The organism is Brachyspira pilosicoli (genome assembly GCF_008016535.1).
In the GTDB taxonomy this organism is placed as follows: Bacteria; Spirochaetota; Brachyspiria; order Brachyspirales; family Brachyspiraceae; genus Brachyspira; species Brachyspira pilosicoli_A.
In genome coordinates this window covers 1-57671 of record NZ_SAXY01000012.1, presented here as the reverse complement: position 1 = coordinate 57671, position 57671 = coordinate 1, and the positions used below count along the sequence as shown (strand labels likewise).

General features: G+C 28.1%; 52 protein-coding genes and 2 pseudogenes (1 of these 54 running past the window's edge). 27 read left to right on the top strand and 27 right to left on the bottom strand.

Features of this window, described 5'->3' with window-relative positions; genetic code table 11:
• Positions 1-225, top strand: partial view of a tetratricopeptide repeat protein gene (locus tag EPJ72_RS01695; protein ID WP_147730541.1) — the 3' portion only. The gene continues 2526 nt to the left of window position 1, outside the view; 225 of the gene's 2751 nt are visible here — the last part of the coding sequence; the start codon falls outside the window, past its left edge; the stop codon is at positions 223-225.
• Here EPJ72_RS01695 and EPJ72_RS01690 read toward each other — a convergent pair.
• From EPJ72_RS01690 to EPJ72_RS13695, 3 genes and pseudogenes are all read right to left on the bottom strand, one after another.
• Positions 217-1041: a pyridoxamine kinase gene (locus tag EPJ72_RS01690; RefSeq protein ID WP_147730540.1), complete on the bottom strand. Its 825-nt coding sequence runs from the start codon at positions 1039-1041 to the stop codon at positions 217-219. The genes EPJ72_RS01695 and EPJ72_RS01690 overlap by 9 nt on opposite strands.
• A gap of 36 nt (positions 1042-1077) precedes the next feature.
• The gene (locus EPJ72_RS01685) at positions 1078-1305 is read right to left on the bottom strand and encodes a hypothetical protein (protein ID WP_147730539.1); all 228 of its coding nucleotides are present in this window, start codon (positions 1303-1305) and stop codon (positions 1078-1080) included.
• A 79-nt stretch (positions 1306-1384) separates the two neighbouring features.
• A pseudogene (locus EPJ72_RS13695) lies at positions 1385-2410 on the bottom strand (hypothetical protein).
• A 211-nt stretch (positions 2411-2621) separates the two neighbouring features.
• Here EPJ72_RS13695 and EPJ72_RS01675 point away from each other — a divergent pair.
• The 4 genes from EPJ72_RS01675 to fliD all read left to right on the top strand — a co-directional run bounded on the left by EPJ72_RS01675 (position 2622) and on the right by fliD (position 6091).
• Entirely contained in the window at positions 2622-3314 is a 693-nt protein-coding gene (locus EPJ72_RS01675) for a JAB domain-containing protein (protein ID WP_147730538.1), read from the top strand.
• A 3-nt stretch (positions 3315-3317) separates the two neighbouring features.
• The gene (locus EPJ72_RS13255; protein WP_242004867.1) at positions 3318-3569 is read left to right on the top strand and encodes a hypothetical protein; all 252 of its coding nucleotides are present in this window, start codon (positions 3318-3320) and stop codon (positions 3567-3569) included.
• Complete coding sequence (locus EPJ72_RS13690; protein ID WP_439897253.1) at positions 3521-3670, top strand: helix-turn-helix domain-containing protein; 150 nt, start codon at positions 3521-3523, stop codon at positions 3668-3670. Before EPJ72_RS13255 ends, EPJ72_RS13690 begins: the two co-directional genes overlap by 49 nt.
• A gap of 213 nt (positions 3671-3883) precedes the next feature.
• Complete coding sequence (gene fliD, locus EPJ72_RS01665; RefSeq protein WP_147730537.1) at positions 3884-6091, top strand: flagellar filament capping protein FliD; 2208 nt, start codon at positions 3884-3886, stop codon at positions 6089-6091.
• Here fliD and EPJ72_RS01660 read toward each other — a convergent pair.
• The 4 genes from EPJ72_RS01660 to EPJ72_RS01645 all read right to left on the bottom strand — a co-directional run bounded on the left by EPJ72_RS01660 (position 6088) and on the right by EPJ72_RS01645 (position 10790).
• On the bottom strand, positions 6088-6972 hold the full coding sequence (locus tag EPJ72_RS01660) for a DMT family transporter (protein ID WP_147730536.1): 885 nt from the start codon (positions 6970-6972) through the stop codon (positions 6088-6090). The two genes, fliD and EPJ72_RS01660, sit on opposite strands and share 4 nt — an antisense overlap.
• A 51-nt stretch (positions 6973-7023) precedes the next feature.
• Positions 7024-8658, bottom strand: coding sequence for an ankyrin repeat domain-containing protein (locus tag EPJ72_RS01655; protein ID WP_147730535.1), 1635 nt, complete (start codon positions 8656-8658; stop codon positions 7024-7026).
• A gap of 75 nt (positions 8659-8733) precedes the next feature.
• Positions 8734-10098: a magnesium transporter gene (gene mgtE, locus EPJ72_RS01650; protein ID WP_147730534.1), complete on the bottom strand. Its 1365-nt coding sequence runs from the start codon at positions 10096-10098 to the stop codon at positions 8734-8736.
• A gap of 17 nt (positions 10099-10115) precedes the next feature.
• Positions 10116-10790, bottom strand: coding sequence for a hypothetical protein (locus tag EPJ72_RS01645; RefSeq protein WP_147730533.1), 675 nt, complete (start codon positions 10788-10790; stop codon positions 10116-10118).
• 151 nt (positions 10791-10941) lie between these two features.
• On the opposite strand from EPJ72_RS01645, the gene EPJ72_RS01640 reads away from it, so the two are divergent.
• Both EPJ72_RS01640 and EPJ72_RS01635 read left to right on the top strand, forming a co-directional pair.
• Positions 10942-11817, top strand: a complete 876-nt coding sequence (locus EPJ72_RS01640; RefSeq protein WP_242004866.1) for a hypothetical protein — start codon at positions 10942-10944, stop codon at positions 11815-11817.
• A 345-nt stretch (positions 11818-12162) separates the two neighbouring features.
• Entirely contained in the window at positions 12163-13632 is a 1470-nt protein-coding gene (locus EPJ72_RS01635; protein ID WP_147730532.1) for a 4Fe-4S dicluster domain-containing protein, read from the top strand.
• A gap of 84 nt (positions 13633-13716) precedes the next feature.
• On the opposite strand, the gene EPJ72_RS01630 is transcribed toward EPJ72_RS01635, so the two are convergent.
• The 6 genes from EPJ72_RS01630 to EPJ72_RS01605 all read right to left on the bottom strand — a co-directional run bounded on the left by EPJ72_RS01630 (position 13717) and on the right by EPJ72_RS01605 (position 20112).
• Positions 13717-14838 carry a hypothetical protein gene (locus EPJ72_RS01630; protein WP_147730531.1) on the bottom strand — a complete coding sequence of 374 codons (1122 nt, stop codon included), beginning with the start codon at positions 14836-14838 and terminating at the stop codon, positions 13717-13719.
• Positions 14829-15866, bottom strand: coding sequence for a DUF1385 domain-containing protein (locus tag EPJ72_RS01625; RefSeq protein ID WP_147730530.1), 1038 nt, complete (start codon positions 15864-15866; stop codon positions 14829-14831). The genes EPJ72_RS01630 and EPJ72_RS01625 overlap by 10 nt, the downstream gene beginning before the upstream one ends.
• Before the next feature lie 151 nt (positions 15867-16017).
• A complete protein-coding gene (locus EPJ72_RS01620) occupies positions 16018-16599 on the bottom strand; it encodes a biotin transporter BioY (RefSeq protein ID WP_147730529.1) in 582 nt (193 codons plus the stop codon).
• 38 nt (positions 16600-16637) lie between these two features.
• Positions 16638-18017 carry a sodium ion-translocating decarboxylase subunit beta gene (locus EPJ72_RS01615; RefSeq protein ID WP_147730528.1) on the bottom strand — a complete coding sequence of 460 codons (1380 nt, stop codon included), beginning with the start codon at positions 18015-18017 and terminating at the stop codon, positions 16638-16640.
• A gap of 29 nt (positions 18018-18046) precedes the next feature.
• A complete protein-coding gene (locus EPJ72_RS01610; protein WP_147730527.1) occupies positions 18047-19846 on the bottom strand; it encodes a biotin/lipoyl-containing protein in 1800 nt (599 codons plus the stop codon).
• A 26-nt stretch (positions 19847-19872) separates the two neighbouring features.
• Entirely contained in the window at positions 19873-20112 is a 240-nt protein-coding gene (locus EPJ72_RS01605) for an OadG family protein (RefSeq protein WP_147730526.1), read from the bottom strand.
• A 153-nt stretch (positions 20113-20265) separates the two neighbouring features.
• Here EPJ72_RS01605 and murI point away from each other — a divergent pair, with 153 nt between their 5' ends.
• The gene (murI, locus tag EPJ72_RS01600; protein WP_147730525.1) at positions 20266-21069 is read left to right on the top strand and encodes a glutamate racemase; all 804 of its coding nucleotides are present in this window, start codon (positions 20266-20268) and stop codon (positions 21067-21069) included.
• 3 nt (positions 21070-21072) lie between these two features.
• Here murI and csrA read toward each other — a convergent pair whose 3' ends face one another.
• From csrA to gyrA, 5 genes are all read right to left on the bottom strand, one after another.
• Entirely contained in the window at positions 21073-21318 is a 246-nt protein-coding gene (csrA, locus tag EPJ72_RS01595; protein WP_147730524.1) for a carbon storage regulator CsrA, read from the bottom strand.
• A 3-nt stretch (positions 21319-21321) separates the two neighbouring features.
• Positions 21322-21786, bottom strand: a complete 465-nt coding sequence (fliW, locus tag EPJ72_RS01590) for a flagellar assembly protein FliW (RefSeq protein ID WP_147730523.1) — start codon at positions 21784-21786, stop codon at positions 21322-21324.
• 40 nt (positions 21787-21826) lie between these two features.
• Positions 21827-23080, bottom strand: coding sequence for a flagellar hook-associated protein 3 (locus tag EPJ72_RS01585; protein WP_147730522.1), 1254 nt, complete (start codon positions 23078-23080; stop codon positions 21827-21829).
• A 589-nt stretch (positions 23081-23669) separates the two neighbouring features.
• The gene (locus EPJ72_RS01580) at positions 23670-24377 is read right to left on the bottom strand and encodes a hypothetical protein (protein ID WP_147730521.1); all 708 of its coding nucleotides are present in this window, start codon (positions 24375-24377) and stop codon (positions 23670-23672) included.
• A 235-nt stretch (positions 24378-24612) separates the two neighbouring features.
• Positions 24613-27111: a DNA gyrase subunit A gene (gene gyrA / locus EPJ72_RS01575; RefSeq protein WP_147730520.1), complete on the bottom strand. Its 2499-nt coding sequence runs from the start codon at positions 27109-27111 to the stop codon at positions 24613-24615.
• Between the two features lie 450 nt (positions 27112-27561).
• Between gyrA and dnaE the strand changes: the two genes are divergently transcribed.
• The 6 genes from dnaE to EPJ72_RS01545 all read left to right on the top strand — a co-directional run bounded on the left by dnaE (position 27562) and on the right by EPJ72_RS01545 (position 36815).
• Positions 27562-31209 carry a DNA polymerase III subunit alpha gene (gene dnaE, locus EPJ72_RS01570; protein ID WP_147730519.1) on the top strand — a complete coding sequence of 1216 codons (3648 nt, stop codon included), beginning with the start codon at positions 27562-27564 and terminating at the stop codon, positions 31207-31209.
• Between the two features lie 108 nt (positions 31210-31317).
• Positions 31318-32238: an ABC transporter permease gene (locus EPJ72_RS01565; protein ID WP_147730518.1), complete on the top strand. Its 921-nt coding sequence runs from the start codon at positions 31318-31320 to the stop codon at positions 32236-32238.
• Positions 32239-32253: 15 nt separating this feature from the next.
• Positions 32254-33237: an ABC transporter permease gene (locus EPJ72_RS01560; protein ID WP_147730517.1), complete on the top strand. Its 984-nt coding sequence runs from the start codon at positions 32254-32256 to the stop codon at positions 33235-33237.
• Between the two features lie 22 nt (positions 33238-33259).
• Positions 33260-34231, top strand: a complete 972-nt coding sequence (locus EPJ72_RS01555; RefSeq protein WP_147730516.1) for an ABC transporter ATP-binding protein — start codon at positions 33260-33262, stop codon at positions 34229-34231.
• Between the two features lie 31 nt (positions 34232-34262).
• Positions 34263-35225 (top strand): ABC transporter ATP-binding protein, encoded by a 963-nt coding sequence (locus EPJ72_RS01550; RefSeq protein ID WP_147730515.1) that lies wholly within the window; start codon positions 34263-34265, stop codon positions 35223-35225.
• 15 nt (positions 35226-35240) lie between these two features.
• Positions 35241-36815: a hypothetical protein gene (locus EPJ72_RS01545; RefSeq protein ID WP_147730514.1), complete on the top strand. Its 1575-nt coding sequence runs from the start codon at positions 35241-35243 to the stop codon at positions 36813-36815.
• Between the two features lie 2 nt (positions 36816-36817).
• Here the strand turns inward: EPJ72_RS01545 and EPJ72_RS01540 are convergent, their stop codons facing one another.
• The 5 genes from EPJ72_RS01540 to EPJ72_RS01520 all read right to left on the bottom strand — a co-directional run bounded on the left by EPJ72_RS01540 (position 36818) and on the right by EPJ72_RS01520 (position 42970).
• Positions 36818-37978 (bottom strand): ATP-binding protein, encoded by a 1161-nt coding sequence (locus EPJ72_RS01540; protein WP_147730513.1) that lies wholly within the window; start codon positions 37976-37978, stop codon positions 36818-36820.
• A 7-nt stretch (positions 37979-37985) separates the two neighbouring features.
• Positions 37986-39140 carry a 1-deoxy-D-xylulose-5-phosphate reductoisomerase gene (gene dxr, locus EPJ72_RS01535; RefSeq protein ID WP_147730512.1) on the bottom strand — a complete coding sequence of 385 codons (1155 nt, stop codon included), beginning with the start codon at positions 39138-39140 and terminating at the stop codon, positions 37986-37988.
• Positions 39141-39148: 8 nt separating this feature from the next.
• Positions 39149-40738 carry an ABC transporter permease/substrate-binding protein gene (locus EPJ72_RS01530; protein WP_147730511.1) on the bottom strand — a complete coding sequence of 530 codons (1590 nt, stop codon included), beginning with the start codon at positions 40736-40738 and terminating at the stop codon, positions 39149-39151.
• Between the two features lie 2 nt (positions 40739-40740).
• Positions 40741-41772 (bottom strand): ABC transporter ATP-binding protein, encoded by a 1032-nt coding sequence (locus EPJ72_RS01525; protein WP_147730510.1) that lies wholly within the window; start codon positions 41770-41772, stop codon positions 40741-40743.
• Positions 41773-42160: 388 nt separating this feature from the next.
• Positions 42161-42970: an ATP-binding protein gene (locus EPJ72_RS01520; RefSeq protein WP_147730509.1), complete on the bottom strand. Its 810-nt coding sequence runs from the start codon at positions 42968-42970 to the stop codon at positions 42161-42163.
• A 160-nt stretch (positions 42971-43130) separates the two neighbouring features.
• Here EPJ72_RS01520 and EPJ72_RS01515 point away from each other — a divergent pair, with 160 nt between their 5' ends.
• Positions 43131-43772: a Crp/Fnr family transcriptional regulator gene (locus EPJ72_RS01515; RefSeq protein ID WP_147730508.1), complete on the top strand. Its 642-nt coding sequence runs from the start codon at positions 43131-43133 to the stop codon at positions 43770-43772.
• A gap of 4 nt (positions 43773-43776) precedes the next feature.
• Here the strand turns inward: EPJ72_RS01515 and EPJ72_RS01510 are convergent, their stop codons facing one another.
• A complete protein-coding gene (locus EPJ72_RS01510) occupies positions 43777-44217 on the bottom strand; it encodes an RrF2 family transcriptional regulator (protein ID WP_147730507.1) in 441 nt (146 codons plus the stop codon).
• A 155-nt stretch (positions 44218-44372) separates the two neighbouring features.
• On the opposite strand from EPJ72_RS01510, the pseudogene EPJ72_RS01505 reads away from it, so the two are divergent.
• Both EPJ72_RS01505 and EPJ72_RS01500 read left to right on the top strand, forming a co-directional pair.
• Positions 44373-45310 (top strand): annotated as a pseudogene (locus EPJ72_RS01505) (ATP-binding protein).
• Positions 45311-45550: 240 nt separating this feature from the next.
• Positions 45551-46531, top strand: coding sequence for a Gfo/Idh/MocA family protein (locus tag EPJ72_RS01500; protein ID WP_147730506.1), 981 nt, complete (start codon positions 45551-45553; stop codon positions 46529-46531).
• Between the two features lie 185 nt (positions 46532-46716).
• Here EPJ72_RS01500 and EPJ72_RS01495 read toward each other — a convergent pair whose 3' ends face one another.
• Genes EPJ72_RS01495 through EPJ72_RS01485 form a run of 3 tightly spaced genes read right to left on the bottom strand, consistent with a single transcriptional unit; the run spans position 46717 to position 52112 of the window.
• A complete protein-coding gene (locus EPJ72_RS01495; RefSeq protein WP_147730505.1) occupies positions 46717-47319 on the bottom strand; it encodes a DUF1318 domain-containing protein in 603 nt (200 codons plus the stop codon).
• Between the two features lie 9 nt (positions 47320-47328).
• The gene (locus tag EPJ72_RS01490) at positions 47329-50580 is read right to left on the bottom strand and encodes an AsmA family protein (protein WP_147730504.1); all 3252 of its coding nucleotides are present in this window, start codon (positions 50578-50580) and stop codon (positions 47329-47331) included.
• A 2-nt stretch (positions 50581-50582) separates the two neighbouring features.
• Positions 50583-52112: a peptidase gene (locus tag EPJ72_RS01485; RefSeq protein WP_147730503.1), complete on the bottom strand. Its 1530-nt coding sequence runs from the start codon at positions 52110-52112 to the stop codon at positions 50583-50585.
• Between the two features lie 891 nt (positions 52113-53003).
• On the opposite strand from EPJ72_RS01485, the gene EPJ72_RS01475 reads away from it, so the two are divergent.
• From EPJ72_RS01475 to EPJ72_RS01430, 10 genes are all read left to right on the top strand, one after another.
• Positions 53004-53372: a hypothetical protein gene (locus tag EPJ72_RS01475; protein WP_147730502.1), complete on the top strand. Its 369-nt coding sequence runs from the start codon at positions 53004-53006 to the stop codon at positions 53370-53372.
• Positions 53362-54312 carry a hypothetical protein gene (locus tag EPJ72_RS01470; protein ID WP_147730501.1) on the top strand — a complete coding sequence of 317 codons (951 nt, stop codon included), beginning with the start codon at positions 53362-53364 and terminating at the stop codon, positions 54310-54312. Before EPJ72_RS01475 ends, EPJ72_RS01470 begins: the two co-directional genes overlap by 11 nt.
• Positions 54278-55138 carry an ATP-binding protein gene (locus EPJ72_RS01465; RefSeq protein WP_147730500.1) on the top strand — a complete coding sequence of 287 codons (861 nt, stop codon included), beginning with the start codon at positions 54278-54280 and terminating at the stop codon, positions 55136-55138. Before EPJ72_RS01470 ends, EPJ72_RS01465 begins: the two co-directional genes overlap by 35 nt.
• A gap of 56 nt (positions 55139-55194) precedes the next feature.
• The gene (locus EPJ72_RS01460; RefSeq protein WP_147730499.1) at positions 55195-55521 is read left to right on the top strand and encodes a hypothetical protein; all 327 of its coding nucleotides are present in this window, start codon (positions 55195-55197) and stop codon (positions 55519-55521) included.
• A 2-nt stretch (positions 55522-55523) separates the two neighbouring features.
• Positions 55524-55802, top strand: a complete 279-nt coding sequence (locus EPJ72_RS01455) for a hypothetical protein (protein WP_147730498.1) — start codon at positions 55524-55526, stop codon at positions 55800-55802.
• A gap of 57 nt (positions 55803-55859) precedes the next feature.
• Positions 55860-56123: an HNH endonuclease signature motif containing protein gene (locus EPJ72_RS01450; protein WP_147730497.1), complete on the top strand. Its 264-nt coding sequence runs from the start codon at positions 55860-55862 to the stop codon at positions 56121-56123.
• A 30-nt stretch (positions 56124-56153) separates the two neighbouring features.
• Positions 56154-56393 (top strand): hypothetical protein, encoded by a 240-nt coding sequence (locus EPJ72_RS01445; protein ID WP_147730496.1) that lies wholly within the window; start codon positions 56154-56156, stop codon positions 56391-56393.
• Positions 56394-56510: 117 nt separating this feature from the next.
• Positions 56511-56780: a hypothetical protein gene (locus tag EPJ72_RS01440; RefSeq protein WP_147730495.1), complete on the top strand. Its 270-nt coding sequence runs from the start codon at positions 56511-56513 to the stop codon at positions 56778-56780.
• 151 nt (positions 56781-56931) lie between these two features.
• Positions 56932-57375, top strand: a complete 444-nt coding sequence (locus tag EPJ72_RS01435; protein WP_147730494.1) for a hypothetical protein — start codon at positions 56932-56934, stop codon at positions 57373-57375.
• An 8-nt stretch (positions 57376-57383) separates the two neighbouring features.
• Positions 57384-57575 carry a hypothetical protein gene (locus EPJ72_RS01430; protein ID WP_147730493.1) on the top strand — a complete coding sequence of 64 codons (192 nt, stop codon included), beginning with the start codon at positions 57384-57386 and terminating at the stop codon, positions 57573-57575.
• The last annotated feature ends 96 nt before the right edge of the window (positions 57576-57671 follow it).

The window sequence follows — 57671 nt, the reverse complement described above, 5'->3', positions numbered from 1 at the left end:
TATATTTCACTTCTTCCTGATGATGGAAGCGGATATGCTTTGCTTGCTAGAATATATAAATTGAGAGCTGAAAGTTATATAGATAGAAACACAAATACTCTTTTAAAACAATCTTTGCAATTATATAAAACAGCATTAAATAAATCTGTTTGGGGTAAAGATATGAATGATAAAAAATATATAGAAAAAGAAATAGAAGATATATTAAACAAACTATTAAAATAAATCTTTTAATAGGTTAAGTCTTTTTTCTATAGATATGCCGTATATTCTATTATCATTTTCTTTTACAGAGAGTTCTATTGCTTTGTATATGAATTGAGTTGCTTTTTTTAATGCATCTTCTATAGAATAATCATTTAATATATATCCTAATAATGCTGAAGCAAAAGCATCCCCAGTACCAGGCATTGCTATATTTATTTTATTAAAGTAGCTTGTTACAACATTATTATTTTCTTTATTGTATGCTAAAGAACCAAATTTATTATCTTTTTCTACACTTGTTACAATAATATTTTCCGAAGCTATATTTGATAACTCTTTAGCCATTTCTATTATATTATCTTCTGTATATTTTTTACTTGCATCTTTATCTAAAAGTAAACATAATTCTGTGATATTAGGTGTTACTATTGTAGCATATTTTAATATTCTTTTAAGTGATTTTATATGTTTTTCAGTCATAGAAGAATACAATTTTCCATTATCTCCTAATATTGGGTCTAATAATACAATTTTTATTTTGAAATATTCTATTATATCTATAACTATATCAACTTGTTCATCGGATGCAAGCCAGCCTATATATAAGGCATCAAATTTTGCCTCTCTCTTTTTTAATTCATTTACTATTTGCTTTAATTGTTCTGTTAAATTAAAAGCATAAAAAGATTCAAAAGCAGTATGATTAGAAAGTAATACAGTTATTAATGGAGATACTTTCATTCCAAAAGCAGAAAGAACAGGTATATTAACAGTTAAAGAAGCTTTACCATAGGAGCATATATCATTTATAAGAAGTACATTACAATCTTTCATTATTATCACTTTTTAATTAATTTAATTTTTATTATTTTATTCTTTAAATATAATTAAGCTGTCTGCATCAGATAATACTTTAAAACCAGACACTTGAGCATAATAGGCAAACTCTTTTAATGTTAAATTATATCTGTCATCTATTTCTTCTTTAGTTATTTTAAATTTTTTACTTCCGCGCATAAATGCAGAATATTCAAAACTATCTTTTCCAAATTTTCTCTCTACTTCAATAAGAAAAGGATTTTTACTAATTTTTTTCATTAAAAATTTCTCCAATAATAAATTGATAAAATAATACCATAATAATATAATCTTTTCAATTACAATTTAATTAAAAAAATTAGTTTTGTTTATTTAATATAACAGTACCCTGATTATCTGGTTTTGTATATGTAACACTATTACCTTCAAATACAAATTTATATTCTTTTGTAGAATACCTAGATGAGTATTGATAAAGAGTTAATGTGTTTCCAGTCGTAATAGGTGTAAATGTATAGTATCTTCCAAGAGAGCTTAATGTTATTTTATCGGAGGCAACAGTTAAAGTTATATCACTAGTTCCATCTTTTCCTGTATATGTACCATTATGTGGAGTAAACAAATCATATCTTTTTAATTCTTCATATTGAAGCTTGTCATTTATCCAAGAATTACCAAATATTAATTTATCATCATAAAAATGTAATTCTTGTTTTATTTTAGTTCCTCCTATTTTTGTATATGTAATAGTAAGTACTTTATTTTCCATGGAGGCAGTTGAGTATATGATATTTAAATTATCATCTATATATATTTATCCTAATGTATCTATTAATATATAATATTTTTGAGTATCATCATAATCATAATAGTAATTTCCAGAATATTGTTTTAATTCTTCAATAGCTTCTCCTATTTTATGGTTATATCCTTGTTTAGCAGCATATTGTTCTTTATGAAATATTGCATTTGCAAATAAATATATATTTTGATTAGTTGCAAAATTGAAAGTAAACATTTCATCATTTTTATCATAACCAGTTCCATCTGTTTTTCCATTAATATATATTTGTAATTTAGTTCCAAATAATGTTTCTGTACCAATTATTTCTGTACCATATCCGTTATATATTTTATCATTTTATAATCTGTATCTTAAATCAAGGCTATTATCTTCATATGTAGCATAATATATTCCATTATGTTCTTTTATAAAGGCTGATATTTGGGTAGGGTCAGTGATAGCTTTTTCTTTTTCTATTACGCTTCCTCCGCCAAAAAGAAGTATAAAATATTCTATATCAAATGGAGTTGTTGAATTTGATTTGCAAGATATTAAAAATAAATTAATAGCAGCTAATATAATAATTAGTTTTTTTGTCATAATATACTCCAAAACTCTATATAAAAAAATGATATAGCTATTATGTAAAAAGTCAATATTTTATCTAATTATTAATTTAAAAAAATAAATAAATATATTTTTTAAGCGGTAATTATGAATTAAATATTGTTTTAATTTATTTAATTTTAGCTTATTTTAAAAAAATATTTGTTTAACTATAGGTAACACTTAATTTAAAGGATATGTTATTATGTTTATTAGTGATAATTTTATTTCAAATAAAAATTATGAAGACCTTTATTTAGACAAAGAAAAAGAGATAGTATCTTATTTACTTTCTAATGGTGTTTCTTTAAATAATGCTAATAATATAACAGATAAGCTTTATTATAGGTTTCATAATTTATATAATATAGTAAATGCTAGTGAAGAAGAACTTTTAAAAATTAAGGGATTAACTCCAAAGAAAGTTTTCATATTAAAAAGTATATCTTCACTTTTAGAATACTATTTAGTTAATAGCCTAAGAGTTGATAGTTTAGAATTTAAGAAAAAAGATTTAATAGAGTATCTTACCATAAAATTTGGCAGATTAAAATTTGAAACTTTTTCTTTAATATGTTTTGATATTAATAAACGTTTTATTTCTATAGAACAAATATTTAGAGGTACTATAGATTCTGCCACTATTTATCCAAGAGATTTAGTTGATAAAGCATTATCTTTAGGAGCTTCTTATGTTATATTATCACATAATCACCCTTCTGGTATAGCTAAACCTTCTAAAGCAGATATTGAAATAACAGAAATAATATATAAGGCATTTTTTATGATTAATATAAAAGTGTTAGACCATATTATAATAGCAGGAAATCTTCATTATAGTTTTAGAGAAAATGGCATAATAGATAATTATAAAGAAGCTGTAATTGCAGGAGTTTGATAAATGGATAAAAATAATTTAAAAAAGCATTTTTTTAAGAGAGTGGTATCCGATTATAAAAAAGAAGAAAATAAAAATAATAATAATGAAAATAATGAGTTATCTTTTTTATACTATATTGGCAGAAGAATACGAATTATAAGAAAATCACAAAATAGAACTATATCATATATAGCTGATATGGCAAAAAAATATCTCCAAAGTATTTGCAAGGAGTTGAAGTTGGAAAGAGAAATATATCCATTACTAATCTAAATAAAATAGCTAGAGTTTTAAATATACCTATATCATTACTTCTTTGTAATGAGGAAATTGCAGATATGGAAAAAATGAAAAATTACTCTCTATTGCTATGAAATTAAAAGATTATTCAGTTGAAGAGTTGGAGAATATAGATAATATTATAAATGATATAAAAAAGATTGAAGAATAGTTTTTCAAATATTATGCTAACTATATTTAACATTATACCGAAATATTTTATATATTTATATAGTAAAAGATATTTTTACATATCATTTATATTTTAGTTTTTAATTATATATAAAAAATTTAGGAGAATTTTATATATGGCTACTAGTGATGCTTTTCTTCAAGACGTTTATAAAAATGCAGTAGATGCTGAAGTTAATAAGAGAAGTCTTACTCTTTCAAATCTTGCAGATAATGCTATAAATTATCAAAGAGAAATATCTGCTTATGAAGATTTAAAAAATAGGTTAAATATATTAACAACTACTTCAAAAGAATTGTATGGTTTTCGTTCACCATTTAAAAATTATGTTGGTACAGGAGAGGGAGTTCCAGATTATTTTACTGTATCTGCTAATAGACTTGCAAGTACAACTACTTATGATATAGCAATTAAAGAGTTAGCAAATAGTCAGAAATTCTCTTCAAAAGCATATAATATGAATGATACTCTTCCTGCTGGTACTATAAAATTAAAAGTTGCAGAAGATGAATATACTATAGATTTTGCAGGCGGAAGCTTAGTCAATTTACAAAAAACTTTAGAAAAAGCATTCGGTAAAAAAATAAAAACAACAATTACACAAAAATCAAGAAATCTTCAGGTTCTCACTATAGACTTGGTAAAAACAGGCTCTAAAAATATAGTAGAAGTAGTAAGCGATGATGCAGGTATATTAAAAGAGCTTAATATGTTTACTAGAAGACCTTATAGATACTTGGGTCATATATTTAATGAAAGTTTAATAAATAAATGGAAAGATGAATCTGATAATTTAACTACAAATTATATGATAAAGAATGATTTTATTGTATTAAAGGGTGTAAATAAATTATCAATGCCTTTACATAGAGAAGCTGAAGCTAATGAAAACATTACTATTTCAATTACGGCAAGGGCTTCAGACACTTTAGATGATGTTGATGAAGAAGCACCTATAATGCCTCCTACTGTTGATTTATCTATACCAGATACGGGGCTTACTTTCAATAAAATAGATAGTGTAATATATAAAGATGTTGAGCTTTATGGTGAAGGATTATCTCCTGCAGATAGTTCTAGGACATTTGAGGATATAAAAAAATATAAAGAAGCACTTGAGGCAGAGAGGGCAGCCAAAAAAGATGTTGAGGCTGAAGCACCTCAGGCAATAGATGCTACAGGATTTAATTCTGAGATAATAGGAGTTAAATATATTAATAAGGCAGGAGATGAAGTTGAAAAATTCTTTGCTTTACCTACAATTAGTTCTAGCTGGCAGAGATTAAATATACCTATAGGAAGTCAGTTTGAAGAGGGTGATGTTATTACTCAGGTAGTTCTTATCAATAAAAATGAGGGATACAATATTTTTTATAAGGATTTATTAGTTGAGGATATGGGCAGAGAAGAAGATGCTCCAAACTATTTAATATCTGAGGCAGCTGATGCTAGGGCTTCAGTTGATGGTATAGATGTAATTAGTGAAAGCAATGAGTTTAAAGATGTTGTAGACGGACTTAATATTACAGCTTTAAAACCTACACCAGAGGCATTTGCTACTACAATAGAAGTAGATAAAGAGAAAGTAGTTGATGCTATAGTTAATTTTGTAAGTGCCTATAATGATGTTATAGATTTACTTAATGATACCACTCATACACCTTTAAATAATGATGTAATGGAAAGTTTAGAGACTATGAGCAGAACTGATATGATAGATTTGGCAAATACATTGGGGGTTGTTTTTGACCCTGAGCTTACTGATACTGCTTTAAGAAAAAAATTATATTATATAGGAGTATTTAGCGGTAATACTTTAGTTAATAATATATCACAGAGAATAAAATCTATTATAGCTTCTCCTTATGAAACAGAGTATGGAGAGGAGTTAGCTTTATTAGACCAGATAGGTATTAATAGAGGAAATGCTGGAGAGGATTGGTCTGTAGTTAAAAAGGGATATTTGCAAATAGATGAAGAAAAGTTTATGAATAAAATAGAAACTCAGATGGACGGTATAGAAGAGTTATTTGCTAATGATACTTCTGGAGATGATATACCAGACACAGGAGTTGCTTATACTATGAATGATTTTGTAACACCTTATTCACAGACTAGGGGTATAGTTGAAAATAGTATTGCTATGACAAAAAGCCGTCTTGATGATAATAAAAAGCGTATGGATGCAGAAAAAGATAGAATAGAAGAATATAGACAGCAGAGATTAGCTTCCTACTATAGAATGCAGTCAGAATTGCAGCAGGCTGAACGCGAGAGAAAAAGACTTGAATCTATGCAAAACCAAAATAATAATGGTAATTAACTTTTTTTAATATTGCTTCCTGTTTCGCATATAAAGATTGCTGATATTATCAAGAGTCCGCCCAAAATTGTTTTGAAATTAATGGCATCTTGCATAAATATAATACCGCATAAAGCTCCTAAAAAAGACTCTAAACTTAATATTATACCAGTTTTATGAGGAGACACATATTTTTGTGAAACGGTTTGAAGCAAATAAGCCATTGCAGTAGCTCCTAATGCTAAATATAAAAATGAATATATAGTTTCATTAGATAAAGCTGAAAAATTAAAAGGTGTTTTTGTTATAATTCCTAATATTAATGATATACTTCCTGCAACCAATAGTTGTAAAGAAGCCATTTTTATACCATTAACTTTTGATATTACAGCATCTATTAATACTAAGTGAACAGCAAAAGCTGCAGCACATAATATTGCAAATAAATCTCCAACTTTTATACTTTTTATTCCGTCTACTGATGTAAGTAAATATAAACCTATTAATGTTATAAATGCTGCGATGAATGCTGCTGCATGAGGTTTCTTTTTATATACTATCCAAGTGAAAAAAGGCACTAATATAACATAAGCTCCTGTAAAGAATGCTATTTTTGAAGCCGTTATAAATTGAGCACTAATTGTCTGAAGCCAAAAACCAAAAAATAAAGTTATGCCAACAGGTAAACTTAATAAAATATCTCTTTTAGTCGTAGTTTTTGTAATTTTAAAAAATATTAAAAATAAAAATATTCCGCCAAAAAAGTTTCTAAAACCAACAAGATAAAATGGTGCAACCTCATTTACAACAACTTTTACAGCAACAAAACTATATCCCCATATCAATGCAGTTAAAAAAAGTCCAATACTTCCTAATTTTTCTTTATTATTTTTATCTATCATATTAATTAAAAGTCCTAATGTATTATTTTGATTTGTGGTTAAAATATTTATTTACAACTTGCTTTGAATAAAATCTATTATCTCTTTATTTGCTATATCTTTTGCAAAATTATACTCTTCTTGTAAACTATAATTTGGATAATTTATTTTGTAAAAGTTTATAATTGATTCGCAAATTTCAAAGTTATTTTTTATTATTGCGATCTCTAAAGCAGTACGACATTGAGAGTTTTTTTCTTTAATACAAATACCCTTAGAAAGCAAATAAGCAACTACTTCTATTTTTTCATTATCAGTCGCTATTATCAATGCTGTTTCATTATTTTTACTTTTTTCTAACAATATATCTGGATATGCTTTTAATGTATATTCAATAATATCCATATATCCCCTTGCACAAGCAAACATAAAAGGATTCCAGCCATTTTTATCTTTTTCTTTTATATCCATTCCTTTTTGTATTAAATATTTAACAGATTTTAAATTATCATATATTACAGCCCACATTAAAAGACTAATATTTTCTTTTTTGTTTTTTAGAGTTAAACCATTATGAAGTAAAAGCTCGATAATTGTTATATTCCCGCTCATAGCAGCATGAGCAAGAGCATTTCTTCCCAAATTATCTGCCAATTTAACATCAGCATTATTGTCCAAAAGTTTTTTTACTATTTCAATGTCTCCAACACTTGCAGCATGCATTAATGGAGTTATATCATCATCATCAGGCATATTAATATCAACATTGTATTTAATTAAAAGCTCAATAATATCTTTATTAGAGGTTTCTATAGCATATATTAAAGCTGACTTACCTTCATCAGATATACCATTAGGTGATATTTTATTCATAAGCAAATATTCAACTACATCTTTATGCCCGCCTGAAGATGCCAGAGCTATAGCTTTAGGAGCATCTTTTTTGGATGTGTAAAAAAAATACCTAACAATATCTAAATATCCGTTATGTGCTGCCGATATAAAGGCACTAGAGAATATATTTTCTTTTCTATCATTTTTTAATTTTGAATGAATATAATGAACGAGTGATAAATTACCGCTAATAGAAGCTCTTGTAAGAGCATATCTTGGTATTTCTAATTCTTGTTTATTTAATATATATTCTACTATTTCTATATTTCCGCTGGATATAGCATAATGGAGTACATTCTCTTCATATATGTCGCATTCATCAAGTTTAGCACCATTATCAGCTAAAAATTTTACAGCCTCATAATTTGATAATTGACAAGAATACATAATAGGAGTGATATGAACATCTGTTTTGGCATTAATATCAGCATTATTTTCTACTAATAATTTTATTATATCAGTATGATTAGAAGAAGAAGCATAATGCAAAGCTGTTGTATTGTTAACATCTTTTTTGTTAACATCAGCATTATTTTCTATAAGAAGTTTTGCTACATCATAATAACCATTAGCAGCTGCACTCATTAGAGGCGTTATAAACAATTTATCAGCCTTATTTACATCAGCACCTGCTTTTATGAGCATTTCTACTATTTGGGTATAGCCAAATTTAGCAGCATGACTTAAAGGAGTAAGTCCTAATACATTTTCTAAATTAATATTTATATCTTTATTTTTTAATAAAATTTCTAAAGCAAGTATATTATTATTAGCTGAAGCTTCATGTAATTCTATTTCTATTTCTCTCATCATAAATGAATATACCTTATTATTATTTCATTTTATATTATATAATATATTATAAAAACATCAAATTATAATATTTTTTTATTTAGCCAATATATAAAAAATTATGGTAGCTATAGAACAATATATAGCTGCCCCCGCAATATCACATATAGAAGTTAATACAGGAGCACCGCTTATAGCAGGATCTAATTTGCATTTTGTTAATATAAAAGGCAAAGTTAAACCAATAACGCTTCCTATAAAAACTATACTAAACATAGATATGCTCACTATTATAGCTATTTCAAAACCTCCCCTTATAACGCCAAGTATACTAGCACCCAATGCCATACTTAATCCCAATATGGAAGAGACCAACACTTCTTTTGAAAGTAAATATATCCAGTCTTTCAATACAATATCCCCTATAGCAAGAGAGCGTATAACTAAAGTTGCAGATTGACTTCCAGCATTGCCGCCGCTTCCTATGAGTAATGGTAAAAATGCTACCAATACTATATGCTTTTGTAATGTGTTTTGGAATATACTTATAACACCGCCTGAAAATAAATTAACAAATACTAAAGCTAAAAGCCATAATATTCTTTTTTTGTACATTGTAAATATAGGCGTAATTTTTAGATTATCATCAAATTGATTGTCATCAGAAGTGATACCAGCCATCTTGTGGAAATCTTCTGTATATTCTTCTTCTGCAATATCTAATATATCATCTACAGTTACAATTCCAACCATAGAGTGTTTATTGTCTATAACTGCTAATGAATGCAAATTATATTTTTTTATAATTTCTATAGCATTTTCTTTATCTTCATATGCTAATATATATGGACAATTATTAACTATATATTGTATAAGTACTTTTTGTCCGCTGAAAAATAATTGTCTTAAAGTAATAGAGCCTATTAAAGTTCTTTTATTATCTAATACATATATTGTAGTATAAGTTTCTGCATCTTCTATATTGCTTCTAACATATTCAAAAGCCTCTTCAACAGTCCAATCTGGTTTTATGCTTATATATTCAGGCGTCATCATACGGCCAATACTGCCTTCTGGATATGACAACAACAAAGATGCTATCTCTCTCTCTTCGCTTCCAAGTAATTTCAATATATTTTTAGACATATCTTCATCTATGGATTCTAAGAATGAAGTTCTGTCATCTGGACTAATATTCTCAAGTAATTCTTTTATTTCCTCATCAGTCATACTTTCTATAATATGCTGTTGATCTATAGAAACTAATTCTGGAAAAACTTTTATAGAATATTCTTTTGGAAGAGTTTTAAATATATTAATTTTGTCTTCAAGTTTTTTGATAGAAGTGATTAAATCTGCAGTTTCTGCTTCTTGCCAGAGAGATAGTATTTCACTGATATCTTCCCATTGATTTTGTTCTATTAAGTCTTCTATTTCCGGCAATAATAATTCTTTTAGCATTTTTACTTTTCCAACTATTAATAATCACTAGACCCTACTAAATAAACCCCTATTTGGAAACCAAAGTCAAATGAAGATATATTATATCTTGAATAGTTTGGAATTTTTTGATTTATATTAAAATCATAATTAAAATATAATCCGGCTGCTAATGCTGAAAAACTATTTAAATAATATCTAAAATCTATTGTGAATTTTATATATGGTATATAAGCATTATAAAAGTTTTCTTTAATTTTATCGTAGTTATAAGTAACTTTATTTTCAGCATATTGAATATTTGCCTGAAGCGGTAATTTTACACCAGAACCTATTCCTAAAGATAAAAATAAAATTGATACTCTTGCCACTCCGCCAATATTTAGAGTGTCAAAATTATATGAAACAATACTTCCGCTATTATCAGTATCTCTAAAGTTGTAAGAACTTCTATAATATCCAATATCAGCGAGTATATCTACACCAAGGAGTCCTGAGAAATCATAAAAGTAACCGGGCTGAAGAAGCACTCCAAAATCAAAAGCACCTGAAGATTTTAGTGAATCAATTTTTTTCCCGTCTGAGGTTTTTATGTCTGTAAAAGCAAAACTTCCAGTGAGAGGTACAAATAAAGCAGCTCCGCCTCCATGTCTTGCAAATACTGTTGAAGTTATCATAAATATTGTGCAAAATAATACAAACAATTTTTTCATAAAACACTCTCTCTAAAAAATAATTCTATATATTACTATATAATAAAACTATATAATGTCAAATTAATTATTTTTTTATTATCAAAAAACTTGTTAAAAATTTTTTATTATATTAGAATAGTTCAAAATAAATTAATATTAAGTTTTTATTATGAAAAGAATATATATTATTACAATACTTTTTTTAAATTTTTATTTTTTATTATATTCACAAGATGCAGTATCAAATGATTATAGTTTTAGAAATCCTTTTCGTGTTTATGAGGTTGATAAATATTATGTTGGTTGGCAGGACACTAGGGCTTTTATAGGAAGACTGCTTTTTGCTAAAAATTTTGATGTTCATAAAAATTTAACACTAATGGATAATAACGCTAATTGGGATTTTAAATCTGTTTCTATCTATATAGAGGGTAGGCTTGCTACTGAGATAATGTTTTATAGAAACAAATATTTTTCTGTGGGTATGGGAGCTGGAATGGATATTTCTATACTTGGCAGAAATACAGGTCTTTTTGATGTGTATGATTTTGCAGGGCAGTTTGCAGTATTTGCTGATTTGTGGCTTCAAAATATTGCAGGCATTAATATAAAAATAAGGTTTATTCCAATGTATCATCAATCCACGCATTTGGTTGATGGGTTTAAGGGTGATTATACGATTAGAAGCGGGAGCAGTTATGAGTTTGCTTCAGTTGCGGCATATTATTATGTAAAAAACTTTACTGTATATTTAGGGGCGGAATTATCTTATAATGCTGTAGGAAATAGTCCTCAGCTTTTTAGAGTGCATACTGGTTTGGATTATAGATTTCCATTTTATAAAGATGTTATTAGTTTAATAGCTGGTATTAATGGTGGTGCTATACTCGATAAAAAAGATAGATTAGGACTGATAAAAGAGCCTTGGCATGGATATGTTAATGTAGCTGTTGGTCTAGAGTTTTATAGATTTACTGTTGCTTTGAAATATGGATTTGGTAAGCCTAGGGGGCTTCAAGTTATTTTGGATACGAAAATAAAATAGGTTTAGAGATAAGTTTACTTTTCTAATATTAGTAAAGTTAAATTAAGCAAAATAAAAAGCATAAAAAATAAAACGTTCCTGCTTTTTAATAATACTTTTATTTATATATAACAATAATTTTCTCATAATTAATAATATTTATATAAAATAGAATATTTCATTATTATTATCAAGAAGAATAATAAAATATAAATATTTATAGTCTTTTTATGCAGTTTATAATAATATAAAATAATATTTTTAGCAATTTATTTATACAAAATAGTATATATTGTACTGTTTTGACTTGAAAAAGTGTTATTATGAGTTATAATAAATGCAATTAATTACAATTGGAGAAAATAAATGAATATTAATAACAATGCTGCTCAATTAAAAAAAGATATTCTTGTAAGAATAGCTACACTTTTTATTGAGGATAGGTTAATAGAAGAAATTGATAGAATGCCTATAGAGATAATACCAAGAGACAGCAAATCAATAAGATGCTGTATTTATCATGATAGAGAGATAATAAAAAATAGAATAATAGCTAGACTTGGCATAAGTGTTGAAGGTAAAGAGGATAGCGGTATACCTTTATCAGAATATGCTAAATTGGCGTTAGAAAGAGATAAACCTACTTGGCCTATGCTTACAGTACTTTATGAGGCTTGCAATGCTTGTGTTAGAGCTAATTTTATGGTTACAGATGCTTGTCAGGCTTGTTTGGCTAGACCTTGTATGATGAACTGTCCAAAAAATGCTATTACTATATTAGATGAGAAGAGAGCTTATATAGACAGCAGTAAATGTATTAACTGCGGATTATGTTTAAAAAATTGTCCTTATCATGCAATCATATATATACCTGTACCATGTGAAGAATCTTGTCCTGTTGGTGCTATTAATAAAAATGAGCAGGGAAAAGAGGTAATAGATTATCATAAATGTATATTCTGCGGTAATTGTATGAGAGAATGTCCTTTTAGTGCTATGATGGATAAGGGACAACTTTTAGACGTGCTTAAATATTTAAAAGCGGATAAAAAAGTTAATGTAATGTATGCACCTGCTATAGCTTCACAATTTAATGCTAAGCCAGGACAATTAAAAAGTGCTTTATTAAAAATAGGATTTAATAAAGTTTGGGAGGTAGCTTTGGGAGCTGATGTTACTTCTGATAGAGAGGCAGCTGAGTTTGAGGAGAGAATGGAGAGGGGAGATAAATTAATGACTACTTCATGCTGTCCTGCTTATGTTAAGGCTGTTAGAAAACATGTTCCAGAATTAATTCCTTGCGTATCTGAAACTAGGACTCCTATGCATTACACTGCTGAAATGATGCGAAAGGAAGATTCTGATGCTATTAATGTATTTATAGGACCTTGTCTTGCTAAGAGAAGAGAGAGTATTGATGATGATTTAGTAGATTATTGTTTATCTATGGAAGAGCTTGATGCTTTATTTATAGCTACAGGAACTGATGTTGCTAAAGAGCCTGATTTAGATGTAGGTACTGTTCCTACTGCTTCTGGAAGAAAATATGCTATGAGTGGCGGAGTTGCTGAGGCAGTTAAAATAAGATTAAAACACCCTGAAAAATTAAAATCTGCTGTTATTAATGGTCTTGATAAAGAAGGTATGAAACAATTAAGAGGTTATGGTAAAGTACAATCTGGAGAGACTCCTGTTACTGATGATACTCCGAATTTGGTTGAGGTTATGGCTTGTAATGGCGGATGTGTGGGGGGACCTTGTGTAGTTAAAAACCCTAAAGCTGCTACTGTACAATTACAAAGATATGCTTCTACTGGTAAAGAATTAAATAAATAATAATAAATATATATTATCAAATAATTTTTAAGCACATATTATAAAAAATAATATGTGCTTTTTTAATATATATTAAAAAATATGTTAAAATACACTATGCATAGATTCTTTTATAGCATTACCGTTAATATTTAATTGTTCATTATCAATGGTAACATAACCATTTAAAATTCCTAAAGATATAGTGTTATCCATTTTAGTGATATTTCCAAATGAGTCTTTATTTTCTTTTCCTGTGAGATTAAATACTAAACTAAAACCTAATTCTTTAGAATAAAAGTCTATACTATCTTTGTATTGATGAGATATAAAAGTATCATATACATACCATTTGTTTCTGTATAATATTTTTATAATTTTAGAGTTTTGAGATTCTGGTTTACTATCATATATAAGTATAGGTATTGGTTTTGTGCTGTATGAAGAATATACTAATGCCATTATAATATTATGCATATATCTTGATGGAGTTCTTCCTACGGTATTAAAAATTAAAATAGAACTTCTTTCATCTATAGTATTATCGCTCCCGGGTACTGTTAAATATCCTTTAGGAATGCCAAAATAAAATGCATTATATAATGCTCTGTTTCCTTTCCAATTTATCATAGATGCATGAAAGTTTGTGAATTTAAAACTTAATTCACTATTAATTAAATTATTTATAGAAGTTTCCAAATTAATTTTTGTATTTTCAAAATTAGGTATTTCCAAATTAAAAGAACCTTCTGTTTTTCTAAATTGGCTTCTTATAAAATTGTCATAAAAATCTAAAAAATTTTTTTTATCTTCTTTTATTGTGAAGTTTTGAAAATCTCCATCTAATATATTAAATGCATTATATGAGAAATATCTTTTTAATCCATATTTATATAATTGCCAAAATATTATATTATTATCATGAAATAAACACATATAAATAGATTCTTTTATATTATCATTAATAACTATAGATTTAGGAATATTAGTAAAAGTTCCAGTATAATATATTCCTTTTTTATTCATAATATTATTATTTTCAATAGTAGGAATATTATTTTTTATAAAAGATTTATTGGGAACAGTATAATAATTAATATATATAAATAAGCATATAGATAATATTATAACAACTATAACAAAAGCTACTAAAATATATTTTTTTATATAGCTTGCTGAATATTCATAATAATCATCATTTGCTATTAAACGTTTTTTTATACGCATAACTGAGCTTCATTTTCCTTTTCAATCTCAGCCTTTACTTCTTCTTCGCTTCTTTCTCCTATAGAATCATCTAATAATTTGTTTAGAGCAAATAAAGCAACTTCCAATTCATCATCTTTTGGTCTTTTAGTTGTTATTTTTTGAAGCAGCAAACCCGGAAGTATTGCAAGTCTCATTAACGGAAAATTATAAAATATAAAACCTAATTTTAATAATTCATAAGATATTCCAGACACTATAGGAAGCAAAATTATATTCATAGCAAGTACAGTAAGATTACCCAAAATTTTAGGCGGAATATATGCTGCATAAATATAAGAATATACAAAATAACTTGTAAACATATAAAGAAGTATAGAAACAGTTAATACCAAAAACATAAAAGTAGTACCGCATCTTGGATGTATAGTTGTATAATCTCTTATATTGTTCATGTCTGGATTAAGCCCATGTTCATATGCATTAACAACCATATGTTCAGCACCATGATATTCAAATACTCTTCTCACATCGCTAAACAAAGAAATAACAAGTAAATATCCAATAAATATACCTAATTTTATAACACCTCTTGTAAGATTAAATAATATAACATGTTCTTTCTCGTTTATACCTATTAGAGTTGTAATGAAATATGGCAATGCTATAAAAAGTCCAATAGCAAAGAATAAAGAAACTAACATACTTAAAGTCATAGCAACACTTTCTTTTTTACTATTTTCTTCTTTTGTAAGATTTTTTTTGTTTTTTTCTTTTTCTTCTTCAAGTCCTGCAGTGTTAACAGAGAAAACTAAAGTCTTATAACCTAATTTCATCATATCTATAAAGTTTACAATCCCTCTAAAGAAAAACATTTTACTTAATTTATTTTTATTAGCTTCTACTTTGTGTTTTATAAAATCTATTTTTTTATTCGGCTTTCTAACAGCCACAACATAATGAGTTTTATTTCTAAGCATAATGCCTTCTATTACAGCCTGTCCGCCGACACCTTGTTTTATCCTATTTTCATCCAATTTACTTTTCATTAATGATTATCCTCAAGTAAAAGTTTTTGTATATGATATAACAAATATATTATTTTTCAAGTGTGTAATTTCAATAGTGTATAATATTTGCAATAAAAAAGGAAGCTCAAAAAATTGAACTTCCTTTTTTTATATTAATAAAAATATTATATTATTTGTTTTTTAATACAACAGTCATTAATGAAGAAAGAGCTATAGCTTTCACACAATCACCAATAAGAAAAGGAACACTTCCTTTCATTATAACTTCTATTAAAGTGTATGGAGTGCCAACATTTGCAGACCATATGTATAAACCTATCATACCGCAAATATGTATTATAGCAATTTGTGATACAAACAATATTACAGAAGTTTTTACAAAGCTTACAGCATTATTTTTTTCAGTATATTTACCTAATACTAAAGCACATAAAGCATAACCTACTAAATAACCAGTAGTAGCACCTAAAGCATTTGGAGCTATTGTAGAAGGAAGTCCCATAGAACCTGCTAATATAAATAAAGCTACAGAAACGAAAGCCCAAAAACCACCAAGTGTTAAAGCACTAGCACATACAGCAAAAGTAGCAAAGTTAATAGGTACAGGTGTGAATGGTAAATATATTTTTATTTGTGAAGCAATAGCTAAAGCAATAGCAAAAACAAAAGCAAGTGATAATTTTTTTACAGCAGAAGCATCATTAATTAAATAAGCTCTAGCAGTATTATATCTTTTTAATATTGTAGTCATAATTTTTAACTCCTTTATTTATATTTTAATAATTTTTATTAACCTAATATAGCAAGCAGTACACCAGCAGCAACAGCAGAACCAATTACTCCTGAAACATTAGGTCCCATAGCATGCATAAGCAAGAAGTTATGAGGATTAGCTTCTTGACCAACTTTGTTAGCAACCCTAGCAGCCATAGGAACAGCAGATACACCAGCAGCTCCTATTAAAGGATTGATTTTATCTTTACTAAATGCATTCATTAATTTAGCAAGTAAAACACCGCCTGCAGTACCCATAGAGAATGCTACTAAACCTAATACCAATATACCAAGTGTTTCAAAACGTAAGAATTTATCAGCAGCCAATTTACTTCCTACAGATAAACCTAACATTATAGTAACAATGTTAATTAATTCATTTTGAGCAGTTTTTGATAATCTGTCAGTAACACCAGATTCTTTAATTAAATTACCAAACATCAAAGCACCAATTAAAGGAGCAGCATCTGGTAAAAGTAAAGCAACAAGTATGATAACTACAAGAGGGAATATGATTTTCTCTCTTTTGCTAACAGGACGTAACTGCTTCATTTCAATTTTTCTTTCATTTTCAGTAGTAAGCCATTTCATAATAGGAGGCTGAATAATAGGAACTAAAGCCATATAAGAATAAGCAGCAACAGCAATAGCACCCAATAAACTAGGTGAAAGTCTTGAAGCTGTAAATATAGCAGTAGGACCGTCAGCACCGCCTATAATACCTATAGAAGCAGCATCTTTAAGTGAGAAATTGATAATAGGCACATAAGTAGATAAAACCATAGCACCAAGTAAAGTACCAAATATACCTATCTGAGCAGCAGCACCAAGCAAAGCAGTTTTAGGGTTAGCAATAAGCGGACCAAAATCTGTCATAGCACCAACACCAATAAAGATGAATAGCGGGAATAATCCAGATTCAATACCAAAAGTATATATTTGACCCAAGAACCCACCGCTGCTTATAGTAACAGGAAGCCCATTAATAATTTCTACAACAGGCAAAGCTGCAATATTAGCAACAGGTATATTAGCAAGTATTCCGCCCATACCTATAGGAATAAGAAGAAGCGGTTCAAAACCTTTAGCTATAGCAAGATATACTAAAAGTAAACCTACACAAATCATAATAATATTCTGCCATAGCGGAGCAGTTTTTACTTTAATATCATTAAGTTTTGTTTGATATTTTTCTTGTTTACTTTTTTCAGCTTTCACTTGAGCATCAGCTATTTCTTTTTCGCTTCTAGGGAAAAGTCCGCCAAAAGCAGTATTTCTAGCTAAAGAGATAAGTGATTCTTTTATATCAATAGGTTTATATTCTTCATTTCCTTGTGCTAAAACTACAGATGCCGTCATCAAGACAAGTGTAAATACTAAAAATATTTTTTTCATTCTTTTTCACTCCTTAAAACAAGCATCTATTATCCAACAATAGCTAATTCCTGACCAGCAACTACAGCATCACCCGGTTTAACTTTTAACTCTTTTACAACACCATTTGCAGAAGATTTAATTTCTACTTCCATTTTCATAGCTTCTACAATCAATATAGTTGTTCCATCTTGAACTTGTGTTCCAACAGGAGCAAGTATTTTTAAAACTGTACCAGGCAAACCAGCAGTAACAGGAGTAGCAGAACCACTTGATGAAGCAGCAGAAGAAGAAGATTGAGCAGATATACCATCTTTAATAGTATAATCATAGCTTACACCATCAACTATAGCTTTGCCATTTTCTATTTTTACTCCATAGCTAGAACCGCCAACTGTAACAGTAACTTCATTGCTTGTAGCTTTAACACCATCAGAAGAACCAGCAGCATTCTTTCTAATACCAAGTTTAGCTTCACCTTTAAGGAATTGTATACCTTTTTCTTTACAAGCAGCAGCTATAAATACATTTTCATCAGAAAGGTCAGTGATACCAGCATCTTTTAAAGCCTGTTCAGCAGCTTTTCTTCCTTTTTTAGGGTTTCTATCATCTATATCCATAGCAAGCTCTGTAGTAGGCTCTAAACCTAATTGTTCGCTAGCTATTTTTACTATTTCTGGGTCTGGGGTAGAAGGAGTTCTACCAAAATAACCTAATACCATTTTTCCATAACCATCAGCAATCTTTTTCCAATCGCCTTGCATTACATTGTTAAATGCTTGTTGGAAATAGAATTGTGATACAGGAGTTACAGAAGTACCAAAACCGCCTTTTTTAACTACTTCAGTCATAGCTTTAATAACTTCAGGGAAACGGTTCATTACATTAATATCTCTCATCATCTGAGTATTAGCTGTTAATGCACCACCAGGCATAGGAGCAAATGGAATCATAGGCTCAACAGTTCTACTTTCAGGCGGAAGGAAGTAATCTTTCATACATTCTTTGAATACTTCTTCAGCCTCTCTAATTTTGTCTATATCAATATCAAAATAGAAATCAGTGCCTCTTAAAGCATGCCACATAACTATTAAATCCGTAGAACAAGTACCGCCGGATACAGGAGCTAAAGAAACGTCTATACAATCAGCACCAGCATCTAAAGCAGCTCTATATTGTAAAGCACCAATACCAGCAGTTTCATGGCTGTGCATTTGTATATGTACATCTTTACCTAAAATCTTTCTAGCTTCTTTAATTGTATCATAAACTACTTGAGGAGTAGTAGTACCAGAAGCATCTTTGAAACATACTGAGTCAAAATCTACTTTATCTTTTATTTGAGTTAATACTCTTCCATAGAAAGCAGCATCATGAGCACCTTCACAGCCAGGAGGAAGAGCCATCATAGTAACACATACTTGGTGTTTTAAACCTGCTTCTTTAATACATTGTCCGCTATAAATTAAGTTGTTTACATCGTTTAATGCATCAAAGTTTCTAATAGTTGTAATACCATGTTTTTTGAAAAGCTGAGCATGAAGTTTAATCATATCTCTAGGCTGAGATTCCAAACCAACAACATTAACTCCTCTTGCCAAAGTTTGTAAATTAACATCTGGTCCAACAGTCTTTCTAAAAGTATCCATTACATCAAAAGCATTTTCATTGTTGTAAAAGAATGCACTTTGGAAAGTTGCACCGCCGCCAGATTCAAAATATTTAACACCAGCTTTTACAAATGCTTCTACAGCCGGCATAAAGTCTTTGGATAATACTCTAGCACCGTAAACAGATTGAAATCCGTCCCTAAATGCTGTTACCATAAATTTTACTTCTTTTTTTGCCATATTATTGTCTCCTTATAACTTGTCCATTACTTTTTATTACTATGAGCATGTGCTAAAGCTATCGCAATAGCAACCATTTTGTCATTACTCACAGATTGAACAGGTAATGCAGTTTGTTCTTCTTCTTTTTGAGGCATAATTTTATCTACTTGTGCTATAATAACACTTACTAGCTTCATTACATAAACTAATATTATCAAGAACAACACTACTACGCCCATACCTATAACCATTATTTGTAAGGCTTCTATGATACTTCCGTTCATGAAATCCTCCTAACTTTTATTTTGAAACCATTATACAATATTTTACACATATATACAAGTATATTTATACAAAATAAAACTACATATCACAATATATTTGACTTTTATAATATACTGTATATAATATTAAAAAGCTTATTTGGATTTATATTAATGAATACATCTTCTAAACATATAGCAGTTTTTGATTCTGGATTTGGCGGTATAAGTGTTTTAAAAAAATTATTAGATATGCTTCCCAATGAAAATTATATATATCTTGGAGATAATCATAATATACCTTATGGAGATAAATCTAAAGAAGAAATAACTCAATTATCTATAAAGATATTAGACTTCCTTATAAAGCAAGATTGCAAAATGGCAGTTATTGCTTGTAATACTATCACTGCTTCTTCTTATGATATATTAAAAGAAAAATATAATATACCAATAATAGAAACAATATCTCATGGGGTAGAGGATATTATTGACAATACAAAAAATAATAATATATCCATAATGGCAACAGAGTTTACAGTTCACTCTAATATGTATCATGATAAAATACTTGATTACAATAAAAAAATGAAAGTTACCCAAGTAGCTTGCCAAAAATTATGTCCTATGATAGAAAATAATTGGTATAGTTATGATGATAGATTTAAGGTTTTAGAAGAGTATATAAAAAAAATAGATGATAATTCTGATACTTTGCTTCTTGCTTGTACGCATTATCCTCTTATAATGGATGATATAAAAGCTGTTGTAAATATCAAAAAAACTAATATAAAAAATATAATAGACCCTAGCACAAAAATAGCATTATCTATAAAAAAATATCTTCTTGAGAATAATTTAATTAATAATTCTGGAGGAAGTTTAAAATTTTTTACAACAGGCAGCAAAAAAGATTTTAATGATTTTGTATCTATCTATATAAAAAATAATTATGAGTTAGAAAGAGTGGTATTATAAGAATTATTTATTTTTTTCTAATTTGTTCTTTACAAAATTACTTAAGATATTTAGTTGTTCTGGATTTGTTTTAGAAGCTTCTAAGTTTTGGCTTTCTATCTCTTCATAAACCTCTTTTCTAAATATTTTTACATCTCTTGGAGCATTGATGCCTAATTTTATTTGGTCGCCTCTTATATCAACAAGCATAATTTCTATGTTATCGCCTATAACAATGCTTTGATTGATTTTTCTAGATAGTACAAGCATATATCAACTCTTCTCCTCTTTTTTATTTTCAGCATCGTTTTCTGCAAATATAGAATGTCTGGTATTATATTTATCTCCGATAACAGTGCATTGTCTTGCTTTATGATTCTTTATATTAAAAACTATTGGTGCTATTAAATTTGTACTCATAGCTTTAAAATTATCATTTGGTATTGTTACTATTGTTAATAAATGTATATCTTCTTCTTTTTCAATTTCAAGCAATTTTATATCATTATCATGAACATCAGGTTTATAATCTTTAAATACCAGAAATGGATCTATCAATATAAAACATATATTTTTATCATCTTTAGATTGAAGTATTTTAAAAGTACCTTCTTCGTCCATATTGAGCAAATAAAACTCATCATAATCTTCAAATGCTAATATGCTTCCGTTAAGGTGATATAAATTGTTATCAGAAACTTCTACTTTTCCTAATATTCTAGATTCTATTTCTGGCATTAAATAATTTCCTTTAAGTTTTTATTGTTAAATAGTTATATTATCTCATATAATCTAATAATGTTCTTCCTAATAATTTTCCTGTAGTTTGTAATGTTGCATTATGAGCATATTGCCACATATTGAAATTAACAATCTCTTCAGCATAATCAATATTTTCATTTTTAGCCAAAGCCTCATCTATTGCAAGTTTTTGATCTTCAAAGCTATTGTAACCCATATCAAGTCTTGTTACTTTTGAAGAAGCATTAGCCTGAACAGTTAAAACATTATCTATAGCACTGTCTATATATCCTAAAGCCTCACTTCCTATAGCTCTAACATCGTCATTAAGCATAGCATCTCTTAAATATATTAAACTCTCAAATAAAGATTTACCAGAGATAACAGCACTAGGTTCATAATTATTTTCTGGAATGTTTCCAGCACCTTGTCTTACTAAACCTATGTCTTGTAATACAGTGCCGCCTTTTAAATCTTGTAAAAGTATTTTATGAGGAGTAGATGTTTTTAATTGTATAACTTTAGCACCTCCTCTTAAATCTCCTATAGTAGCACTAACATTTCCATTAGCATCGTTTATTCTTTGAACTATAGCTTCAATATTATCGCCTTGCTTTATGTTTATAACCATATCATCTATCATAATATCTTGATTTTCTGAAGCAACATAATTACCAGCATCAACTGTTGATATTATTTCCATGTTTGTTCCCCAAAAAGCATAGTTTCCCGGAGTGCCTACATTTATATATTGACCATTTTCTATTTCTCTGTTTTGAGCATTAGCATCACCTTCATACATAACTGTTTGAATTATTGAACGGCCTGCTTTTTCATCATGTCCGTATAATGCTCTAAACGGTGCAGTTTTTACACTTGTTCCAGAGAATATAAACTCTCCCTTGCTTTGAGTTTTAGATATGTCATATATTCTTTCTATCATTTCTTCTACTTCCATAGCCATTTTAGCTCTGTCTTCTGCAGAGTAAGTACTGTTTGCACCTTGTACTGCTAAATCTCTTGATCTTGCTAATGCTTGTGTAATAGAACTCATAGAATCATGTGCTACGTTTAATCTTTCTTTACCGTCTACTATGTTGTTTTGATATCTATCTAATGATGATTTTCTTGTTCTGTAATAAATAGAATTGATTGTGGATGTAACATTTTCATGTGCTCTTTGTACTCTTTGACCTGTAGATAGCCTTGTTTGAGATGCTTCCATTTCACTATAATTTTTTTTAATACTGCTTATAGCTCTATTATATTGGGCTTGCTCTGTAACTCTCATATTTTTAACTCCTAATTAAAAAATATATATTATCCCAGTTTGTTTTATCGTCATAATGGAAAATTGTTTTATTATTTTTTTATTTTATTGAAGAAATTTTTATTATTATTTTTGTAAATATATAAACAACTATATTTTGATAGTTCATATATTTTTATAAATCTATTATCATATTTTACCGTTGCAAAAAGTGCAAATATAAAATTAATACAAAATTATAATAATTATATTTTATATATAGTATAAATTATTAAGTTGGTTAAATATAGCCTTTTTGCTTCTTTGTGGCAGCAAAAGAAGTGGTGGTGCGGGGGCTAGTCCCCACAAATCATAAAACTTAAAAAATTTTGTTATATAAGTTTTTTATTCAACTTTTTCCCGTAGCAAAAAGTTTTCGCCCTTCGGGCACGCTTCGCGAAAGTGCAAGTTAAGAAAGTAATACTAATTATTTTACATACTAAATATTAAATCAAAAACAACATAAATATTATTAATCCCAAAAGGTTTTAAGTAATGGCAATAAATGCAATAAAAAGGCTTAAGGGTAATCAATACCGCTTAAGCCTCTAAAACTATTTATAAAAGTAAATCATTTTTGTTTTACAGATAACACATATTTATCGCCATAAGTTCTAGGAGAGTTGTTTGCAATATTTCTTATTAATTTTTGCAAATTAGCTGATACATCTTCTTTAGTTTTACCATCAACAACGTATAAATTATTTTCATCTGCTAAATAATAAGCTTCATATTCAGTATCTCTATCATCATCCATCTCAGTATTTCTAACTATACAAGCATTTCTACTTCTTTCACCAGATAAATTTTCTAAATCTGATGATCCTGATGCTAATGCAATATCTGCAATCCAAGTTAATGCAGAATATTCATCTCTTCCGTCTAATACACCATTTTCATATTCTCTTTCAACTACTTCTGAATTCTCATTAAAGAAAATAAAAGTTTCATTTGTTTCTAATTTACCATCATCATAATCTTCTTCAGATTGATACCAAGTTGTAGAATAAAGTCTTTCTAAAACACTATAAGTTGTTCCAGTACCAGTATCTGTAGTTTCTTTTAATTCAAGAGTTCCAGCTGCTGGAGCAGTTGCCTGAGCTGATACTGAAAGAGAAACACTACTTTGAGTATTAGCTGTACCAGTTTTCTGAGATTTGTTTAAACTAGGTATATTTTTAGTAACTAAACTCTCTGTAGCACCGCCAGCATTATCTTTATTAGCACAAGAAATTGCTGCCATTGATATAATAGATATTATTAATAAAAATTTTTTCATAGGATTTTCTCCCCTTTCATTGTTGTTTATATATATTATAACACAAAAGAATACTATTTGTAAAGTTTATTTTACTATTTTTTATAAAAAATTAATGTTTTTTTACTAATTTTTTATAAATTTTCTCTTTTTTTACTATATTTTTATATTTTTTACTTATATTTACTTTTTAGAGTAATCATCAAACATAAAAAAGCCTGTATTAAAAATACAGGCTTAATAATATAATTTTTATTTATTTGTTTTCGGTATATGCAGGCACTACTGCCAAATCGCTTACCTTAGCACCGTCAGAAATATTAACTATTTTTACACCCTTAGCGTTTCTTCCTAACTCTGGTATAGAATCAGCCTTTATCTTTATAGTCATGTCATCTGTAGTAACAACCATTATCTCATCTTTGTCGCCTACAGTTTTTACGCTGACTACATTTCCTGTTTTGTTGTCTGGCTTAATATAAATCTGTCCTTTACCGCCTCTTCCTTTAGCATTAAACTGCTTAGAAGAAAGTCTTTTGCCTATGCCGTTTTCTGTAATCACTATTAATGATTCACCTTTATGTATGCCGTTTCCAGATACACAAACATCATTGTCGTCTAAACTAATACCCTTAACTCCGGAAGCAGCACGTCCCATATTTCTCACTTTCTGTTCATTTATCCTCAAAGCAAGCCCAGAAGCAGTAGTCATAATAAAGTCATCGCCGCTTTCAACAGCAGATACCCCTATAAGCTCATCATTATTCTCTAATGTTAAAGCAAGTATACCCCTCTTCTTAGCATTCTCCAAATGTTTAAGCTCCATCTTCTTAATAGTACCCATCTTAGTAACCATTATAATTGATTGTTTAGGGTTAAACTCAGATACTGTAAAGTAGCTTGTAATCTTTTCATCTGGTGCCAAATTGAGTATAAACTTTATGCTCTTACCCTGTGAAGTTTTTGTGAGAGCAGGAATCTCATGCACCTTCATCCAGAAAGCCTTACCTCTGTCTGTGAATATAAATAAATAATCTTTGGTAGAAGCAACGAATAAATGTTCTATATAATGTTCGCCTTGAGATTTACCGCCCTGTACTCCTACTCCGCCTCTTCCTTGCGTACGATAGCTTGAAGCAGGTACTCTTTTAATAAAGCCTTGAGTAGTGATAGATACTGCCACATCTTCATCATGAATCAAATCTTCTTCATCAATTTCAGTATCATTAGTTTTGCCTATTATCTCGCTTCTTCTGTCATCTCCGTATTTTTCTGCTATGTTTTTAAGTTCATCTTTAATAACAGCAAGTATTTTTTCCGGATGAGCAAGCAAGTCTTCACAATAAGCAATAAACTCTCTTAACTGTTGTAATTCTTGTTCTATTTTGAGTTTTTCTAAAGCAGTTAAACGTTTAAGAGGCATATCGAGTATAGCTTGAGCCTGTTTTTCTGATAGCTTAAACTTACTCATTAAAGTGTTTCTTGCAGCTTCTGTGTTTTCGCTCTGCCTAATAATTCTTATAACCTCTTCAATATTAGCCTGAGCTATTAATAACCCTTCTAATATATGTGCCTTCGCTTTAGCTTGATTTAAATCATATTCTGTTCTTTTTGTTATTACTTCAACTCTATGATCAACAAAATATTTTATAAGCTCTTTTAAGTTTAATACTTTAGGCTCGCCATTAACCAAAGCAAGGTTTATAATACCAAAAGTAATTTCTAAATCTGTATGCTTCCAAAGCTGATTTAATACTATCTGAGTAGCAACACCCTTTTTAAGCTCTATTATAAGCCTAATTCCAGATCTATTGCTTGATTCATCTCTAATATCAGCAACTCCCTCAATTTTGCCTTGTTTTACTAATTCAGCAATCTTCTCATGCAAAGTGGTCTTTACAACACCATAAGGAAGCTCTTTTACAACAATAGCCTCTCTGTCTTTTTTTGTCTCTTCTATTTCAAGCCTTGCTCTTAATTTTATTCTTCCTTTACCAGTAGTATAAGCCTCTTTAATGCCCTCTTTGCCGTATATAATTCCAGCAGTAGGGAAGTCAGGACCTTGTATATAACGCATCAAATCTTTAATTTCAGCGTCTTGATGGTCTATATAGTAAATAACAGCATTAACAACCTCTTTCAAGTTATGAGGAGGCATATTAGTAGCCATACCAATAGCAATACCCATACTACCATTAACTAAAAGCTGAGGCACTGTTGCAGGAAGCACAGAAGGCTCTGTTCTAGAATCATCAAAGTTTGGTACAAATTTAACAGTTTCTTTTTCTATGTCGTTTAGCATCTCTTCTGCGAATTTAGTCATTCTCGCTTCAGTATAACGCATAGCAGCAGGAGGGTCATCGTCCACAGAACCAAAGTTACCTTGTCCGTCTACAAGCAAATAACGCATAGAAAAATCTTGTGCCATTCTCACCATAGTGCCATAAACAGCAGCATCTCCGTGAGGGTGATAACGTGCCAACACTTCACCCACGGTAGCAGCAGATTTCTTATATGGTTTATCATGTGTTAAATTAGCATCATACATTGCATAAAGTATTCTTCTATGCACAGGCTTAAGTCCATCTCTTACATCAGGCAAAGCCCTTGACACTATAACACTCATAGCGTAATTTAAATAAGACTCTTTTAATTCATTTTCTATAGAAATATGATCAACTCTTTTTAAAATATCTTTTGTTAGTGTAGAATATTTTCTCTCTTCACTATTCTCATTATTCTTTTTTAAAGCCATAGATTTTTATCCTTATAGAAATATATTCAAATAATTATAACATTTACTGTAAAATTATCAATATAAAAATATAGTAAAGATTAAATGAAAAATAAAATATATATAATCAGCCGCACGTTAAACTAATCAAATATTAGAGAAAAAATGTGTGATAAAAAATGTTATATTTGTGTAAATACGCTCACCGTGCGGGGGAGGTGTTTTTTAATAAATTTATAGTTTTGTAAATTAAATAGGGTAGCTGAAACAATAAAAAAACTAGTATAGCAAAATATATTTAAGTATATAAGTTTAAATAACAGTTTTTTTATATACTATATATTAAATTTATTGTATATTTTACCGTAAATATTTATAGTGTATATAATATTGTTTTTAAATCGATTTTTAACTTGATATTTAACATAATTAGGTATAAAATAAGATTTAGAAAATTAGAGGTATAATTTTATGTCATTTGTTCACTTGCATGTACATACTCAGTATTCTATACTTGACGGAGCTGCTCGTATTAAATCATTATATTCTAAAAAGGATAAAACTAAAAGGCTTATACCCGGTTTAATAGATAGGGCAAAAGAATTAGATATGCCTGCTATAGCTATGACAGACCATGGTAATATGTTTGGAGCTATGGAGTTTTTTTCTGAGGCTAAAGATAAAGGAATTATACCTATAATAGGATGCGAAGTATATGTTGCTCCAAAAACAAGATTTGACAAAAAATTAGATAACTCTGAAGAAAAAAGTGCTATGCATTTAGTGCTTCTTGCTAAGGATAAAGAGGGTTATAACAATTTATGCAAATTAGTAACTTTTGGATATACTGAAGGTTTTTATTATAGACCAAGAGTTGATCATGAATTAATAGAAAAATACAATAAAGGCTTAATTTGTTTGTCTGCTTGTATGGGCGGAGAGATTCCTATTGCTATAAGAAAAAAAGATTATAAACAAGCTTCAAAATTAGCTGAATATTATAAATCTATATTTGGAGAAGATTTTTATATAGAATTACAAGATCATGGTTTAGCAGAAGAGAAAACATTAAATAGTGCATTATATAAATTAGCAAATCATCATAATATAGAATTAGTAGTTACAAATGATGTTCATTACGTATCTAAAGAAGATGCTAAGGCTCATGAAATACTTTTAGCAATACAAACTAAAGCTACTTTAGACATGCCAAGAAGATATAAGTTTCCAAGTAACGAGTTTCATTTAAAAACAGAAGAAGAAATGAAAAAATCTTTTGCAAAACTTCCAAAAGCTTTTGAAAACACAGTAAAAATTGCAGAGCAATGCAAAGATTTAAATATAATGACAAAAACTTATTATATGCCAAATTATGAGCTTCCTAATGGAGAAACAGAAACTACAGCATTAAGAAAAATGTGTATAGATGGTCTTAATAAGTATTATAATAACAATATACCAAAAGAGGCTATGGACAGACTTGAGATGGAGCTTGGTGTTATAGCTAAGATGGGTTTTGAAGGATATTTTTTAGTAGTTCAAGACTTTATTAACTATGCAAGAAATAATGATGTTGCGGTAGGACCTGGTCGTGGAAGTGCGGCAGGTTCAATAGTTGCATTTGCTACAGGGATTACTAAAGTTAATCCGCTTGATTATAATTTGCTTTTTGAGAGATTTTTAAATCCAGAAAGAAAAAGCATGCCTGATATAGACGTTGACTTTCAAGATGATAAAAGAGAAGTTGTCATAGATTATGTAACAAAAAAATATGGTAAGGATAATGTTTCTCAAATAGCTACTTTTGGAGCTTTGGGTGGACGTTCTGTTATAAGAGATGTATGCCGCGTAATGGGTATAGATTTAGCTACTGCTGATAGACTTGCTAAAGGTATACCTAATGATATAAAGAGAGTTGTAGATATATATGATCATCCTGATTGTGCTGCTTTAGTGAAAGAAATAGAAGGAAACAGAGAATTAAAGAATATGTATGAAATATCTATGAGGCTTGATGGATTAGTTCGCAATGTTGGGCTCCATGCTGCGGGTGTTATTATATCTTCTCATCCTATAGCTGATTTAGCACCAGTTTATCAGGACTCAAAAACAGGTACTAGAGCTTGTCAATATGAGATGACTTATGTTGAAAGTGCTGGTCTTATAAAGATGGACTTTTTGGGTATTAAAAACTTAAGACTCATAAAAGATGCTATAAAAGATATAAAAGAGAGATATGGCGTTGAAATAGATATAGACAAACTTCCTTTAGATGATGAAGCTGTTTATGATATATTTAGAAAAGCTGATACAGGAGGAGTTTTTCAGTTTGAAAGTCCAGGTATGCGTCAGATGCTTATAAATATTCAGCCTACGGGGTTTGATGACTTAGTATCAAGTGTGGCATTATATCGTCCTGGTCCTTTAAACTCTGGAATGGATAAAGATTATGCAGACAGAAAAAACAAAAGAAAAGAGATAGTATACAAACACCCAGATTTAGAGCCTATACTTAAAGAAAGTCAGGGCGTACTCATATATCAAGAGCAGATTATGGCTATAAGCAGAGTTATAGGAGGTTTTACTGCTGCTGAAGCTGATGATTTAAGAAAGGCTATGGGTAAAAAAATAGCAGATAAAATGAACTCTATGGAAGAGAAATTCATTAAAGGCGGACTTGAAAGAGGATATGATGAAGAATTGTTAAATTATCTTTTTGATACAATGAAAGGTTTTGCTGAGTATGGTTTTAATAAATCTCACTCTGTTTGTTATGCTTTAATAGCTTATCAGGAAGCTTATATTAAAGCTCATTACCCAATGGAATATTATGTAGCTTTGCTTAATACTGTGATAGCTGATACTGATAAGATAGCATTATATTTAAACGAAATCAAACAAAAAAATATAGAGGTCGTTACTGCTAGTGTTTTTGAAAGTGATGCTTTATTCTCTCAAAAAAATGGAAAGATAGTTTATGCTTTACATGCTGTTAAAGGTGTAGGTCTTCAGGCTGCTTTAGCTATACAGGAAGAGAGAGAAAATAATGGACAATTTAAAAATTTAGAAGATTTTGTAAAACGTGTAGATGTTCATTTGGTTAATAGAAAAGTATATGAAACACTCATAAAATGCGGAGCCTTCTCTGAGTTCGGACATACTGAAAGTGCATTACTTGCTTCGCTTGATGCAATACTTGCTCATGCTTCTAATTATCAAAAAGAAACATTATCAGGACAAACTATGCTTTTTGATTCTATGTCTGAAGATGACACAGGAAGTGCTTCTTTGGTGATAGAAAAGCAAGTTGAATATGCTAATAATATTTTAATGGAAAATGAAAAAGAAGTTTTAGGTTTTTCTTTGAGATATCATCCTTTTGCAAGATATATTACAAAGATTGATTATAAGTATTTTAATAATTTACTTGAATTAGAAGAACTTGAAGATAAATATGAGTTTTCTATACCAGCAATTTTGATGAATATATCAGAGGGTACTACAAAGAAAAATAGCCCTATGCTTATATTAAAAGTTATGGATTTGTTTACAGAGAATACTTTTTATATTACTACAAAAGTAGATAAGTATAGAGATTTACTTGATGAAAATATGGGCATACTTATAAGAGGTAAAAGAGATAAAAATAAGTTTTCTGGCAAGATATATAATAACATATTAGAGATAGAAGATTTAGATAGTGTTCTTAATGATAAAAAGAATGTTTTAAAAGAAGTAAAAAGGGAAATAAAAAGAGGAGACAATGCAGAAACTTTAGTAACAGAAAATAAAATACCTAAACCGTCTAATGAAAATACTAAAGCTTCCCCTATAATAAAAAAAGAAAATAATAACAATATTATAAAAAATACTAATACAGGCAAAAAACAATTAGCACTTTATGTTAATAAAAATATATTTGATGATATGGATTTATTATGCTTGCAAAATGCTATATCATCAAACCCAGGTGATTATACTATTTTCTTAAAACTAAAATCAGAAAGCGGTACTGAAGTATTTAAGATAGGTGAAAACTACAAAGTTGATCCTAATCAGAAATTTTTAAATGAAACTAAAAGTGCTTTAAGGTCTCTAATAGAAATAGAATATGCATGACTCTTTTTATATGTAATTTTATTCAGTTTTTTTAATTGACTAAACAAAATTTTTATTATATAATTGCGTATCTTTAATAATTGTATTATTAATTTTGGGGTATACTTTATGCTTGATTATGTTTTAAAGAGATTGTTTATATCAATTTTAACTTTGTTTATTATAGTAACTATCACTTTTTTCTTAATGCATACGGTACCGGGGGGACCATTTGTTGGAGAGAAGCCGCTTAGTAAAGTTGCTTTAGAGAATTTAAATAAAAAATATGGTTTAGATAAACCTCTCGTAGTTCAATATGCAAACTATCTAAAAAATGCAATTAGAGGAGATTTAGGTACTTCCCTTACTAAAATAGGTCAATCTGTATCAGGTACTATAGTAAGGGCTTTTCCTGTATCTTTTAGACTTGGAATATTTAGTATGTTTATATCTACTACTATAGGAGTTTTATTTGGTATAATTGCTGCTCTTAGACAAGGTAAAGTAATAGACAGGGCTGTTATGGTTGCGGCTACTTTAGGTATAGCAGTACCTAGTTTTGTTGTTGCTACTGTTTCTATAATTATTTTTTCTGTTAAATTAAAAATACTTCCTGCTTATGGGTTTGATTCTTTTAGACAGTATTTAATGCCTGGTTTTGCTTTATCTTTTAGTTCGCTTAGTTTTATGGCTAGACTTATGAGAAGTTCTATGCTTGATGTTATTCACCAAGATTATATTAAAACAGCTAGGGCAAAGGGGATATCAAGAAGCATCATTATATTTAAGCATGCTTTAAGAAATGCTATTATACCGATTGTTACATATATAGGACCACTTGCTGCGGCTATACTTACAGGTTCTTTTGTTGTAGAGAAAATTTTTAATATACCTGGGCTTGGAAGATATTTTGTTGAAAGCATAACACAAAGAGATTATCCTACAATATTAGGAGTTACTATATTTTATGGTGCTTTTTTAATAGCAATGAATTTTTTAGTTGATTTATCTTATGGTATTATAGACCCTAGAATAAAGATTCAAGATTAATAAAAGGAATAATAAATGGAAAATAGTTTAGATAAATCATTATTTGTAAAGGCAAGCGAAGAAGAAAAGGCTTCTGCAGAGGTAAAGAGAGAGAGTGTAACTTATTGGCAGGATGCGTATAGAAGATTCAAAAAAAATAAAGTGGCTTTAGTTTCTATTATAATAATAGGTATTATAGCACTTCTTGCTATATTTATACCTATGATATCAGAATATGAATATGCTCAAATAAACAGAGGGGTAGAAAATAGTTTGCCTACATTAGAACACCCTTTTGGTACAGATACTTTAGGGAGGGACTTACTTGTGCGTTGTATGATAGGGGCTAGAATATCTCTTTTAATAGGTATAGTGTCTGCTACTTTGGTTGTAATAATAGGTATAGTTTATGGTTCTATATCTGGATATTTTGGTGGCATGCTTGATAATATCATGATGCGTATAGTAGATATTATCAGTGCTGTGCCTACACTTTTGATTGTTGTATTATTATCTGTAGTTCTTAAAGCTCCTATGGATAAGTTATTTTTACAAAGCGAATCTTTGAGAGGAATCGGACTTTTAGGTCCCGGACTTTTTAGTATATTTATAGTTATATCTTTGCTTTATTGGACTAATATGGCTAGAATGACTAGGGGACAGATTTTAGCATTAAAAAATCAGGAGTTTGTAACTGCTGCGAGGGCTTTAGGTACTTCACATGGCAGAATAATTTTTAAGCACTTAATACCTAATGCTATGGGTGCAATAATAGTATCAGCTATGGTTCAGATACCTAATGCGATATTTGTTGAGGCTTTTTTAAGTTTCTTAGGTTTGGGTGTAAGTGCTCCTATGGTTTCACTTGGCTCTTTAACTTCAAATGCTGTTAGCGGGGTTTATTCTTATCCTTATCAGTTGCTTTTCCCTGCTGCTTTAATAAGTGTGATAATACTTTGTTTTAATTTGGTGGGTGACGGACTTAGAGATGCTTTGGATCCTAGAATGAAAAACAGATAAAAAGCTATAAAGGTGGTATTTAATGGAAAGTTTACTAGAAGTTAAAAATTTAAGCGTATCTTTTTTTACACCGCTTGGAGAGGTTAAGGCTGTTAATAATATTTCTTATAAATTAGATAAATCTAAAGTGTTAGGAATAGTTGGGGAGTCTGGAAGCGGTAAAAGTGTATCAGCTTATTCTATTATGGGGCTTATAGAAGAGCCCGGTAAAATTATTAATGGAGAGATACTTTTTGAAGGTACTGATTTAATAAAGCTTTCTGAACATGAAAAAAAGAAAATAAGGGGCGATTCTATATCAATGATTTTCCAAGACCCCATGACATGTTTAAATCCAGTATATACTATAGGCAATCAGCTTATGGAGGCTTTAACTACTCATAAAAAAATAAGTACAACAGATGCAGTAGAAAGAATTGTAGAGCTTTTAACATTAGTTGGTATTAATGAGCCAAGAAGAAGAATAAAACAATATCCGCATGAGCTTTCAGGCGGTATGCGTCAGCGTATAATGATAGCTATGGCTCTTGCAGGAGATCCTAAAATACTTATTGCTGATGAGCCTACAACTGCATTAGATGTTACAATACAGGCACAGATACTCGAGCTTATAAAAGATATACAGAAAAAAATACATATGGCTGTTATACTCATTACGCATGACTTTGGAATTGTTGCTGATATGGCTGATGATATTATAGTTATGTACGGCGGCAGTATAGTAGAGAGGGGTACTGTATTTGATATATTTGAAAGACCTAAACACCCTTATACTTTAGGGCTTCTAAAATCTTTGCCTCGTATTGATATTAAGCAAGACAGACTTATACCTATAGAAGGAACTCCTATAGATTTACTTAATATGAAGGCAGGCTGTCCTTTTAGCACAAGATGCGAAGAATGTATGAAGGTTTGTATAGATAATAAACCTCCTAGAACCGAGTTTGAGAAAGGGCATTTTTCTGCTTGCTGGCTTCATCAAATGCCTAATTAAAATACTAATTAAAAAAAGAGAGTAGTTTATTATGACACCTTTAATAGAAATACAAGACTTAAAACAACATTTTAAAATAAAGGGCGGTTTGTTTGGAAGAAATATACAAACTGTGAAAGCCGTTGATGGAGTATCTTTTACCATAAATAAAGGAGAAACTTTTGGACTTGTGGGAGAATCTGGAAGCGGTAAAACTACACTTGGAAGAACTTTACTTCATCTATATAAACCTACAGGCGGTAAAATATTTTTTAATGGCGAAGAAGTTAATGAAAATAATTATAGGCAGTATGCTAAAAGAATGCAAATTATTTTCCAAGACCCTTATGCTTCACTTAATCCTCGTATGACTGTTGAAGATATAATAGGGGAGGCTCTTGATGTACATAAACTTTATTCTACAAAGGCAGAGAGAAGAGAGAAAGTAATAAATCTCCTTAAACTTGTTGGGCTTAATGCTGAACAGGCACAGAGATATCCGCATGAGTTTTCTGGCGGGCAAAGACAACGTATAGGTATAGCTCGTGCTTTGGCTGTTGATCCAGAGTTTATAGTTTGCGATGAACCAGTATCTGCTTTAGATGTTTCTATTCAGGCTCAGATTATAAATATGCTTTATGATATGCAGCAGGATATGAAGCTTACTTACTTATTTATTGCTCATGATTTAGCAGTAGTTCGTCAAATATCCAAAAGAATAGCTGTTATGTATTTGGGTAATATTGTTGAGCTTACAGACAGTGAATCATTATATACAAAATCGCTTCACCCTTATACTCAGTCTTTAATTTCTGCTATACCTATATCAGAGCCTTCAGTGGCAAAAAACAAACAACGTATAATACTTTCTGGGGAAATACCTTCTCCAATCAATCCTCCATCAGGCTGCAAGTTTAGAACAAGATGTCCTAAGGCAGAGGCTATTTGTGCTGAGAAAGTGCCTGAGTTTAGAGAGATTGAAAATGGTCATTATTGTGCTTGCCATTTAGTTTAAATTATAAGAGCTTTCATGAAAAAAATACTAATTTTATCTATTGTAGTATCATTTATATCTACGATATTTATACATTTTTATGCTTTTAATAGAACTGCTATTTATATAGACCCAATATATCATTTATATGATATGAAACAATATTATGAGACAAAGACTATACCTGTTGTAGGTAATAGACTTATGAATCCTCAATCTGTTAGTGATAATACTACTTATGCCAGAATACCGGGGGGATTTTATTATATACTATATTTATTATGTTATACTTTGGGTGGGGCATCTATTGTTGGTGCTAGAATTATTTACATAATAATTTGTGCTTTAATATTAATATTATTTTTATTTTGGATATATAAAAGATTTTCGCTTTATATTTGTGCGGTTTTATCGGCATTAATTCTTACAAATGGTTATGTTATATTTTCTTCTAATGATTTTTGGAATCCTAATATACCATTAATGCTTTCTTTTATATTACTGATAGTTTTTTCAGAGTATGTTTCAAATAATGATGAAAAGTTAGCTTTTATATCTGCAATGTTTATTTTCCCAATAGAGGCTTTAATGGCTCAAGGACATATAGCAGTATTTTTCTCGGTTGTTCCTACTACTATTGTTTATCTTATAATTAGATATAAAAGAACGTTTAAATATATTAAGGCTCATTTGCTTGGAGTATTTATTGCATTTTTAACATATTTGCCTTATTTAGTTTCAGAGATAAAAAATGGTTTCTTTAATATGAATTTAATGCTTAATATGCAAAGATCTTCTTATTTTAAAGGACTTCCACAAGTTTATTCAATATTTATTTTTCCTACTAATGAAATTTCTGTTTTATATGGTACTAATTCAACACCAGTAAAATATTTTTGGTTTACTGAAAATACTTTTTTTATTGGTATGGTATTTTTAGCAATTACAGCAGTTATTTCTTTATCAGCATTTATATATTCTATAATATTTCTTATTAAGTCGAAAAAAATGGAGTTTAAAAATACAGCCAAGATTATTGAAAAAGAAGGTTTTATATTTTATTTATTATTTATACCAGTTACTTGTTTGACATTTGTGGCATTTAAATCAGTGCCTGGTACATTTAGATATTTATATGGTATATTTGCTTTTTCTTTTATAACTATAATAATATTATTTAATGAATTATTAAATAATAAAAATAAATTATTATTGATTTCTATAATACTTCTTACATTAAATAGTATCAATATGGGTTTTTTACATATGACAAGATATTATAATTTATTTGAAGCTCCATATACAGAAACAAGATTTAGAAGTATATTAACTGCTATATCCAAAGATGCTGGAGGAAAACCATTTAAAATACTACCATATGATGAAAATTATTTTGATAATATGCGGTTAGCTTATTTTCCAAATTTGGATTGGAGTAGAGATGATAATTCAAAATTAACTTACTTTATATATTATGAAATAGATAATGTGAGGCTAAAAACTACAGGCAAATCAAAACCTTATGATGATATATTAAATAATTTACCTAATGATGCTAAACTCATTGTAGGCAATGACAAATTAAAAGTTTATAGATATATAGAAAAATAGTTTTATAATATTAATGTTTCTATAAACTGCTTTGCCGCTCTTGGGCTTCTTCCAGCACTTCTTATAGCATAGCTTTCAGCTTGTTTTATAAGCTCTTCTTTATCTATTTGTATATTATTGTCTTTGGCATACGATAATACTATATCTATAAATAAATCCCTATCTGGTCTTTGGAAGGTTATAACTATACCAAATCTATTTGTTAAACTCATTATCTGCTGAATGGTGTCTTCCAAATGTATATCATCGCCTGTTCTGTCATTAAAGTTTTCTTTTATTAAATGCCTGTAATTTGAAGTAACATAGACTACTATATTCTGCGGAAAAGAGTTTACTCCGCCTTCAAGTACAGCTTTTAAATATGAGAAACTATCATCATTTGAAGAAAAAGTTAAATCATCTATGAATATTATAAATTTAAGAGGACTTAAACTCAATTTTTGTATTATATCTGTGATAAATGATAATTGAGTTTTTTTAACTTCAATAAGCCTTAAACCTTCATCTCTAAACATATTTGCAACTGCTTTTATAGTGCTGCTTTTACCAGTACCAGCATCTCCATAAAGAAGTATGTTATTTGCCTTCTTGCCTTCTAATAAGACTCTAGTATTTTGTATTACTTTCTCTCTTTCTCTATCATAGCCATATAGTTGTTTGATATTTTGATTGTCTTGATGTTCTGCTTTTATTATATTGTTTCTTTCATCAAGTGTGAACATATTGCTATTATAAAATATGCCGTATCCTTTTTTGTTAATTTCTTTTATATGAGTAGAATATATATTATAAAAATCAATTTTTTTTGTTTCTAACTCTGCTAAATTATTATAAATATCAGAAAAATTAATTTCAGATAAATAACTAAAAAAATCTAATTCTTCTTTTAAAGCATTTTCTATATTTTTATTTATATTTTGTTTTAATAAAATCTTTTTTATATATATGTTATCATCTCTAAATATATATTCTAATAAATAGTCCCCTATATTATCATTGTTATTATAAAGTTCATTTAAAAAATCATAATACAAATATGTTGTTTCTGTATAATCATTAGAATTATATTTTAATAACTTTATTAATTTTTTTATAGTTTTTGTTTTCAATATTTCTCTAAATATTATTAATTTTGAAAACCCAATTATTATTTTTTCTTTCATAATTTGCTCACATATGTTTTATAGTTTCTATTAATTTTAAAGTTTCTTTTCTTGTTTCATTGTCAATTTTTATAATATTTTCTACAGTAAGCGGTATGTGATCAACATTTATTTTTACCATTCTTTCTACTATATCAAATATTTCTGTAAATCTTATTTTTCTCTCCAAAAAAGAATACACGCATACTTCATTAGCAGCGTTTAATATGCAAGGATATAAGCCTCCTTTTTTACCGCACTCATATGCAAGTTTAAGCATAATAAATTTATTAAAATCCATCTTATAAAAATTAATCTCGCTATGTTCATAAAGTTTTAATTTTTCAAAAGGTGTATTTTTTACTTCTGGGTAGGTGAGGGCATGTTGTATGGGAAGACGCATATCATTTTTACCAATCTGAGCATAAATCTCTCCATCTACAAACTCAACCATAGAATGTATCAAACTTTGAGGGTGTATTATAGTTTCTATTTTCTCATAATCTAAATTAAATAAATGATGGGCTTCTATTACTTCAAAACCCTTATTCATCATAGTGGCACTATCTATTGTAATTTTTCCGCCCATATTCCAAGTTGGGTGTTTTAATGCCATTTCTACTGTAACATTTTTTAACTCTTCTTTTGGAGTTCTAAAGAAAGGTCCTCCAGATGCTGTTATTATTACTTTGGATATTGGTACATTTTTAAAATGATTTAATATTTGAAAGATTGCAGAATGTTCGCTGTCTATAGGTACTAATTTAGCATTATGTTTTTTTAATAAATCATTAATTATATCTCCCCCTACAACTAATGTTTCTTTATTTGCTAATGCTACAACTTTAGATTTTTTTATTGCTTCTATTGTTGGAAGAAAACCAGAATATCCTACTAAAGCATTTACTAGTATATCAAAATCAATATCTTTTACGAAATCAGCTATGCTTCCTTCATGAATGTTAACATTGATATTAAATTTTTTGAAATTCTCTAATGCTTCCTGAGAAGATATATGCACATATTTTGGCTTGAATTTTATACATTCTTCTTTTAAAACATCAATTTTTGTATTTGTAGTAATTCCTACTATTTCAAAGTCATTATAAAAATGTTCTATTACCGAGCAAGTATTTACTCCTATAGAACCTGTAGCACCAAGTATAAGAACTCTTTTTTTCATTGATTTTATTATTCCTTTATTAGATTATTTTTTATAAGAAACTCTCTAGCAACTATTCTAGGGTCTTTTTGTAACTCATCTACTTGATAGTTTAATTCTATCATAATATTTTCATTTAATAATACGCCCAATCTATTTAATAACCCTCTTAATTCTTTATATTTTTTTAATGTGCTTTCACGCATTAATGGTACAGGATAATATGGCGGGAATAAGTTTTTATCATCTTTTAATGTAACAAGAGAAAACTTTTTAAGTAATCCGTCAGTAGAGAATGCAGTTATTATATCTACTTCTTTATTATTAATGGCTATGTATCTAGGAGCATCATCTATTGCTGTATATGATTTAAAGTTTAATGAATAAAGATTAGTAAGGCCTATAATTCCGTCTTTTCTATTCATAAACTCTATAGTACCGCAAAAATTTAATCTGTTATCAGCTATTCTTAAGTCACTTATATTTTTGAGATTATACCTTTTTTTTGTATCTTCTCTTATGGCAAGCACATAAGTATTATTGAAATAAAAAGGCTCTAATACTTCTATTTTATTCTTCTCTTTTAATTCTTTTTTTACAGTATCATAAACAAATTGAACATCATTTGTTGGAGTATATTTAAGCACACTAGAATACATAGTTCCAGTATAATCTACATATAAATCTATATCTCCTCTTTCTAATGCCCCAAATACTATCTGTGTTCCTCCTAAAGCTAATTTTCGGTTAACTTTTATATCGGTATTACTTTCTATTAAATCAGATATCATATTGCCCAAAATAAGCTGTTCTGTAAACATTAATGAACCTACAGTTATAGTTTTGATATTTTTTTTGTTATTATTTATTATCTGTAATGATGCAATTAATATTATTACAAGAACGACAGTATATATTATTTTTTTCTCTTTTTTTCTTTGTAAATATATTTCTCTTGTATTGATTAAAGTATTAGTTTGCAAGCTAATAGGTGTTACTAATCTCTCTATAATAGAAAATATATAATCTACAAATAAAGCTAATAAACATGCAGGAATAGCTCCGGCAAGTATTTGAAAATTGTTTATAGTTCTTATTCCAGAAAATACCAAATAACCTAAACCTCCAGCACCGATATATGCCGCTATAGTCATTAGTCCGACAGCAGTAACAGCTGATACTCTTATACCTGCCATTATTACAGGAAGTGATAAAGGTATTTGTATTTTAAATAGTCTTTGCATTTTTGTGAGTCCAATTCCTTTAGCAGCTTCCATTATTTGCGGGCTTATGTTTGAAAGGCCAGTGTATGTATTTTTTATTATAGGCAGAAGTGAATAGAGTATTACCATAGCTATAGCAGGGGCAGAACCTATACCTAACAATGGTATAGCTATTCCTAATAATGCCATGCTAGGTATAGCTTGAACTATATTAGCAAAACCTAAAATTGGCTTGTTTAACTTTTGCACATATTTAACTAATATTCCTAATGGTACCCCTAAAACTATTGCAAGTAATACAGAAAATACAGTTAATCTAATATGCTGTATTAGTAAAGTTAATATTTCATTTCTTTGTTCTAGTATGTAATTTAAAAATTCAAATACTATTTTCAATATTATACCTCACTTTTTTCTTTATCATAAAGGAACTTTTTGTTTAAAATATAAACTAATTCATCTTTAGTGATTATCCCTATTACTTTATTTTTATCATCTATTACATATAAACTCTCTTTTTTAGTTTCATCAAATATTTGTAATATTGTTGATATATTTTCTTCTTCTTTAATTTTTATAGAATCTCTATATTTATAAGCATTAGTGATATGTTTAAATATTTTAGTTATATTACTATCATTATCTTTTATATTATCTTCTATAGCAAGCATTATATTTTTAGCTCTTATATATTCAGGATTATCCCAAATCTTGTTTTTACCAACAAAAGATTCTACATATTCATTTGCAGGTTCTTTTAATATTTTTTCAGGTATATCATATTGTAATATTTCACCATCTTTCATTAAGCATATTTTATCTGATAATTTTATAGCTTCATCCATATCATGTGTAACAAATACTATAGTTTTTTTTAGTTTAGATTGCATATTCAAAAGTTCATTTTGTAAATCATTTCTTGTAATAGGATCTAAAGCACTAAAAGGTTCATCCATAAGTATAATATCTGGATTATTTGCAAATGCCCTAGCAACTCCAACTCTTTGCTGTTGTCCGCCGCTTAATTCATAAGGATATCTATCTAAATACTCTTCAGGATTTAATGAAACCATCTCCATTAATTCTAAAGTTTTTTTGTATATATCATCTGTTTTTATTTTTTCAATTTTTGGTATGATTTCTATGTTTTCTTTTATAGTCATATGAGGAAATAAGCCTGTTTGTTGTATAACATAACCTATATTTCTTCTAAGTTTTATTGGATCTTTATCGTATATGTTTTCGTTATTTATATATATCTTACCGCTTGTAGGTTTTATTAATCTATTTATCATTTTTAGGAGAGTAGTTTTGCCGCAGCCGCTTGAACCTATTATTGATACAAATTCGCCTTGTTCTATGTTTAAAGAAACAGATTTTAAAACTATATTGTTTTTATATTTTTTAGTGATATTCTCTATATTTATCATAGCTACCCCAAAAAATAATTCTGCATTATAAACAATATAATAATATAATATTTTGTTATTATTTCAAGTGTTTTATAATTAAATGGCTATTGGCAGTATATACTAAAAATTCTTAAGTTTGTCAATTTTTTTTGTTGTTCTTTTTCCCGCCGCAAAAAGAACCAAAAAGTGCAAATATAAAATTAGTATTAAATCATACTAATAATCCTTAAAATATAGGATAAAATATATATTTTAACTAAAAAATAGCCTTTTTGCTTCTTTGTGGCAACAAAAGAAGTGGGGTCTGGGGCAAAGCCCCAGATATAAAACAAAATACAATTTTAATTTTTGACAAATTATAATTGTTTAGGTATAATAACCATTTAATTATCTTTATAGATTTATTTTAAATTATTTCTCCGTCTATGGATATAGTATATTCTTTGATGATGATATTTTTATTTGCTTTTTTAAGAGCCGCTTCCACTATCATTTCAACACCTCCGCAGCAAGGCACTTCCATACGTACTATTGTAATAGATTTTATATTTTTTGTTTTAAATATATTAGCAAGTTTTTCTATATATGAATCTATGTCGCTGTCAAGTTTAGGACATAACATCATAAGCACTTTGCCTTTTAAGAATTTTGAATGGAAATTCGCATAAGTAAAAGGAACACAATCTGCACTAATAAGCAAATCTATATCATTAAGATAGGAAGCATTTGGATTCATAAGTTTTAATTGTATAGGCCAATTTCTTAACTCGGAATACATTTCTATATTGTTGTTGGATGTAGGCATTTTATCTCTCATATCTCTTTGCATACTTCCGGGACATCCGCAAGGTTTGTTTTCTTCCATGTTAGGTACCTCCAAATTATTATCTTTTAAATATTTTATAGCTTCATTAAAAAGTGTATCTTCTCCATGCTCTTTTAAATGTTTAAGATGAGCCTTTATTACATTAGCACCACCTTTAACAATATTTGCCATTACTTTTTCTTCATTATATTCTTCTGCTTCTCTCTCTTCTATAGTCATGGCATTTTCCGGACATTTTTTTATGCAAGCTCCAAGCCCATCACAAAACAAATCGCTTATAAGTCTTGCTTTTCCGTCTATTATCTGCAAAGCTCCCTCAGGACAATCAGGTATGCATTCTCCGCAGCCTGTGCATTTATCTTCATCTATTTTTATTATTCTTCTTTTCATTTTACTTAAACTCCTATTTATAAAAGTTATTAATTGTTTTTATAATACTATTTTTTATAAAAAACTCAGTTGCTATGGCAACTAACTAATATTGATTTTTTTAATAAAAAATACTATATTAGTTACTATATAATTGAGAGTTTATTTTAGGAATTATCTTATGGAAGAATATATAGATATAATATTAAAATCAAGTTTATTTAATAATATAAATAGAGATAATATTCTTAATATAATTAATAGTTTTGGGTATCAAAATAAATCATATAAAAAAGGAAATACAATTATAGATATAGGAGATTATATAGAGCATATTTATTTAATATTAGATGGTATGGTAGAAGTTTCCAAAGAATATGATGATGCTAGAAAAAATATAGTTAATATATTAAATGCAGGAGATATTTTTGCTGAATCTTTTGCATTATCTACAAATAAAATTTCTACAATACAAGCATTATCTTTTACCAATACTAAAATATTAAAAATCAATACCAATAATATTTTTAATAATGCAATTTTTTTGCAAAATCTCATAAAAGTTTTATCTGATAAAAATATATTTCTCTCTATAAAAAATGATATATTAAGTCAAAAAAGTTTAAGAAGCAAAATAATGCTTTATTTAAAATATATGTCTAATATACAAAAATCTAACAACATAGTAATACCATATAATAGAGATAAATTAGCAGAGTTTATATCTTCAGACAGAAGTGCATTATCAAGAGAATTAAACAGACTATCAAAGGAAAAAATAATAAAATTAGAAGGCAACAAAATAACAATTTTAAAACATTAAAGGATTATTTATTCATAAAGTCTGAATGCTTCTTTCTTTTTCTTACTTCATCAACTATTTTTTTGATAGTGATTTTGGATAATGATTTTTCAAAGTCTTCTTTTACGCTATTAAACTCTTCTCCAAGTACATCAAACGTAGCACAACCCACCGGGCAAACATGATTAGGATGATGAAAGCTAAATAGTCCTCTCTCTTCTTCCGTGAATACTGCTTTATATATTGATAGCAATGTTATATCTTTTTCATCTTTTATAAGTTTGCTTCCATTTTTAATGGTTTCAACTATTTTAGCATCTTGAAGTTTTAATAGAATTCTTCTTGTTAGAGAGGGATTCGTTTTTACGCTTTTAGCAAGCAGATGAGAAGTAGTGCCTTCATTTTCAAAAAAGGCTATGCATAAAACTATATGTGTTGCAACTGATAATTTAGTGTTAATCTTCATAATATTATAATAAATTTAATAAGCATAATAGTCAATAGTTTTTTATTTTTAGCATTGTAACTATTTTGGTAACAATCTTTTGTTTAAAAACTATTGATATAATATTGAAAGTGCTGTATAAATTTTTTAAAATGAATAAATAAAGAGGAGAAAAAATGAATAAACTTTTTTTAATTTTATCACTAGCAGTATTTGCAATTTCTTGTTTAAATAATTCTGGAGATGGTACAAGTAAAGCTAACAGCAGCACTTCAGGGGCTCAATATGTAAAAAAAGCTGTTGGTATTAATGTCGAAGGATTAGCAGCCCTGAGAGTGTTAAGTTTAGAAATGGTAAATTATACATAGCAAATTTAGGTGACCCTAATGCTCCTAAAGACGGATTTATTATTGTTGCTAATGAAGATGGTTCTAATCCTCAAAAACTTTTTGAAGGTGAGTTAGATAGTCCTAAAGGTTTTTCTTTCTTAACTGATGATATTATTATTATTCCTGATCAAGTTAATGATAGCTCTATGACAGGTAATTTAGTATTAGCTAATGTTAAAGAAAATAAAATAATTACTAAACTTCCTATATAAGGTTCTAAATTCTTAAATGATACAGTAGTTATAGACCCTACAACAGTAGCTTTAACTGATACAGGTGCTTCTACAGTTCATTTTGTAAAAGTAGATAATAACTCAGCTTTATCTATTGCTTCATCAGTAACAGGAGTAGTTGGTGCTAATGGTATATTATTAGACAATGGAGTATTATATATAGCAGGCAGCACATTTGGAGGAGATGCTAACGGAGGAGATATTTATACTTTAAATATAGATGCTACAGGCTTAACTAAATGGACAGCTTCGAGATTGGGTGCTGGGGCTTTAGATGGTATAGCTATTGCTAATGGTAAATTATATGTTTCTGATTGGGGTGAAAATGGTGCTAATAATAATGCTTGTATTTATGTGTTTGATTTAAATACTAAAGAACAAGTTGAAAAAATTGAAGGTTCTTTGTCTGGTGTTGCTGATATAGATTTGGTTAATAATGTTATATATATACCTGAACTTTCTACAAGCTTAATTAAAAAAGTACAGCTATAAGTTATAGTACACATAAATATAGAGGTGCATCTTTTTAGGTGCATCTTTTTTGTATATAAATAGTTTAATAATTGTAATTAAATTATTTTTTATTTATATTTTTGAATATTGATTAAGTATATTATATGAATAAATTTAAAAATTATAATATGATTAAAAAACTTATAAAAATAATTTTCTTGACAATATAATAAATAATAATATTATCTTTCTATAAGCATTTTATAAGAGGTTTTTATAATGAAAAAAATTAATATAGGTTTTATAGGGGCAGGTTCTATAGCTAAAAAAATGGCTAAGACTATTGCAAAAATTAAAGATGTAGAATCTTATGCCGTGAGTGCAAGAGATATAAAAAGAAGTAAGCTATTTGCTAAGGAATATGGATTTAAAAAGTTTTATGGTTCTTATGAAGAGATGGTTAAAGATGAAAATGTAGATTTAGTTTATATAGCAACACCTCATTCTCATCATTATGAGCATATAAAATTGTGTCTTAATAATAATAAAAATGTTTTATGCGAAAAGGCTTTTACTGTCAATACAAAACAAGCTAGAGATGTTATTTTACTTGCCAAAAAGAAAAAACTTTTACTTGCTGAGGCTATTTGTACTAGATATATGCCAAGCAGAGAAATAATTAACGAAACTATAAAAAGTGGTATCATAGGTAAAGTAAGTTCTCTAACAGCAAATTTAGGCTATGTTGTAAATAAAAAAGAAAGATTGATAGAGCCGGAATTAGCAGGAGGGGCTTTGCTTGATGTTGGAGTTTATACTATCAATTTCGCTCTTATGGTATTTGGAAATAAAATAAAAAAAATAGATTCTACTTGCGTGAAAACTAAAAAAGGAGTAGATGAACAAAACTCTATTACGCTTACTTTTGATGACGGCAAAATGGCTGTATTAAACAGCACTATGTCAGCACTAACAAATAGGGAAGGTGTTATTAATGGAGATAAAGGTTATATTGTTGTAAAAAATATCAATAACCCAGAAAGTATAACAGTTTATTCATTAGACAGAAAAATTATAAAAACTATTAAAATTCCAAAACAAATAAGCGGTTATGAATATGAAGTTATTTCTTGTGCAGATGCTATTAGAAATAAAAAGTTAGAATGTAAAGAGATGCCGCATGAAGATATTATAAGAGTTATGAATATAATGGATACTTTAAGGAGAAGTTGGAAGATAAAATATCCTTGTGAAAAGTAAATAGAGTTGTTTAAAAACTAAATTAATAAATATTTGTATTGTTTTTGATTTAATATTTAGTATATAAAATATGATTAGTATTACTTTCTTAACTTGCACTTTTTAGTTCTTTTGACGAAGTCCGCACCGCGAGCTGCAGGAAAAAGAACAATAGAATTTTTATAAACTTAATTTTTTAGCTAATATTAATTAGAGTTTGTGTATAAAGTCCAACTATTATCTGGCAGCTGATAGTAGCTGTTATTTACAAGACGCTCTATATTTCTCTTATAAAGTGCAGCTTCTACTTCTTTTATATTAGACATTGTAAGTTTTGGGTCTGATAATATTAAATATTCCGCTATAATCTTTCTATCAGCATTTTCTTTTTCCATTATCTCTTTTATATATTCTATTCTAGTTTCTCCATATTGAACTTCAGGCTCTGTAACATCAAAAGCTATATATGATAAATATCCGCTATTGTTCTCACCAATATAGGCATTGGTTTTATAAAGGTTAATCTCATCTTGATTAAACATACTTCTAATTAAAGCTTCTTTATATTCTGCAGCTACTTCATCAGAAACATTTGTACTCACCATTATTAGGCTTAAATCTTTATCAGTTGAAAGAGTAGAAATCTGATAAGCACTCTCATCAATCTGTCTATATCTTCCTAAAACCTGTGCCTCTATCAAAGTTTTTCCTCCCAAAACTCTCATCTCAGGCTCTTGAACTAATATTAGTTTAGAACAGCTAGTAAAAATCATTGATATAAAAATACAAAATATTAAATGCTTTTTCATAAAATCTCCTTAATTTCCGCCTTCTAAGTAAGATATAACATCAGAAAAAGGCATAGGCTCAAGACCAAATTTATCGCCTTCAAATGCTATTAGTTGCTGTTTTTGCTGACTAGGTTTATCTAAATTTTGGTCTCTAAAGTAGAATGTTGTAAACACTTTATTTGCAGATATACTAAACTCTACAGAATTAGGGTCATAACCAAATTGAACAATATTTTCAACTGTAGATATGCCGGGGTTAATAGGTCGTATCATTTCTATTAAGAATTTAGAAAACTCTGTAGACATTTTACTAATACCTACAAAGAATGTAGTAGGTCTTATATTATTAAGAGGGCTAATTCCAACTCCTGCAATATCTGCTGTTAAATTAACCAACAATTTTTCATCATTAATTTTATCTCTATTTTCTGGAGGAAGCAAATATTTAAAGTTAATATCACTTGCAAGCATTCTCATATCATATTTTATAGTGCTAGTATCAAAGCTTCCCAAATCAACATTAAGCCAAGGCAAGTTTATAGCCCCCCTTCTAGGTGCTGTGTTATTTGATATAGATGCTAAAAATAAATTATCATCAAACTTCTCTCCACCAATGTATAGTGATGATTTCAAATCTTGTATTGTAAGTCCATGTCCTTGTACTCTCACAGAAGAAGAAAAATCCATTATCCTAATACTGTCATCTATAAAAGGAGGTATTTTTAAATATACTCTAAGCTGGTCAATAAATAAATTTGGTACTTGGCTTGTTAGAGGGTTATATCTTGCAGCAGTTGAAACCGTCTGATTTTTATTAGGAGTTAAATCAAAATGATAATCTATATTAGAATCCAAACCTTTTAATAATATAGACATTTTATCTGGGGAATCCATATTAGCAAAGAAATTATCAGCAATCAAATCTCCATCAGCAATATTATTTTTTAAATTTCCTATTATGCTTAAAAGCCCTCCAATCTCAATTCCAAAAGGCAAATATAAACTATCAGTATCTAAACCAACCTCATAATTTAAATTAGCATTTTTTAGCACAGGTGAAAAATATCCATCAACTCTCACCTTCAAATTATTAGTAGGACTATCTATATTAAACTTTCTTATATTAGCATATAAGTTCTCACCAAAATTAACATCAGCATCAACTTTCATAGTAACATCTTGAAGCTTATACTGCTTTTCTGTTACATAAACAGTTGTATAATTTGTAACGCTCGCAAATGTATCTTCTAAAGACAAATTATAAGCAATAGCACTTGTTAGCTTAACATCATCTTCAAAAGGAAGTCCGTCTACTAACTCAGCAAACTTTGTAGAAAGCCAATTTTTCATAGCATAAGGAGCAATTCTTAAAGTATGCACATTAACAAAACCGCTTTTTAACCCCATACCTTGTAAATTTAAATAAGACTTAAAATTAAAGAAATTACCCAAATCAATATTAAACTCAGAAACATTAATATCCTGTGAAATAATATTGGCATTAGCAAGCATATTAATATTAGCCTTTGTAGTAGAAGAAACCTCACCATTTAAATTGTAAGAGAAATTATTTATTATTCCTTTCAAATTAAGGTCTATATCGCTTAATAGCTTACCAAAAATATTAGCATCTAAGTTTAATGAACCTCTCGCAATACCTCCGCTAAAATCAGCTACTGGAAGAGATGTAACATTCAATTTTAAATCTGTAGGCTCATCAAAACGTACAATCCCTTTAAGTAAAATACTAGAGTTTCCATATTTAGCAGAAATATCATCTATATAAACAACAGCATCGCTTTTTTTATTAGGGTCATTTATTACAGTAGCTATAGAAGTAAGTCCGTTTAATGAAGAATCCACCCTCAATGCCGCATTAGCATTATTAAATCTATATCTTCTTAAAGCAGTTGCTCTCTCTATTGTGAGTTTATTATCAACAGCTACTTGTATTTCTGGATTAATAATTAAATCTACTACAGTTGTAGAATTAAGATTATTTATAGATATAGTTTTTTGCATATCAAAATTGATATTCTTCATAGCTATAGTAAGTTTATTGTTAAGATTATTAATAGTGCCTGTAGTTTTATCAGCATCAACATTCAAAAGCCCATTCATGTTTATACCTAATGCTGGAACAAACATAGAAGTTAAACTATTTAATTTTCCTAAATCAAGCCTTGCATAAAAAGTATTTAAATCAATTCCTATATTGTCATTAAATATATTTGCTGCAGATGCTATTACTTTTAATATTTCATCATTCAAAAGCTCTGATGAAATATTATCTATAAATACGCTTTGAGTTTTTATGTTATATCTTGCAAGCAAATTAAATGCTAATTGCATATCATCTTTTTTAATTCCATTATATCTTAAATTTGGCTCGCTCACTTCAAAATCAAATACAATTTTTATCTCATCTTCATTAAGATAAGATATATCCAAATTAAATAATGGTTCATCTTTGAAATTTAAAGCAGAATTATTATAAACTAAATCATTACTTATAAAACTTTTTATATTAAGTTTTTTTAGAACCTCAGGAGCAGAAACTCCCATTACTTTAGACAAAGAAAATCTTTTAGTATTTAAATCTAAATGCAAATTAAAATTATTTAAACTTGCAAAAAGTCCGCTGTTATTTGTAACATAAGATAAACTATCAGCACTAAATGATAAATTATTAATTCTAATATTTTCTATATCAGCTTTTAATTTTAGAAAATCTAATTTAGTAAAATCAAAAGGCTCTTTGTTTGTGTCTTCAATCTTTGGCTCTGAAGGCGGCATATCTGGAAGATTCCAATTTCCTGCCTCATCGGTAAACATATTAACATACAAATTGTCTATGCTTAATTCTTTTATATGAAGCCTTAAAAAAAATAATTGAAATAATGAAAACCTTAATCTTAAATTATCTAAACTTATATTTTCTGCTTCATTAAAATTTGTAGAATTATAAAGAATTACATTGCTTGCTTCTATCTTAGGAAAGAGCAGTCCATAACTAAATTTTTCTATTACTAATTTTCTGTTTAGAGAAGAATATACTACATTCTCTACTATAGTCTTTACCCTATCATTATTTAAATATATCCTAACCCCAATTAAAGCTATAATTAAAACACAAATTATTATTAAAGGAATATATCTCTTTTTAAATCTTCTTTTTTTAGAATTATTTTCTTTAGTATTATTTTCTAAATATGATTCTTTATTTTCAGATGAATCTTTTTTTATATTTTTTTTCTTAAAAATATCCTTTATACCCATAATTAATATTCACCATAATTAGTATATTCTTGTATTATATCATTATCTTCACTATTATAATGATAATACTCTGCATTATAATCTTCATCTTTTAGTATAATATAATTATTAGTTTCTTCATTTTTATATTCTGTTTGATTATCATTATTAACACTGCCGCTATATCCATTATTGTAAAAGCCGTCACTATTATTATAGAAACTATCATCATAATCATTGCTATAATAATCATTAAGGTAATTTAAATCCTCATAATAGCCGCTAATTTCATTGGATATAGCCATACTAAACTCATAATTTCTAATATTAGAACTGCCCTTCACCCATTTCTCTTTAGTGGTATCTCTCTCAAAAATCAAATAATATTTTCCTTGTTTTAAGCTAGTAATATACTCATCATCATTTTGAGGCATAGTAGCTATTATTCCTTCATTTTCATTAGATATTCTTAAATTAATAGCCTGAGAATCTATCAAAAAATAAGATAATTTTATACTTGATTGTATCGGAACATTAAATGTATAATAATCTCTGTCATAAGAATAATCTATAGCACCCTTATAAGTTTTATTAAACTCTAAATTTTGTGCTTGTGTATATTTATTATTAGGTTCATCTTCAGTATATTTATCATAAGGTTTAGCTAATACACTTACCCTATATGGTATATTTAATACAGCCCTCTCAGACACCAAAACAAAATAATATGACATATAAGGATATAACACTAACTTATCCACAGTTTCTCCATCACCAACATTATTAAGGTCATAATTGGCAATAAAGTTTCCCATATTGTCATATAATCTTATACTAGCATCAACAGAAGGAACTCCAGAAAGCTCTATAGATATAGAATAAGCATTAAAAGAACTGTTTGTAACTTTATAAGAATCTATTTCCATGTTTTTTAAATCTCCAGAATATAACTTAGGGTTAAAAATTTGGCTATAATATCCATCTATAGTATAGAGTCTATTTTCACTATTAACATCTATTATCTGCGACCTAGATATTATATCATTAGGCTCTTTTTCATCAGTTTCATTATATTCTCTTTTTTTAAGAACAAAGCTATATTCAGTGTCATCATTTTTTGATTCTATAACTATATAATATTTGTTTTCTTCAGTATTTTCTGATGGTCTAAAATAAATACCTTTCATAACCTGAGAAGAATATACTTCACCTTTATCATTAGTTTGAATAGTATAAACTCTAGTGTTTTCATTTGTATTCTCAAACTCACTTATCACTTTAACAATATTAGTTTTATAGTTGCATAAAGTCATAGTAATAGCTTTATCGCCTAGATTAGATATATCAAAATCAATAATCTCTTCTTTATTAACATTGAAATAATAATAATCCTTTTGACCTCTAACAATACTTCCTTTTATACCATCTTTGGATATGAGCTGAGAATTTTCAAAAGTATTATTATTACCATTTTTATCTTCTAAGCGATGATTATTTTTATTGCATGAAAGTATGCTTAACAAAATAAGAAAAAAATAAATAAACCTAAACATTTATACCTTTTTAATATAATAATATAAAATGATTATATATCATTTAAAATAAAAAGATATAGCCAAATATCCAATAATTAACTATAGTTTTTATAAAGAAAATTAATAAATATTTGTATTGTTTTTGATTTAATATTTAGTATGTAAAATATGATTAGTATTACTTTCTTAACTTGCACTTTTTGCAACTTTGACGAAGTCCGCACAGCGACCGAAGGAAGTGCCTGTGGGTGCGAAGGCGGGAAAAAGTTGAATAAAACATATATTAATATAAAAAAATTATTTGTTTAAATTAATATATTTGCAGGGCTTTGCCCCCTGCGAAGCGTGCCCGTAGGGTAGCACCCCACTTCTTTTGTTGCCACAAAGAAGCAAAAAGGCTGCATTTTATAAAATCTACATTTAGGTGTAGGTTAAATTTTAGATGTTATATTACATCAAAGATATATTGTAAAATATAAAGTTGTAGTATTTGCACTTTTTGCAACTTTTTGCGGCGGGAAAAAGTTGAATAAAAATAAGAACATAAATTAAAACAACATAAATATTTATTTCAACGAATTTAAAAAGAGTATGGGAAGCGGTACAAGGTTCAAAAATCTTATTTATCAACAAATTAAAAAATCTAAGATGTCTTAAAAACATTTTAGATTTTAATCAAAAACAATCATTAAAAATCTCGAAAATAAAATCAGATAAAAAGTTTGGCATCAACTTTTATAATAAAAAACAGAATATATTTTATCAATTAGCATTCCTGCTAAAAAATATCAAAAACAAATGCAGTAGAAATTTATTTAAATCTTTAACATCACTCTTTGATGTCATAATATTTATTACTGCAGAAGGAGGAGTATTTTTAAATAATATGGTTATGGGGGGAAGTTTAAAATGATAGTTCAAAAAAGAGGAATAAAAGAATTATTAAAATATATAATAAAAAAAATATTTAATAAAAAAGATTTATTACACTTTGAAGAAGAGCATGCATCAAATAATATCATCAGAAGAAAACTTTATGAGCATATTCATAATACAAGTTTTGGAAACATAAAATTAATAAAATTAAGATATGAGATTTTATATACAGAATATTCAAGAATAAAAAAAATTAATCTTCAAAAAATGGCAAAAAATAGAAACATAAAAACTATAGAAATGGCGATTGAGCTTGATAAGAATAACAACACAAGTCATATTAATAACTTGTATGAATTAGCAAAAAAATTATTTCCAGAGGTAGAAAAAAATGCAAACTGAGAACAATAAAACAGAAGTGAAAAATGAATACTTAATAGCAACGTTTGGCGATGCTATGCTTGAGAGAGGTTTTACATCGATACCTAATACATTAATTTATTATAGAAAAAGATTAGGACTTACAGCAAGTGAGTTTGAGTTTATAATAGCTATAATAAGTTTAAGCTGGAAGAAAGAAAAAGAAATCAGAGATAAAGAAATTAACCCAACATCAACTATTTATACAAGACAAAGACAAAGCCTATATGCTAAGGGGTATCTAACTTTTTCAAGCAGAAATGTTTATAAAGAAGGTAAATTTGCAGGAACAGGAACTGTATATAATTTATCAGGATTAAAAAAAGCTATAGAGATGCTTGTTGAAGAAGATAGAGCTATAAGAAATATGGATGCTCCTGTAGAGCAGAAATATGATGAGCCTAGCTTATTCGGAGATGATATAAACACAGAACCATTGCAGCCGCATAAATTAATCAAAGAGGAAAAAGAAAAACCTGAAGAAGAAAAAACTCCAGAAGAAAAAGAAGAAGACAAAAAGAAAAATGAGTTTTTAGAAAAATATAACGAGCTTCATAAAGAATTATTAGGTTGTAGAATAAGATATGGAGTTCATATTACATATACCAAGTTTTTAATTGATATATTTAAAAATCGTGTGCATGATAACTTTGATGAAGCCTTGTCAATTGTAAAGTTTAACTTCTTAAAATTACCATTAAATAAAAGATACTCATTAAAACTTCAGGATTTATTAAGAATGGCTTTGTGTCAAAAAAATGAAAGTAATAACAATAATACCAACAAAGGAAATCAAAAATCGGAAGAAGATAAAAAATATACAATACCAAGCGGAATTGAAAAATTAGAGTTTTTATTAAAAGAAATAGAAAGAGGAGGAAGTATTGATGAAGCGTATTCTAAAATTGCAAATTGCGGATAGCAGCTACTGTTTGCAAAACTATAAGAAATATTTAGAAGAATTGAAAAAAATAGCAAGAGATGGAAAAGACCCAAATTGCAAAAAATGTGATGAAGATGGATTTAAAAAAGTTTCTCAGTCATCAATATTTTCAGGAAGAAAAGTTTTTTTACCTGAGATGTGCGATTGTGTTAAAAATGAAAAAACTGAAATATCTAATAAATTAGATGAGCTTGAAAAAATTAGAATTAAATATAACGAGATATTTAATTCTTTAGATATGGACATGACATTAGATATTTTTGCAAATAGGTTTAACAATCAAAAGCTAGTAGATACAATTAAAAAATATTTAGAATTAGGAAGTATGAGTTCTCTATATCTTGAAGGGAAAAGCGGAACAGGTAAAACAACAATGCTTAAAATGTTATGGCAAATATATGCCATTAATAATATCAAGGTATTGTATATAGAAGCATCTAATTTTGAAGATATGCATAAAAACCTATTTAATAAAAATGCTCAGGACAGAGATTTAAAATTAAGCATAGATTCAAAAATAGAAAATGTAAAGTTTGCAGACATTATAATGATTGATGATGTTGACAGTGTAGGCTTTCATTATGCAGCAGAAGGCTATTATAAATTATTTGATAAAATAAGAGCATTAGAAAAAACTGTTATTATTACATCAAATAAAAATTACTGCAGTTTGATGAATAGCTTAAATATAAAAACAAGAAAAGATAACATTGAGGAAATCAAAGGAAGACTGACAAGCAGATTATTAAACTTAAATATTATAGAACTTAAAATGCAAAAGGTTAAAGAATTAATAACAGCTTAAATAGTCAAAATAACATAATGACTATTTTTATAAGATTTTATTAATAAGGTATATGTATGCTAAAATTAATGGTTTTCAGTATTAATACTAAAAAGTATTTTGTATTGGGATGTTTTGAATTAGAGAAGTTTTTGAAACATCTTGGCGAACCGTCTTATTCTAATTTAATAACAAAGGAATTAAAAGAGCTGCTAAAAAGTTATGATCCAGATTATAAAGAATCTAATTGGGATGTAAAGTTTTCTAACTGGTTAAAAAGTTTGGAAGTGGGAGATTATTTATGTATGTACGATGGTTGGATTACAGATTATAAAGTTATGGATGATATAAGAAAACAATATATAGAGCAATTAAAAAATAAAATTAATAAAAAGGGAGAATAAAAATGTCATTTTTAGAACAAATGCTAACACATTACAATCAAACTAAATTGGCTATTTTAGAAGGAGTGTCAAATAAAATAGCCTCCGAATATCCAGAGTTAAAAGATACTATGGGTATTAAAAGAAACAGATTAGAAATTAATAGTAATTTATGCTGTTGTTATATAGATATAGAAAATGAAACATTCAAGATATGTATTGATGGGCAAACTCCATATTGCTATGAAGACCTTGAATCTGTATTAGTAGATATTGGAGAGCAAATAGCTGCTAATGAATAATAGTATGTTAATAACTTGTCAACAATGTTGATAACTTGTTAATAAGATGTTTATAAAATGAGAAGTGATGAAAAAGCATATAAAAGATACAAAAGCAAAAAATGGCGTGCATTTAGAAAAGAGTTTTTAGATAAAAATCCTCTTTGTAAAAACTTTAATGAATGCCATAGTTTTGCAGAACATGTGGATCATATAAAAAGAATAGAAAGTGAAGATGATAAATTATTTTATGATGAAAGTAATTTGCAGGCATTATGCAAAAGATGCCATTCCAGAAAAACCGCAAAAGAAGACGGAGGTTTTGGTAATGCTAAAAAATAAAGTTTATATACATAATAAAAGGAGTTTATTATGAAAAGAAATAATTCTCAAAATCCATATATCTATTTAGAAATAGATAAAGCTGCTAATAGGATAAGAATAGAAGATTTTAAAATTAATACTTCTATGTTCATCTTATTATTAGCAGAGCTTTTAATTACTTTTTGTAAAAGAAAAAAGAAGAATACTACACAAATAGTAGAGACTATAGTTAAAACTATATATAAAAAATATGCGTTAGAAAAGAATGATGATAAAAAAGAACTGTAAAGATTGCATATATTGTTTAGAAATAAAATCATCTTATTTCTGTAAGCATAAAAAAGATATTATAGCAAATATAAATAATATCTGTAAAAAATATAAATTAAATAAAAAGATGGAAAAATGAGAGAACTAAACATTATAGAAGACAAAGGACTTTTTGGTATAACTTTTAAGTCTGATGATAAAGAAGAAGCTAATACCGTTATGAAAGCTATACAGAGATTTATATTAACGAGAGACAATATATTAAATAATAAAAAAGATTATTCAAGATACCCGCTTGAAGGTGCAAGCAAAAATGTATATCTTGATTTATTTTCTAATGAAAGATTAATAGAATGTTATAATAATGATGAGTTAGAACAAGGATATAAAAAATCTATTAAATAAAAGAGAAATATTTGATTTATCACTTCCTGTAAAAGAAACAAAAAAATCTAAAAAAGAGATTAAAGAAAAAACTTCAAATAATAAACAAGATGACTATAGAGAACATGAGTTTCATAAGAAAATAGAAGAGATAAAAAACGGTAGAGATATAATGGTACTTACTGATGAAGAGCTTGAAAAAATAGCCTTATTGGAAAGTCAATTAGCAGCTATATATAAATATTCTGAAACAGCAAAACATATTTTACAAGGCAGGAAGTTTAATAAAAGCCGTAAACTTGAAGATAATATAACCAAAGGAAGAAGACTTTCAGAACTTACTCTTGAAGAATTGGAAAAGTTAAAAGAAGTAACAATGCTTGATAGATATAAAGAAGATATAGAAAAAGAAATTGATAAAAGAAAAAAAGAATCATTTGAAGAACAATTACAAAAAGATAACTCAATAATCTCTTTTAGTGAAGAAGAAGAAGAAGCACATTATAAAATAGATGAAGATCCATTGAGTTCAGATAGCGATATAAATAGGTGGGATTTTGATAATGATGGGGATAAAGCAGATGAAGAGGGCAATAAACTGCTTTTTGATGATTAAGGCTATAAATGAAAGATACAATTATTTTATTTGATAATACCAAAGATGATAAATGCACTGTACGAATAAAAGGCAATTATGATGATATATTGAATGCTTATGCAACACTAATATATCAAACATCTATAAAGACTAATAAAAAACCTCAAGATATTGTCTTGGATATATTAGACTTGTTTCAAAAGTCATTTTTTAACTGATAATTATATATTGATGCTAATATAAAAAATCTTGTATTTAACTTTTGTAAATGATTTCGATATCGAGTAGAAAGTATTTTATATCGTTTGAGAACT

Coding starts and splice junctions, on each gene's coding strand:
- murI (WP_147730525.1), top strand. CDS start 20,266: ATGAATACATCTTCTAAACATATAGCAGTTTTTGATTCTGGATTTGGC.
- EPJ72_RS01445 (WP_147730496.1), top strand. CDS start 56,154: ATGAAAAGAAATAATTCTCAAAATCCATATATCTATTTAGAAATAGAT.
- EPJ72_RS01470 (WP_147730501.1), top strand. CDS start 53,362: ATGCAAACTGAGAACAATAAAACAGAAGTGAAAAATGAATACTTAATA.
- EPJ72_RS01640 (WP_242004866.1), top strand. CDS start 10,942: ATGAAAAGAATATATATTATTACAATACTTTTTTTAAATTTTTATTTT.
- csrA (WP_147730524.1), bottom strand. CDS start 21,318: ATGCTTGTACTATCTAGAAAAATCAATCAAAGCATTGTTATAGGCGAT.
- mgtE (WP_147730534.1), bottom strand. CDS start 10,098: ATGCTAAAAGAATTATTATTGCCGGAAATAGAAGACTTAATAGAACAA.
- dnaE (WP_147730519.1), top strand. CDS start 27,562: ATGTCATTTGTTCACTTGCATGTACATACTCAGTATTCTATACTTGAC.
- EPJ72_RS01655 (WP_147730535.1), bottom strand. CDS start 8,658: ATGATGAGAGAAATAGAAATAGAATTACATGAAGCTTCAGCTAATAAT.
- EPJ72_RS01615 (WP_147730528.1), bottom strand. CDS start 18,017: ATGAAAAAAATATTTTTAGTATTTACACTTGTCTTGATGACGGCATCT.
- EPJ72_RS01620 (WP_147730529.1), bottom strand. CDS start 16,599: ATGACTACAATATTAAAAAGATATAATACTGCTAGAGCTTATTTAATT.
- EPJ72_RS01685 (WP_147730539.1), bottom strand. CDS start 1,305: ATGAAAAAAATTAGTAAAAATCCTTTTCTTATTGAAGTAGAGAGAAAA.
- EPJ72_RS01610 (WP_147730527.1), bottom strand. CDS start 19,846: ATGGCAAAAAAAGAAGTAAAATTTATGGTAACAGCATTTAGGGACGGA.
- EPJ72_RS01435 (WP_147730494.1), top strand. CDS start 56,932: ATGGTACTTACTGATGAAGAGCTTGAAAAAATAGCCTTATTGGAAAGT.
- EPJ72_RS01550 (WP_147730515.1), top strand. CDS start 34,263: ATGACACCTTTAATAGAAATACAAGACTTAAAACAACATTTTAAAATA.
- EPJ72_RS01510 (WP_147730507.1), bottom strand. CDS start 44,217: ATGAAGATTAACACTAAATTATCAGTTGCAACACATATAGTTTTATGC.
- EPJ72_RS13255 (WP_242004867.1), top strand. CDS start 3,318: ATGGATAAAAATAATTTAAAAAAGCATTTTTTTAAGAGAGTGGTATCC.
- EPJ72_RS01585 (WP_147730522.1), bottom strand. CDS start 23,080: ATGAGAGTTACAGAGCAAGCCCAATATAATAGAGCTATAAGCAGTATT.
- EPJ72_RS01525 (WP_147730510.1), bottom strand. CDS start 41,772: ATGATAAATATAGAGAATATCACTAAAAAATATAAAAACAATATAGTT.
- gyrA (WP_147730520.1), bottom strand. CDS start 27,111: ATGGCTTTAAAAAAGAATAATGAGAATAGTGAAGAGAGAAAATATTCT.
- EPJ72_RS01580 (WP_147730521.1), bottom strand. CDS start 24,377: ATGAAAAAATTTTTATTAATAATATCTATTATATCAATGGCAGCAATT.
- EPJ72_RS01465 (WP_147730500.1), top strand. CDS start 54,278: ATGAAGCGTATTCTAAAATTGCAAATTGCGGATAGCAGCTACTGTTTG.
- EPJ72_RS01490 (WP_147730504.1), bottom strand. CDS start 50,580: ATGGGTATAAAGGATATTTTTAAGAAAAAAAATATAAAAAAAGATTCA.
- EPJ72_RS01565 (WP_147730518.1), top strand. CDS start 31,318: ATGCTTGATTATGTTTTAAAGAGATTGTTTATATCAATTTTAACTTTG.
- EPJ72_RS01475 (WP_147730502.1), top strand. CDS start 53,004: ATGATAGTTCAAAAAAGAGGAATAAAAGAATTATTAAAATATATAATA.
- EPJ72_RS01520 (WP_147730509.1), bottom strand. CDS start 42,970: ATGAAAAGAAGAATAATAAAAATAGATGAAGATAAATGCACAGGCTGC.
- EPJ72_RS01450 (WP_147730497.1), top strand. CDS start 55,860: ATGAGAAGTGATGAAAAAGCATATAAAAGATACAAAAGCAAAAAATGG.
- EPJ72_RS01515 (WP_147730508.1), top strand. CDS start 43,131: ATGGAAGAATATATAGATATAATATTAAAATCAAGTTTATTTAATAAT.
- EPJ72_RS01495 (WP_147730505.1), bottom strand. CDS start 47,319: ATGAAAAAGCATTTAATATTTTGTATTTTTATATCAATGATTTTTACT.
- EPJ72_RS01625 (WP_147730530.1), bottom strand. CDS start 15,866: ATGAAAAGTAAATTGGATGAAAATAGGATAAAACAAGGTGTCGGCGGA.
- EPJ72_RS01630 (WP_147730531.1), bottom strand. CDS start 14,838: ATGCGTATAAAAAAACGTTTAATAGCAAATGATGATTATTATGAATAT.
- fliW (WP_147730523.1), bottom strand. CDS start 21,786: ATGCCAGAAATAGAATCTAGAATATTAGGAAAAGTAGAAGTTTCTGAT.
- EPJ72_RS01690 (WP_147730540.1), bottom strand. CDS start 1,041: ATGAAAGATTGTAATGTACTTCTTATAAATGATATATGCTCCTATGGT.
- EPJ72_RS01440 (WP_147730495.1), top strand. CDS start 56,511: ATGAGAGAACTAAACATTATAGAAGACAAAGGACTTTTTGGTATAACT.
- EPJ72_RS01455 (WP_147730498.1), top strand. CDS start 55,524: ATGTCATTTTTAGAACAAATGCTAACACATTACAATCAAACTAAATTG.
- EPJ72_RS01605 (WP_147730526.1), bottom strand. CDS start 20,112: ATGAACGGAAGTATCATAGAAGCCTTACAAATAATGGTTATAGGTATG.
- EPJ72_RS01460 (WP_147730499.1), top strand. CDS start 55,195: ATGCTAAAATTAATGGTTTTCAGTATTAATACTAAAAAGTATTTTGTA.
- EPJ72_RS01500 (WP_147730506.1), top strand. CDS start 45,551: ATGAAAAAAATTAATATAGGTTTTATAGGGGCAGGTTCTATAGCTAAA.
- dxr (WP_147730512.1), bottom strand. CDS start 39,140: ATGAAAAAAAGAGTTCTTATACTTGGTGCTACAGGTTCTATAGGAGTA.
- EPJ72_RS01540 (WP_147730513.1), bottom strand. CDS start 37,978: ATGAAAGAAAAAATAATAATTGGGTTTTCAAAATTAATAATATTTAGA.
- EPJ72_RS01675 (WP_147730538.1), top strand. CDS start 2,622: ATGTTTATTAGTGATAATTTTATTTCAAATAAAAATTATGAAGACCTT.
- EPJ72_RS01660 (WP_147730536.1), bottom strand. CDS start 6,972: ATGATAGATAAAAATAATAAAGAAAAATTAGGAAGTATTGGACTTTTT.
- EPJ72_RS01555 (WP_147730516.1), top strand. CDS start 33,260: ATGGAAAGTTTACTAGAAGTTAAAAATTTAAGCGTATCTTTTTTTACA.
- EPJ72_RS01545 (WP_147730514.1), top strand. CDS start 35,241: ATGAAAAAAATACTAATTTTATCTATTGTAGTATCATTTATATCTACG.
- EPJ72_RS01560 (WP_147730517.1), top strand. CDS start 32,254: ATGGAAAATAGTTTAGATAAATCATTATTTGTAAAGGCAAGCGAAGAA.
- EPJ72_RS01635 (WP_147730532.1), top strand. CDS start 12,163: ATGAATATTAATAACAATGCTGCTCAATTAAAAAAAGATATTCTTGTA.
- EPJ72_RS01430 (WP_147730493.1), top strand. CDS start 57,384: ATGAAAGATACAATTATTTTATTTGATAATACCAAAGATGATAAATGC.
- EPJ72_RS01645 (WP_147730533.1), bottom strand. CDS start 10,790: ATGAAAAAATTGTTTGTATTATTTTGCACAATATTTATGATAACTTCA.
- EPJ72_RS01485 (WP_147730503.1), bottom strand. CDS start 52,112: ATGTTTAGGTTTATTTATTTTTTTCTTATTTTGTTAAGCATACTTTCA.
- fliD (WP_147730537.1), top strand. CDS start 3,884: ATGGCTACTAGTGATGCTTTTCTTCAAGACGTTTATAAAAATGCAGTA.